The sequence below is a fragment of the Rossellomorea sp. YZS02 genome, assembly GCF_033963925.1.
GTDB lineage: Bacteria > Bacillota > Bacilli > Bacillales > Bacillaceae_B > Rossellomorea.
The window spans coordinates 171554-226326 of sequence record NZ_JAXBLY010000002.1 but is presented as its reverse complement, the minus strand read 5'-3'; the positions used below and the strand labels follow the sequence as shown (position 1 = coordinate 226326).

The following is a 54773-nucleotide window of genomic DNA, read 5'->3' as shown; positions in this document are numbered from 1 at the left end:
CATTTTCAGCTATCTTGAAAACGGAAAGATATTCATCGTCATCAATGACACGGGAATCGGCATGACCAAGGAACAGCTCATGCGCCTCGGCGAACCGTACTTCTCCATGAAAGGCAAGAACGGTACCGGCCTCGGCATGATGACCGTCTACCAGCTCGTCGAAGGCATGAAAGGCACCATCAAAGTCCTGAGCAAACCGGGCAAAGGCACCTCCGTCATCCTATCCTTCCCGCCCTACAACAAAAAGGAAGAAGAGACAGCATCCACCCCTGCAAGAACAACAGAGGTCCGTCCCTCACTGCGTTAAGCGGGAGGGACGGACCTTGATTTATACCTTCTTTCGAGCAAGAAACCCACTGATCTGGAGGTTTTGCCTGTTTTTTTAGAGGTCCGTCCCTCGCTGAACGGGTTTCTGTTCTGTAGAATGGAGTTAAGACTAAATGAAAGAAGTGAGTGCAGTTGATCAAGTACAAAAGTCTCCACCACGTCAGCTTGAACGTGACGGATCTTGAGAAAGCGAAAGATTTCTACGGAAAGACACTTTGCCTGAAGGAAATCGAAAGACCGGATTTTGGTTTCCCGGGCGCATGGTATGAGATAGAAGGACAGCAGCTTCACCTGATTGTGGACCCGTCTTCTCAGACTCTCCGCTCGAATAAGCAGTTATCCAGTCGAGAAGGTCATTTTGCTTTAAGAGTGGAAAGCTATCATGAGACTCTCACATGGTTGAAGGAAAACAATGTGGAAGTATTAGAGAAGCCTCAATCGAAAAGCGGATTCGCCCAGATTTTCTGTGCCGACCCAGACGGGAATCTGATTGAGTTGAATGTGGATCAGAAAGATTTATAATGAACGAGGGAACCAGCAGGGATGTCTGCTGGTTTGTTTTTATTTTAGGTGGTTTTTATATGAACCTTTGAAGAGCACCCGTCTTTATGGGTAATGCCCTTTATTTGAAACTTTTTACAACTCCAATCGTATACATAAGTAACAACAATCAGAAAGGGATGGATCCTATGGATGGAATCTTACTTATCATCATATTAGGAGCTATCGGTTGTGCCATCGTGGGTACGATCTTTCTAGCCAATAAAGCACTGACTCAACACATGCACAACCGTAAAGGAATCGACCTACAGTCGGAGGTTGTATCCTGTCCAAAATGCGGGGCGAAGAATAAGCGCCAGATGAATGGTCAGCACTGCAGGGAGTGTTATGAAGCATTTTAGTGGTGTGATAAATATAGGTGGCCAGATGTACAGGTAAGAAAGGATGATCAACCATTTTAGAAACTGTCGTTGGAATTGTGATTGTCCTGTTAATACTAGGATTATCTTTTTTTATCGCTTATTGGGGCTTTTTTTCATTATTGAAGGAGTCAAAAAGGTCAAGACGAAACGAGAACGCAGAATTGAGAAGAGAAGTGAAAGATTTAAAACAGCGGGTGGAGTTTCTGGAAAAAGAACGAAACGCTCATTAGAAGAAAGGAGAGACCACTCATGGTTTTCCTATTCATTTTAGTCCCCGTCATTCTCGTCGCAGGCATCGCCATCTATCTTGAGAAAAAATCAGGCATGACGCCTCCAGACTTAACGCAACATGCCACGAAGATCGGGGAAGCGTATAAGCATAGCGATGTGAACAAAAACTCTGTTGATCCTTAAAAAATGGTCAGAGGCTACACGCCCTGACCATTTTCCATTTGTGTTGTTTTCTTGCCGGACGTTTGAGGCTTGAACGCAGTAGCCAAAATGACGAGCATTCCACCAATCCCGATCCAAACAAGCGACGACACAGCCGAATTCCACGATAATCCCTCTCCGAAGTAGAAGAGTTCCCGTAATCCCTGCACCATGAATTTCATCGGCAGCCAGGAGTAAAACCAGTCCCGGTAAAACGAAGACATCATCTCAGGAGCCATGGCGAGTAGCGGTGCCCCGAAGAATAGCATGAGCACAAAGAGCGGCATGCCCCTGATTCCGATCAGTGACAGGATCGCTGAAATCATCAGATAAAAGCTGAACGATGTCAGACTGAGGAACAAGGCGGTATCGCTCAAATCCGGGATATTGAAACCAATCAGTCCATCTGCAAGAAAGGTCAGGCCGAATCCGACGATCAGGGCGACCACCGCACCGATCAGAATTTGAATGAACTTCGAGGCCAGCTTTTCTTTTCGTCCGGCGACCGGTAATTTGCTGACAGCGAGATAGATGATCGCGGCACTTGCCATACTCGCCATCCAAAGTGGCTGGAACAGGGAAACAGGGGCGTTTCCGTTTGCGCTGTTCGACCCGATTTCATTCACGTTCGTCACCGTTTTCGTGATAGGGGTGACCATACTGGTAACTTGCTTCGGTGTCAAAGTGGCACCCTGCTTCTCGAATCCGTCAAGAATCTGTTGGCGGACCACATTGTTCATATTGTCCACGACGCCATTCAAGATCTGACCCGCAGCGGTCGAAGCCATGGTGTTCATCCCTTGATTAATAAAAATTTGTACCTCAGCAGAAGTGGGATCCGGTTTGCGCAAAGAAGCCTGCTTCGCACTGAAATCCTTCGGGATGACAAGTGCTGCATAGTATTCCTGATTGTCCAATCCCTCCTGGACGGCTTCTGTATTGTTCACGTTCACCCATTTCACTGCAGGGTCTTCATCCGATTTCGTGCTGGACATGGTGTGAATCTTTTCAACAAGGGTTTCCCCCATATTCATCTTCGGTTGATCCGGCACTTGCACACCCTCATCTTCGTTTACGATAGCAATCGGCAGATTTTTCGGCTGCGGCTGAACCGAGGGGAACAGCGTCAGGGAAAAAATAAAGATGATGGCGAGTGCAATGAGTGGGGATGCGAGTACCAGTTTGTTTTTAAAAATGTTCAAGCTGAAGGACCTCCTTTTGTAAAAGTGAGTAATCACTCACAAATAATATTACTCGCTTTTTATGGAAAGTCAATAAAAAAAGTGAGTGATCACTTTTTTATTGATACCGGAAATTCGACACGGCGGAATGAATATCTGATATCCCGCATGAACTCTGAATCCCACCAAGCACCCAGATTAAATTGACAGAATTTTCAACTCTAGTATACTGGTAATTATTAGAAAGATAAAAGGGGTACATAATGAAAAAATCCGGTCTGGAAGCTGTTCTTATCATAGTAGGAATCATATTCGTGAGTGCGACATCCGGCCTCTTCAAACATCAGGCGTTTTCACTACTGACCTATGGAGAGGAGTTCATCACGCTATGCAGGGAATTGGTCGAACCTCATAAGCTTGTCTACATAAATCCTGTCTCGGATGTCGAACGCCCGTTATTTCCAATCATTCTTAAAGCCTTCCTGAGCAGTGCAAGAATCTTTTTCCTGGCATTGGGATTGGCGCTAACGAGTTCCATCTTTCTGATGATCCTCTATTTTTCAGTAGGGAAAAAGATTCGGAAAGGAATAGAGGGAGTCTCGTTTTATCTCGCGTCCCTGCCTGATATTTTTGTCATAGGGATCCTGCAGATGCTCGTCATCTGGTTCTTCAAGCAAACCGGCATTCTCGTGATTGACATCGCATCCCTCGGGGAAAATCAGGTCATCCTGTTTCCGGCGATCACGCTCTCGATACTACCGACGTTCTTTTTCCTCGGGTCGATGGTATCTTTTTTGCAGGAGGAAGAGGGACTTCCGTATGTGGAGCTTGCGAAGGGGAAGGGTCTCGGGAAATTCCGGATCATGTTCATTCACATGATGAGGAATGTACTGGTCAGTTTGACGTACCACGGCAAGCAGATCGTCTGGATGATGCTGTCGAATCTATTGATTCTGGAATATCTCTTCAATGTATTCGGCGTCACGTCATTCTTGTTTTCCTATAACACTCCGGCTATCTTTGCCATCACCTCGATCATGCTGTTTATACCGTTGTATTTCTTATTAAAAATCATGCAGTTTGTGATTTCGAGAAAAATAGGCAGGGAGATGAGTCTATGAAAATGTGGAGTCGACATCATTTCACGATTGCCATCTGTTTACTGTTCATTGTCGTGCTGGTCGGGTGGAGTTTGATTTTCAATGTAGCAGATGGGGAAATCCCCAATACGTTCGTTCAGTATGATGACGAGGGCAGGATCATCGGCGACGCGCCGTTTCCGCCTTCAACGAATTTTCCGTTCGGGACGGACCGTGAAGGGGACGACCTGTTTTACAAAGTATTGGAGGGAGCGCAGTACACGATTGGTGCAGCCATCATCATTTCCCTCCTCAGCTTCGCGCTTTCCTTTGTCATCGGGGTAGCGGGAGGATTTACAAAATCGCGGGGGAAAAAGTGGACGCAGTCGGTCTTCACGTCCTTCTACTTCATCCCGCAATCGATCATCGCCTTTAATATCCTATATCCTTTGCTGTGGGAACCTCCACAGGGGTTTGAAACGAGTTTCATCGAGAGGGTCGTTTGGCAGTCGATCACCCTGGCTGTCATCACGGCGCCAACTACGGCGATTCTATTATCCAATGAAACCCGCGAAATACTCGATAAAGAGTTCGTAACGTGCGCACGGGTACTGGGCGGAAGCCGCTTCTTCCTGTTCCGGAAACATGTCCTGCCACACCTGAAGCTCCGCCTGTTCATCATATTTCCTAAGATCACGATCCAGGTGCTCCTCATCATCGCCCATCTCGGGTTCTTCGACTTGTTCTTCGGAGGAACAGATGTATGCTACGGGCCGGCATGTGATCCGCCAAAACCTTTCGTCCAAGAGTGGGCAAGCATCATGTCCATGAGCTTTGTGGAATTGACCAATGCCTGGTGGATTTTCATCATCCCGATGACCTTCTTTGCCTTGACGATCCTTGCGCTGACAGGAATCGCGAGGGGGCTTGAAGGGTTGTTGGAGGAGGAAGAGGTGAAGGTTCTTTCTGTGAAAAGAGAAATGAATGACCGAAAGGAAATAGGTTCATTGAAGGAGACTGATTTTCGGTTGGTTCATCAGGAGATTGATAGAGGAATTTGATTTATGGGGCCCTGATGGTGAAAGGAGATGCGGCTACCTGATGGCATATATGAGACACGATACTGGAGCTCAATCCGGAGAGGAATCATGGTCTGTATGGTTTAAATAACAATTTTATTATAAGGGGTCTGTGATGAACAGACTCCCTTTTTACAAAGGAGGGACCACAATGAAAACCACCATCCGCATTTTATCCATCATCCTGACCATCATTACCCTGGGAGCCTTCATCAGCACCTTCCAAAACGGCATCCATTTAAGCCTCGCAACCTTCTGGAAGAACTTCATCCATCTCATCGATGCCCTCATCCATCCCGCATCGATGACTTTCCAAGCGAAGTCGTTCGTGCCCAATGCGAAGTATGATGTATTTCCCGATTTCTTAGAGTTTTACTTTTACACACTATCTATATTGTTCCTTGGCTTTCTCCTTTCATTGGGGTTCGCCATTCTATTGATCCTGATCACGTTTCAGCTTTCACTGAAGAAAAGGAAGCTGTTAATCCGGAGTTCAACGATCCTCGAGTCCGTACCGGATGTGTTCGTCATCGTATTGGCCCAAATGTTCTTTGTGTTTCTATTTAAAAAAACCGGGATATTGGTCTTCGAAGTGGTGGGGGGATCGGAAAGACCTTATGCACTTCCGCTTCTAACGTACAGCGTCCTGCCGACGATCTTTCTTTACCGGACGCTGATCCTCATATTCGAAGAGGAATTGATGAAGCCTTACGTGGAGCTTGCGACAGGAAAGGGGTTGTCGGGTCTGCACGTATTGTTGAAGCATGTGTTCCGCAACAGCATAGTCAGTTTGATCAATCATTCGAAAATGATCATTTCGTTCATGCTCTCCAACTTGATCATGCTGGAGATCCTCTTTAATACATACGGTCTCACCTGGTTCGTCATTAATCATCCGACATACGAAATTGCCACCATGAGTGTCATCATGATGTTCATACCACTGTTTTTGTTCGAGGAACTGGTTAAAAAGATGAAAACGAAGGTGGTGGGAGGATGATCACTCTGTGGAGAAATAAGCTCTTTATGACCGGCTTTTTATTCATCTTCCTGATGCTGATGGGGAGCTTGATGTACGGGTGGTTCTTTGATAATGACATTCCGATTGCCAACCTCCGATTTACGGAAGATGGAGTGAAGGGCCCGCCGTATTCCCCGTGGGAGTATCCGCCATTCGGAACGAATAATCTTGCTGAAAGCATGTTTCATATCCTGCTGATCGGAGCAAAATTTACGCTGGGGGTCGCCTTTCTCGTAGCCGCTTTGCGATTTGTGATCTCATCTGTATGGGGAACGTTGTCCGAGTTATATCTTCCCAGAGTGAATGAACGGGTGCGTCCGTTTCTTGAAGCATTCTACTACTATCCAGTCACCCTTATCGCGTACCTGATGCTGTATTGGGTCCTGTTTGAAGATGGAATGTTTAACGGCACGGATTCCGAATTCACCTATGGATTTGGAACCAGGGTCATCATCGAAATCCTTGTTCTCACACTCGCTGCCGTTCCGATCACCTCCCTGACGATTTCAAAGGAAGTCAATCTGATTTTGAAGAAAGAATTCATGGACAGTGTCCAAATCCTTGGTGGGAACCGCAGACATATTCTCATGAAACATATCCTGCCGTTTTTGAAGCCTCAGCTTGTGGTCATCTTCCTGAGAGAAATGATCCAGGTCCTGATCCTTCTCGCTCACCTCGGGATCCTGGGCATCTTTTTCGGCGGTGGTACGATGAAGGAAGACCTCTTTCAAAATATGGTCTTCGTCTCCCTTTCCAATGAATGGTCCGGAATCATCGGCAACAACTTTCAGTTTCTGTTTACGACGTATTGGTGGATCGCGATCTGCCCGATCTTTTTACTGACGTTGACGGTGTTGGCATTTAAATTGATGCTTGAAGGGTATCAGAGTGTAGTAGCATCTTCTTCAGAAAGTCTACAGAAGCCTGAAAAGGTAGACATCACCCCTGTTGGAAAAGAGGAGCGTTTTGAGCGAGTGAGGAGATCAATATAGGAGAGAGAGAAAGACGCTTCGGTGAAGGGAGCGTCTTTCTTTTTGCAGCAATTGAGGATTGCAAACAACCAAATTTTGAAGGTGTATTTAACAGTAAAACCATTTACCTCTGTTACCCTCGGAGCCCAAACTCATTGGCAGAGCATGTGCAAATCATAAATAGAATGACAAAGTTTAATCCCATCAAAAATCTTGCTATAATACATATCAGTAAATGGAAATTCAGATAAACAATGTTAAAGAATAAATAGAAATCCCCAATCAAAAGAGGTAGATACTATGTCACTCATCACCATCCTGATCGTGGATGACGATCCCCATATCAGAGAGCTGATCAATCTTTATTTAACGATGGAAGGATACAATGTATTACAAGCCAATGACGGCGAAGAAGCAATGGAACTCGTCAGGCAGAAAGAGATTCATTTAGTGGTCGTTGATATTATGATGCCGAAGAAGGATGGATGGGATCTTTGCAGGGAGATCCGGGAGGACTATGACCTCCCCATCATCATGGTGACGGCGAAGGGGGAGAGCGAGGATAAAGTGAAGGGCTTCGAGCTCGGGACGGATGATTACATTGTGAAGCCCTTTGAGGAGAAAGAGTTTATCATGCGGGTGAAAGCCCTCCTCCGCCGCAATAAGGTCCACACAGAGAAGCGGGTGTCGATCGGGAATCTGACGATCGACAGCAAGAGCCTGGAAGTCATGCTGGGAGATGAGCGTATGGATTTTCCGTTAAAAGAGTTTCAGATCCTCTACAAGCTTGCGTCCAACCCGGGTCTGGTTTTCTCCAGGGAGCAGCTGATTGACGAGATTTGGGGGATCGACTTTGAAGGAAATGAGCGGACCGTCGACTCTCACATTAAGAAGATCAGGAAAAAGCTTGAGGGGAAGAGCTCGGACGTGTCGATTACGACCATCAGGGGGCTCGGTTATCGGCTAGGGGCGCGACAGGATGGTTAATACGATATATTCCAAGATGGTGTTGACGTTTCTCGGAGTCATGTTCATCAGTATTACCACCTCTTTTTTTATCACTTATAATATGTATGAAAAACGGGTCGTTGCCGAAGTCGAGGAAGAATTGATGGTGGCTGGTAAGGGTATCATTGAATTGTCGAGGGTGATGGAACCGGAAAGCGTCGAGAATTACATAGAGAAAGTATCGTCCATCCGTTATAACATTGCCCTCTATTCAGAAGATGGAAGGGCGAAATTTTACGGGGAAGCAAACCATGAAAACTATGCCACACCGGATGAGGTGAGAGAAGTGCTTGCCGGCGGTGTTCACCATATCACGAATAAGGATCCAAGATTTTTGAAGCATGCATCTGTGGGGCTTCCTTTTGAAGTAAAGGGTAAGAAGTACGCCCTCTTCTTGAAGCCTGTTCTCATCGGGAAGCTCGGTTTTGTGAAAAAAGTCCTGAAAACAGTATTGTTCAACGTCTTGATAATCGGTAGTGTGCTTTATCTCTTTGTCGCCCTTTATTTCGCACGTCCCATTAAGAAGCTGACGGCCTTCACGTCGAAGGTGGCGAATGGGAACTTTCATGAACAGGTGACGGTGAAGAGAAAAGATGAAATCGGTGAGCTTGCCGTAAGCTTTAACCGGATGAATAAGGAATTACATAGCGTCGAGAAGATGCGGAGTGAGTTCATTTCAAATGTGTCCCATGATCTGCAGTCCCCGTTGATGTCCATCAAGGGTTTCGCCAGGGCTTTAAAAGATCATTCTTTCCCTAAAGAACAGCAGGATCAGTACTTGACCATCATTGAAAGGGAAAGTGAGCGGCTCGGAAAGCTAAGTGCCAACCTGCTGCAGCTATCGGCTCTCGAAAGCAAAGAACATCCTGTGAAGCAGGAGAGGTACCTTCTCGACCAGCAGATTCGACAAGTGTTTCTCAGTCATCAACCCCAGTGGCTGGAGAAAGAAATCGTCATTGATCTGGAAGCGGTAGAACCTGTAGGACTGTCAGCGGATAAAGATCAACTGGAGCAAGTTTGGCATAATCTCCTGACAAATAGTATCAAGTATACGGATCATGGTGGAGAAATAAAGGTTTCCTTGAAAGAGGAAGAAGATCAGATCATCGTTGTGTTCTCTGATACAGGTATAGGGATGCCTGATGAAGATGTTCCCTACATCTTTGATCGCTTCTTCATGGTGGACCGGGCAAGGGAAAGCTCGAAACAGGGAAGCGGGCTCGGACTTTCCATTGTGAAAAAAATCATCGACGTTCACCATGGCACCGTTGACGTCACGAGTAAAGCGAACCAAGGCACCACCTTCACAATCACTCTTCCGAAAAGCATGGATTAACGTCCATGCTTTTTTCTATGGAAACAAATTTAATCCATTGGTCATATTGGGGTCACATTTCTCCTCTACGATGATATCTATCGAAAAGGAGAGATCATGATGAAGAATTTCGTTGATTATTGTTTGAAGAAAAACGTGGCCATCATCGTTTTGGCCGTATTGGTGGTAGCAGCAGGACTGGTTTCCACTCAATCCATCAAGGTAGAAACCTATCCGGATGTTGATTCACCCACACTTCTGATACAGGGGGTCTATCACAATCACTCATCGGAAGAAATTGAAAAAGCGGTAACGACACCGGTTGAAAAAGCGATTGAAGGAATCAAACCGTACGATTCCTTAACGAGCACCACGAGAGAAAATAGCTTTATGATTCAGGTAACCTATGAGTTTGGAGAGGATATGGATGAAATCGAAAGCAGCATCCAGTCTTCGATTGGGAAGATGAATCTGCCGGATGAGGTCGACCTATCCTACAAAAGGATCTCAGCCAGTGCCAAGCCCATCTATAAAATGGCGTTGTCCGGTGAGAACCTGGAGGAGTTACAGAATGATGTGAACGAAGCATTACTTCCATCATTAACGAATGTATCAGGCGTCAGTGATGTCAAGCTTTCGGGAACAACGGACACCAAGATCTTTGTGGAAGTGGATCAAGAAAAAAGCCGTCAGATTGGATTGAAGGCATCGGACGTTGCGGCTGCCTTGGAGAAGGAAAATGTGGTTCTTCCAGTAGGAAACCTTGAGAACGGAGGAGACGGCATTCCTGTCAGCCTCGAGGGGCATGTGAGTACCATCGAACAATTAAAAGAGGTTGACATCCCCATTCCTCCACCCTCTAAACAGGCATCCGGTCAATCGATTGCCCTGTCTGACATCGCAGAAGTAAAAAAGGTGAACGAAGCAAACGCCATTACCCGCTATAATGGGGAACCCGCCATTATCGTGGAAGTGTTGAAAACGCAAGAAGCCAATACTGCCGAAGTGGTGGAAGGGCTAAAAACAGAATGGGAAGGTTTTCACAAAACGTTCGACTATGATTCCTATACCATTATCGATCAGGGTAAAGAAGTGGAGAAATCTGTGAATTCCCTTCTCAAGGAAGGCGGATTTGGGGCCCTTTTCACCGTCGTGATCATCCTATTGTTCCTAAGAAATACCCGGGCGACACTCATTGCGATTTTATCGCTCCCCCTATCCATATTAGGAACGATTGCCGTACTTGATTATCTTGGCTATACCCTCAACATCATGACGCTTGGCGGAATGGCCGTGGCCATCGGACGGATCGTGGATGACAGCATCGTCGTCATTGAGAACATCTATAAGTGGCTCCAAAAGGAAGAATCGTATACGAAACGGGACATCATCCTGAATGCGACAAGAGAAGTAATCGGAGCCGTCACCTCTTCCACCATTGCCACTGTCGTCGTGTTTCTGCCCCTTGCCTTTGTAGGCGGGATCGTGGGAGAGTTTTTCAGACCATTCTCGATTGCAGTGGTCACATCGATCATTCTGTCACTACTTGTGGCATTCATGGTCATCCCTGTGCTCGCCTTCGCGTTTTTAAAGAAAGGAAAGCAGGAAGAGAAAACAGGATGGTTGGCAAAAGGGTACGACGGAATATTACGCAAATCGCTTTCCCATAAATGGGTGGTCATCACGGTTTCTGTCTTGATGCTTGTCGGAGCCTTAGCCATGGTGCCTGGGATCAATAAGTCATTCCTGCCGAGCGGTTCGGCCAATGCTCTTGAAATCGAGGTCGAGCTTCCCGTGTCGACGTCATTGTCTGAAACGGACAAATTCGCGAAACACATCGAAGCCGTACTCATGAAAAACGAAGAGGTCGAGTACGTTCAGGGAGCCGTCGGCATGGCAACTAACAGCAATCCATTACAGGTGAAGAGTGGTAGTGATTCAATTGCTACGTTCACTGTCCAACTGTCAGAGGGAAAAACGGTGGAAGGACAGAGAGACCAACTCGAAAAGACCGTTAAGGACCTTATGAAAGAGTACGATCAAGAAAGCACTATCCGATTGAAGGAAATACGCCAAGAAGGCCCTCCGTCGGGTAAAACCGTCGACATCACCCTTTACGGCGAGAATCCGGATCACTTAACAGAAGCAGCGGATAAAGTAGAGAATCTCATGGAGCAAAACGATCAATTGACCAATATCTCAAACACCGCTGCACAACAGCAAAAAAAGATCATTCTGGAGCTGAAAGAGGAAGCCAAGGAGCAGGGCATGACCGAACATGCCGTCTATCAGCAGGTCCAGGAACAGATGAACGCACGTCCCGTCGGAAGTCTTGAATTGGAAGAGGAAGTGTGGGTTTCCTATAATCATCTGGTATCGACCAAAATGGAATTGAATGAAGTCGAGATCATGACTCCTTCAGGAATCCAGCGACTATCGGACATTGCCGAGATCAAGGAAAAGAAAATACCGGCAACGATCGAACATAAGGATACCAAATCGGCCTACACTTTATCTGCCGAAAGCGAAGGGGAAGATGTCGGGAACGTAACAGAAGCCATCAAGAAAGACATGGAAGCCTTATCCTTACCCAGTGATATTGAGTGGAAAGTCGGTGGCGGACAGGACATGATGACAGAGGGATTCCAGGACTTGGGGCAGGCGATGATGATTGCTGTGGGACTGGTGTTCCTGACCTTAACCATCACATACGGTGGAATCATTACACCCCTGGTCATTCTATCCTCCATCATCTTTGTCCCGATCGGTTCTCTCGGAGCGCTCATGTTGACGGGTGAAACCTTATCCATGAGCAGCATGATCGGAATGCTTATGTTGATTGGGATCGTCGTGACGAATGCCGTCGTGATGTTAGACCGAGTGGAAAGTAACAGAAGAGAAGGATTGAAACTGGAAGCGTCGTTAATAGAAGCATGTAATGCCCGTTTCCGTCCGATCTTGATGACCGCACTCGCCACGATCCTGGCCTTGATGCCGCTTGCCTTGTCCGACTCTTCTTCAGGGGTCATATCAAAAGGCCTGGCCATCACGGTAATCGGTGGTTTGACCACCAGTACGCTGCTGACATTAGTCTTTATTCCAGTGCTTTATCGCTTACTGGGCAGATGGAGAAGGGTTTAAAAGGGGTGGATGAAGTGAAAAAATGGATTATTTTATGCCTATGTAGTTTATTCGTCTTATCAGCCATCATGTATATGACCAAACCGTCTCAAGACGACTATACAGCCTGGCTATTGGAGAACATGAGCGACCGTATGGAGGGACAGTCCCCGATGATGTCCATGGGGCTTTCCTTATTCGGGGAGCAAATGATTGAAAACCGTACAGAAGTAAACGACTATCTGGTGTTTAATACGTTTAATACGGAAATGAAGGGGAAAGAGCTGAAATTCATCGGCGTCTTCCACACGTTTATTCCTTTGTCATTAGACGGAGAGTGAAAGGTGTCATGGCGTCGCTCATTGATTCATATCCTTAGAGAATGAAAGGGGCTGCTCCCATGATACTCTCACTTTTTTTCTACCTGATGAAAAAAAACAGACAAAAGCAAGTTCAATTCCTGACGCTGGAAAACTTTCTTCAAGCCACTACCCTGAAGGAGGAAATCGTGAAAAAGACCCCTGATCAAAACTTGAATGCCTATTTTGATGAATGGCATGGATGGTTATGAAGCGGTGGGGACGGGATTTACAACAATCTCCTAAACAAGCAACTCCACCTTTCTGGTATATTTATAGTACAATGAAAGGAAGAAATCCGGCGAGGGTAGGGGAGATGGGTCAATGAAAAAAATGAAGAGCATCCTGTTCATGCTGCTAGGCTTCATCGCGTTAGTGTTCGGGATTGCCGGCACGGTGCTGCCCGTTCTGCCTGGAGGACCGTTTTACTTATTGTCGGCTTATTGCTTTGCAAAGAGCTCCAAACGCATGGAAGCCTGGTTCCAGAACACTTATATCTATAAAAAATACGTGGTCGCCTTCCTCGAAAAGAAGGGAATGACCCTTAAGGAAAAAATCAGGATCAATCTGACGGCAGATTTCTTTATCCTGCTATCCGTCTTGTATGTGGACATTCTAGCGGTCCGAATCATCCTGATCGGACTCGCTTTGTATAAGCATTATTATTTTATCAAGAAAATCCCGACAATCCGTCCTTCTTCGTATCAGGTGGAGGAGAGCCAATAACCCCGTGGGGTGGCTTGAGCTGAAATGAAGAAATACCAATTAAAACGAGATTTTAAAGGCGTGAAAAAAGGGACCGGATTCTATCTGGTTGTCGAATCAGAATACATCGGAATCAAGGAGTATGTGGTGAGAACGCAGGATTTCACCAGAAGGATGATCATTTCTGAAAGAGAAATGGAGAAATATTTTATACGATTGACATAAAGGACCCGTCGATGAGGAGGGTTCTTTTTTTATTAGACAATCCGGCATGATTATGGTGAAAGGGTTCATGATAATGGATTTTCTCACATTTCATATCCCGTATGATTCTTCCTCTACAGTCTCTACTTATGATTAAAAAAGAGCCAACGGACCTGTCCACCCGGCACGAATTTGATATGATAATAAAAAAGGGGGAATAGAACTTGAAACAAGAACTAATCAAACGATTAACCAGATACGTAAAAGTATATACAGAATCCAGGGACGGCGTGGAGGAAACGCCTTCTACACCTGGTCAGCTCGTCTTAGCCAATATGCTCGTGGAAGAATTGAAGGAAATCGGAATGACCGACGTTTCAATAGACAAGTATGGCTATGTGATGGCGACATTGCCGTCCAACACGGAAAAACAAGTCCCTGCCATTGGATTCCTTGCCCATGTGGATACGTCAGAAGACTTTACTGGGGAAAATGTGAAGCCACAGCTCGTGGAAGAATACGATGGTCAGGATATCGTCTTACATAAGGAGCAAGGGATTGTAATGTCTGTACAGGATTTTCCTCAGCTCTCCGGATATAAAGGGCACACCCTCATGACAACGGATGGGACGACCCTTCTCGGTGCGGATAATAAAGCCGGGATTGCCGAGATCATGACGGCCATGGCATACTTGATCGCTCATCCTGAAGTGAAGCACGGGGATATCCGCGTGGGCTTCACTCCGGACGAAGAAACAGGAAAGGGTGCCCATAAGTTCGATGTGGAACGGTTCAATGCCGAGTTCGCATACACAGTGGACGGTGGCCCGTTGGGTGAATTGGAGTATGAAAGCTTTAATGCCGCAGAAGCGAAGATCACCATCCTCGGCCGGAACGTCCATCCAGGAACAGCAAAAGGCAAAATGGTGAACGCGGCCAAAATCGCCATGGAATTGAATTCTAAACTGCCTGTGGAAGAGGCACCAGAATCGACAGATGGATACGATGGATTCTTTCACCTTACCTCGATCCACGGTGAGGTCGAAGAGGCAGCGGTGAATTACCTAATCCGCGATTTCGATCGTGAAAGCTTCAATGGACGGAAAAGAATGTTAGAAGAAATCGTCAAGGATCTGCAGGACATTTACGGAGAGAAAAATATTCAGCTGGATATCAACGACCAGTATTTCAATATGAGGGAGAAAATCGAGCCGGTCTTTGAAATCGTGGAACTCGCCAAGCAGGCCATGGAGAATTTGGAGATCACGCCGGATATCAAACCGATTCGTGGCGGGACCGATGGATCTACTCTTTCCTTTATGGGACTGCCGACGCCGAATCTCTTTACCGGAGGGGAAAATTACCATAGCCGATATGAGTTTGCTTCAGTCGATAATATGGAAAAGGCGACCCGGGTCATCATTGAGATTGTGCGGCTGTGTGAAGAGAGAGCAGAATAAAGAGGGACCTGACCCACTGGCACTGCTTGTGGAATAAAAGACTCGTCGATGATGGACGAGTCTTTATTGATGTAAGATTAAAGATTTTTCGACAATCCGGCATGGTTATAGTGGAAACTCGCATGATTATCCTCAATCCGGCATGATTATTGTGAAACCCGCGCGAATCTTTCAAATCCCGTATGATTCCCTTCAATACCCGCACGATTCCTTCCAAAAGTTAGATGGATGCTCCCATTCAACTCCATATACAGACCAAATCCCAATAAAACAGACACTCACAATCACGAAAAAAAGAGCCAAGGGACCTGTTCCCCCGGCTCAAATATTCAAGAACAAACCGCCACTTGATCCCGTCCGTTCCGTTTCGCTTGATACAATTGCTCATCGGCTCGTTGAATCATTTCGTCAATCGAGAGAAGATTTGCCGGCTGACTGCTGCAGAAACCGATACTGATGGTCAAGTAGATGAAAGTGCCATCACGGAGCTTCAGGCCTTCTTCCCTGAATACGTCCAGTAGCTGATGGGTCCATTCCAATGCCTCATGTTCTTCAACATTTTTCAAAAACACGATAAATTCTTCCCCGCCAAATCGCCCGACGATTCCCTTTTCATGGAATACCTTCTTGATGAGGTCGGTGGCAAAGATGATCGCTTCATCGCCGATTAAGTGTCCGTACCGATCGTTGATGCTTTTAAAGTGGTCGATGTCGATCAGCAAGAGGGATGAGGGTTCAGCCCCTGTATACATGTCGTTTACCTTCTCCAAAAAGTACTTGCGGTTTAACAGATTTGTTAAGTCATCCACCCTGGCTGATTTCTTTAACTCATCGAGATATTCTTTCTGAGCGACGAGGGCGGAGAACTGCTCGATGAATGCGGGAAGGAAGCTTTCCATGATCGACAGGTCCACTTCTTCCTGAGAGCTCCAGATCACGAAGCATCCGGTGTGGGAACGGGATGAAACCGGTACGGTGAAAGTGGAAGCGTCCAGGATACCGGAGCTGCCATTCTGGAATGACTTAAACTGATCTATGTAGAAATCTTCGAGATTTTCCGTTACGTTCACCTTCGATAGTACCTTCCATCTCGTCCTCTCCTTCGTCAGATAAAATCCCTTTTCAAAATGGGTGATATCCATCAAACAATGAAGTCCTTCTTTAGATAGGGATGTAAGATCCTCCATTTCGGTCATCCGATTCACGGCATGTTGGAGAAGTGTGTGGACATAGTACTTCTTTGTTTCATAGGCTTTCTCTTTCCTTATTCGCTTGATTCTGTCGGCGAGACCCAGGGAAAGGACCAATACTTCAAAGACAATCCCGACCTTAGGGGCATAGAGCGTAAAGTCCGTCAACGGAAGAAGCTGAAATGCCGCCAGGATGTTCAGTAATACGCCGATGAAAAGAAGAGACCAGGCAGTGAGATAGAACTTCGCTTCTCTTGTCTTCAGCCTGACCGTCACGGCGATGCCGACCAGAAATAGAACGAATCCCGTCGCCATCAACGTGCTGATCATGGTCATCGTGCCGATATTGACAAAGAAAGGCAATACCAGGCATAAAGCACACATCACATTGAAGAAGGAAATCACTTTATGGAGTATCGGCGAATGTTCTTTCAGCTGCAGGAAGTGCTTTGCGAACAAAAGGGCGAATAGAGATGTCCATATAATGAAGAATGAATTCGACCTCAGTGCCCACCACGGAAAGTCCCCCCATATAAACTGAAAGGCGAAACCATCCCAGATCGCCTGCATCATCGTAAATCCGGAAACAAACAATATGTAATAGAGATAACTTTTCTCCTTAAGTGAAAGGAACAGGAACGTATTATACACAATCATCGCCAACATGATCCCATAGAAAATCCCGTGAATGGATTGATTCATATAGTTGGCTTCCGAGAACGCAATCGGATCCCATAGTGACACCGGTGCTTGGAAGAAACTATCGGTCTCTATTTTTAAAAAATAGGTTGTGGTCGTTTTCTCCTCAAGATTCACTGAGAATACAAGATTACGATGCTTATAGTCTCTCTTGTCAAAGGGATAACGGTATCCCATCGTCTCTTCTTCCTGCAGTCTATTCCCTTTGAGGGCATACAATGTAACCGAACTTAGATGCGGCTTCTTGATTTCGAGGAGAAGATTTCTCTTCTCTCCAGAAGGATTGGCCAGATTCACTTTCAGCCAATATACGGTGTCCGAAATATCCCCGGAAGGATCCAAAGCGGGCAGCGGAACAAACTCGCCGCTTTTCCTGAGGATCTCTTTATCGGTAAGGTGATTCTCATCAACATACACTTCGAGTTGGTTGGAGAGATCCAATTCTTGCAGGGAATCGGGTATAACGACATTAGCCGCTGCCAGCACAGGAAAGACCGGTCCAAAAATCATCGTGAAAGTAAAGGTTAGGAAAAACAAAGTCGCAATTTTTTTCATAAAGGAGGCTCCTGGATTTACTTAATATTGTATGATTATAGCATAGGATTTTTGGTAGGAAATTGAAAAAGGGTAAAAAAAACGATTGATTTCCTCATTCTATAATAAGGGGAGATTGTATGGGGCTGTTCCAGATTCATTAGTGAAGGGGGAGCGTTCTGATTCACTTATCCTTGAACGGGGAGGAATTGCTCGATTACTTAGAGAATCATGTAGATTCCCAGAATCTTATGATACGTTTAAATAGAGGTCCTGTTTGGACAGGACCTGTTCCCATTACTTCACCTCTTCCTCCAACACCACCGTCAAAAAGTCCGACCTCGGCCTTTCATCCCTCTCGAGGAAATCGGAAACGGCCAACCGGTCTGCAGGAAGTTGGACTATCGAGGCAAACTCCGGCTTGTGGCCAGCCTCTTTTAAAGACTGTATAAATGTCTCATAACGCTTCATAAATTCCGCGGAATCAATCCGTAACTGAATCATATACACGAGGGCAATATTTGCCCAATGCACGATATATCGGGGCTTCACGCTTACAACGACATAAGGGTCATCCAAATCGATGCCGACTTCTTCCTGCACTTCCCGTTTCAGAGTGCCGGCTATGTCTACGCGGCCCCCGTGGATGTCCTCTTCATCAATGCCCCCGGCAACGAATTGAATGCGTCCTGGAGTAGCGGTCCAATCATTCATCTCACCTAACATGAACTGATGATCCTTCGTAAGGAGCACACCGTTCGCTACGATGACTCTGCATTTATATGGATCTGTCATATTCCCATTCTTTGTATATGAAAAATGAGCATAATCCGTTTTATGCAACGTGACCCTCAGCTCATCTTCCGTTTCGCACATCCCTTTGATCGAATAGACTACACCCCTGTGAAACGCATTGCCACCTGATTGAAGCGTTTCCCAATAAGACTCGATGGATTCTTGAAGGGTATCTGGAAGAAGCAGGGGTTCATCAGCAACGGATAGGGTTACGTCCGACGGGATTTTTTTGATCTGGACTTTGTTCACTTCTTTTACACCTCGTTTTTATGATTTGGCAATGATACATGGTGCCAAGGGACCTGTCCCCATGGCTCGTTTTTTATTTACGTATGGTTTAATGGAAAGTTTCATCTTTGGATTTCAGAAATGCGGGAGGAGAAGTTGTGAGACCCGTCCCTCGCGGCCACAATAGAAGGAATTCCCCTACCGAATCGAGTATATATATCAAGGAACAATAAAAATCTCCACCACTGGATGTGACGATTCGTGAAAAAAAGTTTATTGCCCATTTTCATTGCCTTGATGGGGGCTCTTTATCTATTCATCATTCCGCAAGATCCTTTACCGGTTAAAGTCATCTTTAAGCTGATTCCGATGTTCCTCATCATTTTCTATGCATTCCTTCAGTTACCTGCCAAATCCGCATCATCCATGCGTCTCATCCTTATCGGCCTGTTCTTCTGCATGCTCGGGGATGCGTTCATTGCCTTTTCGTTTGTAGCGGGACTCGGTGCTTTTCTGGTTGGGCATGTGTTCTATCTGTCCAGTTTCTTAAAGGTGTCAAGTAGGACGAAGTGGGGGCTCGCAGCGTCGATCCCGATTGCCTTGTATTCCTTCACCATCGGCAGTCAGCTCATTAAAGCCCTTCGAACGGGCGGGGATGACATTCTTGTCATTCCGGTCCTGGCATACATGGTGATCATTTCCCTGATGGCCCTGTCGGCAATCATGACCGGAAACAAGTGGGCCATCTCAGGTAGCCTTCTATTTGTCCTGTCTGACTCGATTCTGTCATGGAACATGTTCGTGGCCGCTATCCCTTATTCGGATGTCCTGATCATGTCAACCTACTATTCAGCACAATTCCTGATTGCGGGCAGCCTCGCGTCCTTTTCGGGGGACAAAGTGAAAGAAAAGATTGTATGATCTGGAATGGTTTGTCATAATGATACCGAGCAATAGCGACACACATCCTGTCGGGGACTCCTCGCCGGGATTTTTATTTGGATTATTTTGTAAAAAACAAACCTTTTTCATTTGAGAACCGACTTATTACTAGAGATACATAAAGCAGGTGAATGTTTAAAATGGAACAACGGACGAAATCCGAGAAGGACCGACTACTTGAGGAAGCCATGACACAGTACGGAAATGATGTCTATTATGTTGTCTATTCGTATGTAAAGGAACACAGTCTGGCAGAGGACCTGACCCAGGAGATTTTCATCAAGTTTTATAGAAAAATGGATACCTTCAGAGAGGATTCCTCTCTGAAAACATGGATCATCAGCGTGGCCGTCAATCACTGCAAGGATTACTTAAGGCGGTGGGACACAAGGATGGTCAGTATCTCCAACAAGATCAATGAAATGGTCAAAGGGAAAATGGGTGCGCCTGAACAAACCGTGATCGAGAACGAGCGGAATTCAGCACTGATCGAGAGCGTCTTATCACTTCCCGTTAAATATCGGGAAGTCATCTTCTTATATTATTTTGAAGAAATGAAGTTAGCTGAGATCGGCGTGAGCCTCGACATCAACACGAATACCGTGAAAACCCGGCTGACAAGAGGCAAGGCATTGCTCGGTTCCACGATCAAACGTAGTGAGGTGTATAAGAATGGATGAACTGAAATCTTTACGTGGGTTGATGAAAGAAGAAACGTTCAAAGGCCGGGGCTTTACGAATAAGATGCGAGAGAACATCCTGGATGAAATCCATTCCAAGCAGCCCAAGTCGTTTTCTCTTCCCAAAAAACCGATATTTGCCCCCATCATGTCTGTACTATTTTTCGCCGCCTGCCTTTCGATTTTTGTTTACTTCGGTGGAACACAACTGGGTATCTTCGGAAGTAACGCGAGCGCCCCGTTATATGAAGCAAGCGATCGCCCGGAGGTTCTGGGCCGGGAGTTCAAGTATATCACCAAGGTTCCATTCGAGGTGAAAAATGTCAGCACCAAAACAGGGGATGGACCAACTGGAAGCAGGCAAGTAGTCACCCTCATGGGACCGGAAAAACAGACGATCAGGATATCATTTCAGCTTCTCGAGCCGGGGACTGATACGACCTTGTCCCAGGACCCGGTGAAAGTCGGTTCTTCTCAAGGAAGTTATTCTGAATCAGAGGGTCCCCTAAAGGTGAGTATGCTGACTTGGATAGAAGGCGATGCCATGTATGATATGACATATATGCCGGCACGATCCGGCATCACTCTTTCCAAAGACGAGATGATCAAGCTGGCGGAGTCCTTCCGTTGATGAAAATAGGGTGGTGGATACCTGCTCCATCACCCTTTTTCATGTTATGAGGTCCAGTATACGGAATTCACAATGGTTCCGTTCTTGTCATAGGTGACTTCTTTCCACTGCCTCCCGCCATTTGCGCTTCTGTATAGGAGGATCGTGTAACTCCCCGACATTCTTCGGGAGAATTCCTGCCAGGTGACGCCACCTTGGCCGCCTCCGTCTTCAATGGCATCACTTCCGTCATTTTCAGCAGCGAGTGTAGCAACTCCTGTGGTAAAACCGGTCGACAAAATCAAAGAAGATACAACGGCATACGTAAAGAAACGTATCATTAAAATCACCTCGTGTTGTTAGAAAATGACAATAATCAATGCTAATCATACTATAAAATTCTTGCATTCGATTACTCCCCAAGCAAGGATGTGGTAGGAAAATCACGGGTCAAGATCTGGATAGCTATCGGAATCCGATTAGGATATTAATATTTTAATAATAGCGAGATAGAAAGATGGAAATTTGACAAGTTGGCATGAATAGGAAAAATTCCGCGCGATTATCGGGATCTTGGCATGATGAATTCGAGACCGGCATGAATAAGGAAGGGATTGAATAAAGTTTGTATATTTGAAATAATTGGTAGTGTTGGTAGTGATGTGCTTAACAAATGAAAGTAAAAGGCAAGATTAATAGACTCATTTAGGAGGAACTTCCAATGTACCTACCCTTTATCATTTGTATATGCGTTGGACTACTGATTGCCTACCTCGGATATTTAATCAGGGTAAAGAAAAAACTCTATCTGATTGCCGGTTATCAGGATGATGCATACAAAGGGGACAAAGAGAAACTTGCGAAGGTATTTGGCTTATATATAATGATAGTCGGTATGATGACAATGATTCTACCGTTTGCCCTTGAATTTATTGGACTCTATACAGGAACGGTATTCGGGATTTTGATAGGAGTTTCAGCCATCGTCCTCAGCGTGTATGTGATGAGAAATCAGATGAGGACATGAGGAGAAATCGCAAACCGATCAGGAAAACAATAGAAAAGGGAGTGAATCTTCTTGAGTACCGATCAATCTTCCGAACAGGCCAAATGGAGTGGGAAATACGGAAGTCTTGCTATTGCATTCTGCAATTTGATAACGTGCATAACAAGCTGGGGAGAGAATTGGATTCTTACTGTTCTTTTAGGGATGGGCGTATTGGTTTGTGGAACAATGGGTATTTTTGATCTTAAACAACATATAAAAGGATAGATGTTCTGTTCCTTCCCGCAACTGCGTTTATTACATATGATTAATGAAAAAGGAAGTTGAATTCATGATTAAAAATAAAAAAAATCTCATAGCTTCAGGCTTGATCCTGATTCTTTGTATGTCACTTTATTTCCCATTTCCGAATGCCCCAATGGTTTATGAGCGGATGACGTTCATGTCTTTTCCTATACAAGATCAAGATGGATACAATGTGCTGGCGATCATCGGTTCTTTCTTATTTATCTTTGCTATCGTTTTACTTGTAAGGGGTCTGTCAAACTATCATATCCGCACCGTGATCATCGTTGCAATTGTTTATTCTCTATTACCATTTGGACTTATAAAGGTTTATCAGGAAACGATGGCGGATGGAATTAGGGCTATTTCATACGATGGGAAGGGAACGTGTGACTTTGAGAAGATAGAGGAAGAAGAATTTACAGGGGAATGTAATATGCTTATCTCTAATCATAGCGGTGAACCAGTTACCTTTGAAATTGAATTCCTGGATACTTTTTTTCCAGGATCCAAGACGAGATTCACCTCTCTCATGAATGAAAACGGTCCCTACACTGTCACAATCGAAGCGAATGATGAAAAATCAGTCAGCCTGGAGGAGATACTCGACCTATCGGATATTCCCAATCATGTTGATGGGGGCAGCTCAACGGAGGTCCATTTTAAAATCAAGGATGGGGACAAAGAACGGATTATGTAGTGAGCATTGGATTTAATCAACTATAAAGGGTACCATTTGGAGGTGAAACATTGACATTGATTGTATTGATCATGGGATTAATCGTGTACTTTATCGGCAACTCGAAGAAAAATCTCACCATTAAAGGAATGGGCATTGGATTTATTCTTGCACTATTCATTTTCAAGGTTCCTAACTTCATAGAAGGGTTTATTCAAGGAGTAACGAAAGGTTTCATGGGTTGAACATAAAACAGAAAGATCGACAGTATAGGATCATAAGGAGCGTAGCAGAGTGGAAACACACCTCTTAGAATGGTTCAACACATTAGGCATCTATGCCATCGCATTAAGTATTTTACTCAATATCATCATCAGTGTTTTAGGGGTTTTACCGAGCGTCGTGATCACGGCTGCGAATATTACTTTTTTCGGATTCGAAAAAGGGTTGGCTGTTTCAATCGCAGGAGAAGCGCTGGGAGCAATCGTCAGTTTTTATTTATATCGCAAGGGCATCAAGAGATTATTTCAAAATAAGGAGATAAACAACGGGTTGCTGACACGATTACAGAACTCGAAGGGATTAGAAGCTTTTTGTCTGATCATTGCCCTCAGGATCTTTCCTTTTATTCCATCCGGTCTGGTGACATTGGCCGCTGCCATCAGTAAAGTCGGGATCATCAACTATTCCATAGCGAGCACAATTGGGAAAATGCCGGCTCTGGTCATTGAAGCCTATTCGATTCAGCAGGTGCTGGTGTGGAACTGGAAAGGGAAAGTCATTTTGAGTGTGTTTTTACTTTTCATCATTTGGCTTGTTTTAAGCAGGAAGAAATCAGCAAAGGAGTGAACAGATTGAAAATCACCAAACGAAGGCTGATATGGCTCATTCCAAATGTATATTGTTACCTCATGTTTATAGGGGTGGCCCTTTTTATCACAATCTATTTTGAAGGTCTGCAAGAAATCAATCGTCTGGGAATATGGTTAGTAGCGATGATCCTGTTGCTCACGGTCTCTGTTCACGGCAGTTACACCATTTTGAAATGGATGAGAGAGGGAAAGCTGTAGCACAATGACAACTTTCCTTCATGAAGAGAATGCCTCAGAATAGTGTACGACACCTTGTACATCGTGTAAGCCGTTCTCCGTCAATTCCGTTGCCATGAATACGTTATCAGGCACATCAAATGGAGCCCTGATATTCCATGAGCTGGCAGGTTTAAACCCGAATTTAGGGTAATAGTGTTCATGTCCCAACACAATCACGGAATGATAACCCATCTCTTTCGCCCGGGATAATGCTTCCGTGATCAAACGGCTTCCGATCCCCTTTTTCTGATAATCTGTTGCAACCGACACAGGGGCAAGGGCCAATGATTCCACCGATTGGTCCTCATCGACGATGGTCACTTTGGATAGAAGGAGATGGCCAATCGGCTGGTCGTCTGAATCGGTCGCAACAAGTGACAATTCAGGAATATAGGCATCTGATCTCCGTATCCGTTCGACAAGAAGATACTCCTTCTGGTCGCTGAATTCCGCGTTTGAAAAAGCGTCTATCACCAAGTCCTGGATTTTTTTGAATTCTTGCTTCTGTTCTGGTCGAATGATGGTATCCATAGGATCGTCTCCTTTTTCATAAAACAAAGAAAGGTGTGCATGAGCATGTTAAAAAAAAGCATCCGATTTCCCCTGATCTATTTCGTAACATCGATCATTTATCAATGGATCAAGAACGGAGAAGTCAGATGGATAGAAAGTAGTGCAATATGTTTCTCTATGTTCTTATTTGTATTGTTATTTCATTGGGCTGAAAAGCCGTATGAGTGGAAAAGAAAACAGCATTAAGTGGCATACAATAGTGAGGAAGACGAAGGGATTTTGGTGGGACTGAGTAGTAGACAAGTGGTGATATGCACTACCTCTCCACCCGGTTTTCAAGATTGAAGACCCGCTTATCCAAGTCAGTCATTCTGGTATTCGTATAGTGAAATTCAGATTCTATGCTTTGCTTCGTCACCTTTAGCATCGCAATGACATCTTCGGTTTGTGAGGCTTCAATCCGGTTGACGGTTTCCTTGATTTCCTTCACATCATCTTGAGTCGTCCTTAAATCGGAACTAATGTTGCGAACATCAGCTTGAGTTTCTTTTAAATCGGAACTAATGTTGCGAACGTCAGCTTGAGTTTCTTTTAAATCGGAACTAATGTTGCGGACGTCAGCTTGAGTTTCTTTTAAATCGGAACTAATGTTGCGGACGTCAGCTTGAGTTTCTTTCAAGTCAGAACTAATGTTGCGGACATCAGCTTGAGTTTCTTTCAAGTCAGAACTAATGTTGCGGACATCAGCTTGAGTTTCTTTTAAATCGGAACTAATGTTGCGGACGTCAGCTTGAGTTTCTTTCAAGTCAGAACTAATGTTGCGGACATCAGCTTGAGTTTCTTTCAAGTCAGAACTAATGTTGCGGACATCAGCTTGAGTTTCTTTTAAATCGGAACTAATGTTGCGGACGTCAGCTTGAGTTTCTTTCAAGTCAGAACTAATGTTGCGGACATCAGCTTGAGTTTCTTTTAAATCAGCACTTATGTTGCGTAAATCCGCTTGAAACGTTTGCAGCTCACTTCGAAACTCTTTCATTTCACCTTTTAAATCAAATAATAGTTCAAGTATCTGCTTTTCCATTTTTCTCACCTCCTTCACTTCATTATAAAATATAGGCATCGTACAATCTACCTTAAACCATTTCCTTTTTTAAAAGAAGATAAAGGGACGGCATTCATCGCCCCTTTCCATCCTTAATCCCGCATGGATCCCGCTTCCCGTGAAGTCATTGCACCTTGGCCTGCGGCTACATCTTTTTGAATTTGTTTTTTTACCTGCTGTGGGTCCGTCCCTGATGTCATGGATTTCATATCAGACTGATCTGGCTTTTTCATAAACCGATCACCTCCTTAAGCCATTAGTATGAACGGTACTACCAGGTGATATGAAAAATCTTTCCTTGTCCAAAAAAAGGAAGGGAGCTATAATAGAAAAGAATCTTACACAATAAAGGAGGGAATATCATGCATACGTTCACTTTAGACATCAAAAAATACCGTGTATTAATGATGTCTATTATTGGAATTTCAGCCGTCCTCGGGACACGTCTGTCCTTTTTTAGCTGATTTTTCATAGTGATGAACGAGTGTATGATTTCCTATAATAGCGAGAGCCATGGGGAATGATTCCCTGTGGCTTTTTTTGTGCAATTCGGGCGGCTTGGAGGGGAAGGTGTGGTTATTCAGCTGCTGAATTTCTGAGGATTTTCAGCAGCTGAAACCCAATGTCGTCCGAGCCTATTTATTTTTGTGTTATGAGAGGACGAAATGAAATGATGAAAACAAAAAACAATATATATCTGCTGTATGTTTATTTATTTTTTGCTCAACTGTTTTTCGACCGGGCACTATGGGTCATCTACCTTGGCGATAAAGGGATGACCTTAGGTGAAATCGGGATCCTTGAGGCCCTGCTCCATTTGGCTATCGTGCTGTTCGAGGTTCCGACAGGGATGATCGCTGATTTGTACGGGCGGAAGATCAGCCTTGTTATCGGGAATGTGTTCAGTCTGCTATACGGGTTGTTCATGCTGATGAGCGGGAATTTCTCCATGTTCACCCTGGCGTTCCTGTCCATGGGGCTCATGGTCACCCTTCATTCGGGTGCCGAGCAGGCTTTTGCTTATGACACATTGAAAAATGAGAAACGGGAAAAGGATTATACGCGGGTCATCGGGAGCATGACGGCGATTTCCCTGCTATCCCTGAGCCTCGCGAAATTCCTAGGCGGCTTCATGGCGGAAGTGAGCTGGGAATGGGTATACGGATCCACGATCGTCACCCACGTCATGGCGGTGATTCCTCTTCTTTTCATGAAAGAACCAGAGCGGGAGAAGACCGAAGAAATCAGCGGGCGCTGGTACAACCAGTGGGTCCATCAATTCCGGCTGGGGGTTAATGTGTGGAGAAATAACAGGGTCATTCACGCACCGGTTGTCCTTTTTATCCTGGCGAGTAGTGTCATGGTCATCATGGTATTCTACGGACAGGAATACTTTGTTGAACTGGGCTATTCCTCCATCGTCGTCGGAGCCGTCTTCACCATCGAAGGACTCCTCGGCGTCGTGATGGCAAAGATTGCGTATAAGGTAGAGGAACGATTCAAGTTCTTCAATATCCTATATTACGGATTAGGACTTTTTCTTGTCTTTTTCGTGCTGTTCATCTTCGCAACGGACTGGGCGATCCTACTGTCGTTTCTGATTCTTGCCCAGCTCTTGAGTTTGTTCGAACCGATCTTCAGCTCATTTGTGCAGAGCTTTTTGAAAAGCAATATACGCTCGACTTTTCTTTCCTTGATCGGCTTAATGGAGAGCTTTGTGATCATGATCAGCTTCCCACTCTTCGGCTATGCCGTTGAACGGACTGGATTTACCGACGGGTTTGTTTGGCTTCTCGTCATTTTCTTTGTGCTGGCAGGCGGGTATCTGGTTGCGCAGAGGGTGAAGATAGAGGGACGGACCTAAGAGATGAGCTTCTCATCACTGTTTTGAGGCGCACCGATAAAAATGTGGAATTATGTTTGATTTAAGACTCGCCGCTGGAAATTTGGCGAGTTTCTTTATTAGGAATGCCATCTTTATATAATGGTGATGAACGAGAAAAAGAATAATAAGCGGATATTTTCCGGTTATATTCCGAATCTCTCTTGTATTGGGGGAAATAAGCGGAGATTTTCCGCCTATGCACAGAAAAGTCCACCATTTTTGTAGTAATAGAAACAATAGGCGGAATTTTTCCGTCTATTTCTGGTTTTTTACAATTCATTACGAAATAAGCAGAATTTTTCCGGTTATATGTCAGCTATGCCGCTTAACCTGATCTCCCAACCGCTACGTGCTGATTGAAAAAATCATTGAATTTGACGGGATTTCTTAATACCTTTCTGCACATATATCAGATCAGGGATATCAACGAAAATCAGAGGCATACATCGTGGAGACGTATCATCCCATGGAGGATGGCCGGGAAGAAGTGGCGGTTTACCTGCCGATTGAAGGAGCTTAAGATAAGCTCTTTTTTTATTTTCCCTCTCGTATGCTATTCAGTACTTTATTCAACCTTGAAAGATTCGTTTGTATAATTATTATTTAGTTTAATTTTAATTTTATTTTTAATAATATTAAAAAATACTTTTACATTATTAAAATAGTTTGGTATTATATGGGTTAAGAGGAGGGTTTATATGGATATAAAAGATGTTCCGGATTGGATTTTATCATTGGAAAAAGATGAAGTGGAGTTTATCAGGAAATTTGTATTAAACTCTGGTTCGTTAAAGCACATTGCAAAAAATTATAATGTCTCCTATCCAACGGTCCGCACACGGTTGGACAGATTGATTCAAAAAATTGAACTAAATGAAAGAAATGATAAGGAAGAGTTTATCAGCTTCGTTAAACATCTGGCGATAGAAGAAAGGGTCAGCTTGGAGGATGCAAAGTTGATCATTGAAAAATATAAAAACGAAATGGAGGAAAAGTGAAATGAATGAGTGGTTTCAACTTTTATTACTTGTCGTTACTTTTGGGTTTCAGTACTTTTTGGCAAAGAGAGATAGTGTATATTGGGGGTTTTTAATACCTGCAATCTTTGTAGTCACCATGACTTATTTCGTTTTAGTGGGGCAGGTAAAGGTATTAAGTGCTTTACTGGTTGTGATAGTAGGTGCAGCGTTTTTAATGGAAGAATGGTTCAGGGGAAGAAAAGATCTGAAAAAGGAAAGGACGCAGGAATTAAATAAAATGAAATCTCAAGATATTTAACTAAGGAGCTTTGGATAAGCTTCTTTTTTTGTATCTTAATTCCATTATATCACTCATATCTCCAAAATATCAGTCTATTAAAAATGGAGGGAATTGGTAAAATACAAGGTAGATTGGTTAGGGGGAATGGAAATGATCGATTATCGCATAAAAAATAATGGCGGTTACACAAAAACGATGGGGGAACTCGTTTCAATGCTGGAACATACCCGGGCTGTCACATTGGATGAGATAAAGAATCTAACGGAAGAAGACTTGGATAAGATGGCAGAAGGCGATGTGAATACCATCGGATCGCTTCTTCTTCATATTGCTTCTATTGAGTTTGTGCATGGTGTCATTTCATTCGAAGAACGGGACATCAACGACGTTGAGCTGCAGAAATGGAAAACAGCATTGGAACTCGGTGAGAATGCAGGAAAAACGATAAAAGGACATTCCGTTCAGTTCTATATAGATGAGCTCTCAGCCGTAAGGGATAAGACCCTGTCCGAGCTTAGAAAAAGAAACGACGACTGGCTGTTTGAAGAAAATGAGTGGCCGAACGGTGTCCCGTTTAACCATTACTATCTCTGGTTTCACGTCTTAGAAGATGAAATCAATCACCGGGGACAGATCAGGAGCCTGAAAAGGAGAATGAAACAATGAAGACAGACCTTATAAACATCTTGGAACTCATCAAACTGGGGGAAAAGCTGAAATCCGAAATGAGGCACAGCTGGCTCTCGAACGGCAGACAAGAAAGCGTGGCCGAGCATACGTGGAGAGTCTCCCTAATGGCCATGCTGATGGAGTCATATTTAACGCAGAATGTGGATTTGGCAAGATTACTAAAAATGATCATCATCCACGATCTCGTCGAGGCGGAAGCCGGGGACATCCCGGCATTTGATACGATGAATGACCCAGCGGCGAAGGAACAAAAGGCATTCAATGAGAGGAAATCCATTGAGAGAATAAAAGATATGTTGGGAAATGCATTAGGGGAGGAGCTATACGAACTATGGCATGAATTCGAAGAGAAAGAAACGTATGAAGCAAAAGTGGCCAACGCTCTGGATAAGCTCGAAGCCCAGATTCAGCATAATGAAGCGGACATTTCTACGTGGCTTGAAATCGAACATAGGATGAGCTTTCTGATGGATAAGCATGTCGAGTTTGACGATGCATTGCAGGTGTTCAAGGATCTCATAGAGGATGAGGCGGATTTGAAGTTGAAGGAAGCTGGAATCGATACAGAGAAATTAAAAGCCTGAGGGTAGCGCATAGCTCCTGGTTATGGATTATGTGAGCCAACAATACATTTCCTGAATAGATAAAAAAAGATTGTGAATCCCTACGTAATTTGAAATAATTGGGATTGTAAACAAAAACGTTCGGAGGAACCAAACATGAAAACAGGTGAGCTATTATTCATTTCCGGGTTATTCCTCTTTATGTTGGGAATCTATTTATCTACCTATATCGTAAGGGTTGGAAGGGATGAATAAAAACAGAAAATGACGGGGAGGCATTCAAAATGTCAATAGACGCGTTGACGTTGGTCATCATCGGGGCTATGGCTGCCTGTGTCTTACAGGCTTTGCAGAAGTATGGTAGAATCCCTTCCTTTTTCAATGTGAAGCTATTCTTTGGGCTGGTCCTCTTGTCTGCTTTATGCTGGATCTTTAGTCTGGCCGTTGGCGGATGGGGTGGCATGAGCTTAACGGTAATTGGTTTGAACGGACTGGTGGCAGCGGTGTCGGGGCTGGTTCTCTCATTCCTTTTAAATATGTTGGCAGGGGATGGATGAAAGGGATGGAATCGCTTATAAAGTTGAAAGCAGTGACTAAACGCTATGGCAAATCCATCATCATAAAAGAATCATCCTTGTCTATTTTTTCTCATCAAATCATTGCATTGGTGGGGGAGAATGGATCTGGAAAAAGTACTCTTTTAAGAATGATGGCTGGAATAGTGAACCCTGACAGTGGTGAGGTGATCAAGGGGGCTCCTTCTCTAAAGATTGGATATGTGCCAGAACGAACTCCTGCCACAATCCCTTTTACTCCGGAAGAATACTTGATTCACATGGGACGCATCAGGGGAATGGAGAAGTCGCACCTACAAAATAGAGTGGATGATTTGATGAAGATCTTTCATATGAAGGATGTCTGGAACATACGGATTGGTACTTTTTCCAAAGGAATGAAGCAAAAGGTCGCCATTATGCAGGCCATGCTGGAAGAAACGGATGTCCTGATTCTCGATGAGCCATTATCTGGGCTGGACGATGTGGCCCAAAGTGATATGGAAGATATTCTTGCAAACGTAAAGAATGATGGAATCAGTATCATCCTAAGCTGTCATGAAACACGGCTATTGGAAAATCTAGTGGATGAGGTTTTTGTAATAAAGGATAAAAAGGTCATCCAACGGAGTGAATCAACGAGAATTCCTTCTGCCGTTTTGATCTTTGAAATAGGGGAGGAAGAGTTTGAAGGAGTGTCCGTTCCCCTTGAGGTTGAAAAAGTGGGTGTACTTGAGAATGGGATCAAGAGAGTGGAAACGAGGGTGAACACCATTCATGTCGATGATGTGTTGCGTGAACTCCTAACAAGAGGGGCATCCATCAAGGAGGTGCATTCCTCCGTTCGTCATTTGAAAGAATACTTCTAGGACAGGAGAAGGAAATTGAACGCATTGATACGTTATCATTTCACCCATTATCTAAGGTCTTTTACGTACATTCCTCCATTGACGATCTTGATCTTTACGTTGATGCTCAATTATACATATACACCTAATCCCATATACGACAGCTATTCATTTACATCATTGGCCCTGTTTTTTATGATGGGCTGGTTTACCGTGACGGTTTTTCACAGTGAGGATGCGGCGCAGAAAGAGATTACCTTGCTCCATGCTAGAAGGCCATGGAAATACCACCTGGCCTTGTATATCGTATGTGTGATCATGGCATTCTTGTTTAGTCTCGTTTCTGTGCTGTATCCCATCGTATGGCAAGCCTTAGGCAGTGAAATTTATCCTTCTCACGTGATATTGGGCTTGCTGTCTCACTTTAGCTTGGCTGTTCTTTCAATTGGATTGTCGGGCATTTTTACAAGGGAGCTGGTGGGACATTCGCTTAACACATGGTGGGGAGTTCTTAGTATCCTCATTTTGTCGCTGGCAGCCACCTCATTTCCTGACGTTGGATGGCTGAACCTGTTGTATCCTCCTGTTCGGACGTCCTTAACGATGATGAGTATAGGCGATGGGGTTACGGTCATCCCGTATCGTTATTATTGGCAGTATGGTTGGATTCTATTGTATGGATTTCTTTTTATCGGTTTGTATTTTGTAAGGATGAAGAAAAAGAGGCGTTAGCTGAGTGAAGAATGATTTTTTCTAAGCTAACATATGTAAATAGCGAAGAGGAGGGGTTCATTTGAAAAAACGAATGAGTATGGTTTCATTCATTCTCTTTATCATCGGTCTAGTATTCTATGCTTTATCCCTATTTGGGAAAGACGCATTCTTACTGCCTACTGTCTTGATGGCGGTGGTAGGTTTCGTGGCCGCTTTGTTCGGAGAAAAAACCATCCACAGAAAAATTGGGCTGTTTGGAAATGGTCTCCTATTAGTGTTCGGTTTGCTTCTTCCATTTGTGGTGACGACGTTTTTTTGGAATAAGCCTTAAGGAATACATTCTTAACGTCGAGAACTTCTTATGCAGAGGAGTTCTTTTGTTTTACAGAAAGAAAGAAATTCAGAAAAAGAGGAGAATAACCTATGAATCTCGGCACCCCCACCGCAACCGGCAACACAGCCACCATCTATCTCTATGAAAATAAAATCTACAAAGTCTTTAACGACTCCTTACCTGCCGGTGAATCCATGAAAGAAGCAAAAAAGCAGCAGTATGCCCATTCATGTGGACTGCCTGTCCCGGAAATCTATGATGTCACAAACATATACGGAAAACAGGTCATCATCATGGAACGCATTAAAGGAAAAACGATAGGCTCTTTCCTCACTGACAATAAGGAAAGAGCGGAATACTATATGGGCATGTCAGTAGACATTCAAATGGGCATTCATCAGATCAAAGCTCATTCCATTGAACCCATGTCCGAAAAGCTTCATCGCCAAATAGAAGCGGCACCTGTATTGAGTCATCAGATGAAGTCCATCTTACTGAAAAAACTCAATTCCATGACCTTTGAAGAAAATCTCTGTCACGGTGATTTTCATTTATATAACTTAATTCTGTCAGATAATAACGTCACCATCATAGACTGGGTGGATTCCAGTGCGGGGGATAGACGGGCTGACGTGTATCGCACCTATCTTCTGTATTCTCAGGTATCAAATGAGCTGGCGAATATGTATATGCGGTTGTATTGTGAGAAAAGTGGTTTGTTTAAAGAAGAGATATTTCGATGGGCGCCCATCATTGCTGCGGCCAGATTGTCAGAGAGGGTCTCTTCCGAAGATCCGAAGCGATTATTGGAGATTGTGCATCAGATTTGATAAAGAGCCTAGAGGCAGGAAAGAGCCATGGTACCTGTCCCCATGGCTTTTTCGATATTATTGTATAATGTTTTTTTCAATGACAAGAGAGAGGCTATCAGCTATTTGCTGATAAGTAGCATCATTTGGGTGGAAGTTGTCACTTGAAAGATCGCGTTCGGCATCCGTTACCAAATTGAAGGTATCCACCACTTGAACGTCGTATTTCAAGCCTAATGTGCGGGCGGATTCATTCCATTTTTGGATGACCGAGTCAAAGGAATCCCCGTCCGATAATTCCTTAAAGGGATTATATAGCCCCATATAGAGGATGATGGCATCCTTATTTATGTCACGAATGGTTTCAAACGTTTTTTCTAAGTTAGGAATTTCGGTTTCCAGAATGCCAAGGGCGGTAGCTTCTGAATAATTGTTTAAAATCTCACCAGAATTAAAGAGATTGTTCCCCCCAATTGTGATGGAAATGATTTTGGCGTCCTTAAGAGATCGCTTGACATCCTTTTGTTCTAGCTGAGCCAGTAAATCTTCAATTCTGGCACCCCGAATACCTAAGTTTTGGTACCGCTCCACCGTATTGGTTTCTTTAAGTGAATTTCCAACCAGCGGGACAAAACCTTCTCCTTTTGAAGATCCTACCCCCCTTGTCAATGAGTCGCCAAGTGCAATATACGTTTCTCCAGGTGTAGCCGGAGCTTCTACTGATTCTGTTACGATCTTCTCTTGGGGAGGGTTGGCGATATCTGAATAGGCTCTTGCAAATCCATATCCAAATAGGACGGTCAGTGCAAGGGAAAGGGTGATAAATAGTTGCCACATCCATTTTTTCATCTCTTAAACTCTCCTTCTATATATGATTGTACCAACTATTACTCATGCTGAGTATTTATAAGAGCAATTGAGAAAAAAGTTCGTTAGAATAGATGCAGGGTGATGATATGAGCATAAAGCCAACCGTTCAATTGAAGAACGTTACGAAAGTAATAGGGAAAAAGACGATTATAGATAATATATCATTTGACATATATCCAGGAGAAGTATTTGGATTCCTTGGGCCCAATGGTGCGGGGAAAACGACTACGATTCGGATGCTCGTTGGTCTGATCAAGCCAACATCGGGAGTCATAAAAATCTGTGATTTTGATGTAAGAAAGCAATTTGTACAGGCGATGCAGCGCCTTGGTTCAATTGTTGAAAATCCAGAGTTATATAAGTATTTGACCGGTCGGGAAAATCTGCAACTGTTTGCACGGATGCTGCCTAAGGTAGATAGTGAACGAATACAAGAAGTCATTGATCTGGTTGATCTGACTGCACGAATTGATGACCAGGTACAGACCTATTCACTGGGAATGCGTCAGAGGCTCGGGATTGCACAAGCATTGTTGGGCCGGCCGGATGTACTTATATTGGATGAACCTACAAATGGATTGGATCCAATGGGAATAAAGGATCTTCGTACATTTATCAGGAAACTGGTCGACGAAACGGGTCTTTCCGTTCTTGTATCCAGCCATATTTTAAGTGAAATCGAAATGCTTGCCGATCGAGTGGCGATTATGAGTCGTGGGAGAATCGTGAAGGTAGGCAAGGTAAGTGATTTAGTGGATGCATTATCATCAGGTGTAGACTGGAGAGTCAATGATGCTATTCGTGCACTTGATATCATTAAAGCATCTCCCTATGTCCAATCTGCAGAACTGTACGATGATCATACGATCCATACGCTTATGGATGAAAGCAAAACGTCGATCCTGAATGAATCGTTACTACAGGCTGGAATCGAGGTATGGACCATTGAAAGGAAGGTCCAGACATTGGAGGATTTATTTATTGGTTTGACAGGGGGCGATCATATTGTCTAATCCGAATATGATCGGTCTGATTCAAAATGAGGTCATGAAAATTGCTTCCAAAAAACGCTTTGCCGTTGTCATCGCGATTTTAATCATTCTCGTCTCTATGTTTACATATGCACAATACCGGGAGATACAAGAGAAGTTTGAAAAGCAGGGTACGCTGGACTGGCGAGTGGAGCTGCAGCAGGAGATTGTCGATCGGCAAAACCGGCTGGCATCCAGTGGGATCCAGGATGAGGCCAGGCAATTCCTTGAATTGGATTTGAAGCAAAAGCAATACTACTTGGACAACAACATTAATCCGAACTATCCTGGAGCACCTACATTCATCCGCATTTTTTTCTCACAGGGACTCACACTTGTCCTGCCTTTACTCATCATTATCATAATGGCTGATGTTGTGAGTGGGGAATACAATGATGGGACCATCAAGACATTATTATCCCGACCGATCAAACGATGGAAGATCCTGATGGCCAAATGGCTGACGGTTTTACTGTATACATCGATGCTGATAGCAGCTACGGTGGTTGTCTGCTATGGGATTTCGGGGATTGTCCTCGGATATGATGGCTGGACGGCACCCATTCTGACGGGATTTCAAGCTTCTCCTTCAGGTGAATTTTCGACGACATACATCCATACCCTTCCGATGTGGGAATACTTGCTGATGTCAGCGGGGCTTGCATGGGTCGTGACAGCGACTGTTGCCACCATAAGCCTGATGATTTCAGTACTTGTAAAAAATACAGCAACCGGTATCGGGGCGATGATGGCTGTGTTGATTGCAGGCACCCTCTTATCTTCTATCGGTTCTAGCTGGACGAGCTCAAAGTATTTGGTGAACTTGAATTTTGATCTGATCAATTACTTAGAAGGTCAAGCTCCCCCGATTGAAGGGATGTCACTGCCGTTTTCATTAACAGTCCTTGCAGTATGGACTGCCGCTTGCCTTGCCGTTGCGTTTTGGAATTTTACTCAGAAGGATATGTATTAAGTGTATTGTAATGGAAGATTAAACAAAAAAGTAGCCACCTTCCACAAACATGGAGGGTGGCTACTTCCATCTTAAGCTACTTCCGTTTCTTCCTTTTCCCCAGTCCCTTTCGACTTAAAGCTGATAAAGAATAGGACGGCAAGAAGAACGATGATCGATACAAATACCATCATATTAGATTCAATCAGACTGACAAGATTTCCAAGCACGATGCCGACTAATCCGAAGTCTGCATCTCCAAAGGTAGTTCCCTGGAATCCTAATGAGCTTAGCACCGGTAATAGTAGGGCCGGCAAGAAGCTGATCATAATTCCGTTCGCCATGGAGCCGATGATTGCACCCCGGCGTCCGCCGGTTGCATTTCCGAACACTCCGGCTGCTGCCCCTGTAAAGAAGTGGGGGACAAGTCCCGGAACGATGACCTTCAATCCGAGTAAAGGTAAGAATAACATGCTGACAAGTCCAGCGATGAAGCTGAATAGGAACCCGATGATGACGGCGTTCCCTGCAAACGGGAAGATCGCCGGGCAATCAAGGGCAGGTTTGGCATTCGGGACAACCTTATCCGCGATCCCTTTGAAGGCAGGAACGATTTCACCAAGGAGCATGCGTACCCCGGCTAAAATGATGTACACACCAACGGCGAAGGTGATTCCCTGCATAAAGGCGAATACCAGGAAGTTCTGCCCGCCGCTTAGTTGACCTTCAACGAAGGCAGGACCTGCTGCGCCTGCTACGACGAAGAACAGGATGACCATCGTCAGGGAAACGGAAACGGATGTATCACGCAGGAAACCGAGTGATTTTGGCACCTTGATTTCTTCTGTGGATTTGCTTCCTTTTCCAACGGCTTTACCGACCATCGCTGACACCAAGTACCCAATTGAGCCGAAGTGACCGACGGCAAAATCATCTGAACCCGTGACTTTCCGTGTGAATGGCTGAAGCATGGCAGGTGACAGGACCATCAATGCACCAAGGATAATCGAACCTAGAACGATCAAAGGTACTCCTGTGAATCCTCCGGTCGTCAGGATGACGGCGATCATGCAGGCCATGAACATCGTATGGTGACCGGTTAAGAAGATGTATTTAAAAGGACTGAATCGTGCGATCACAATATTGACCACCATACCGAACAGCATGATCATCGCTGTTTCCGTACCGAAGCTTTCTTGTGCCAGGGCCACGATCGCTTCGTTATTCGGGATGACCCCGTCGACTTCGAAGGCATGATTGAACATGCTGCTGAATTGCCCGAGGGACTGGACGAGTACATTCGCACCCGCCCCGAGGATGACGAAGCCCATGACCGTTTTAAGGGTTCCGGACACGACATCCCCTGTATTCTTTCGTTGAATCAGGAGCCCGATTAAGGCGAATAGACCGACAAGGATCGCTGGTGTACCGAGTATATCCTTCATAATGATATCAATCATGTGTATCGCTCCTTTCTAACTCATTGTGGTCTAGATATTTTGTTCAAGTGCTGTACGAAGTTCGTTTTTATCCATCAAATTCTTCAACTTCACGACATTTTTGCGGCCGTCTTCAAGGCTTTCCACGATATCTTCTGAACCAAGGAATAAGTCAGCTTGTTCCGTTTTGGCTGTAGTCAGATCTGTGTGGGACACTTCCGCTTCTTTCCCCATATCCTTCAGTGCTGCTTTTACGTTCATCTCTACGATCATGCTGCTTCCTAATCCATTTCCACATACAACTAATACTTTTTTCATTTTCATTTCCTCCTCAGATTTATACTTCTACTGTTTGATTGATTAATTCGATGACGGTTTCTTGATCACTTGCTGCGATCAACCGTTCCACGTTGTCTTCATTCGATAATAATTCCGTAAGCTGTGCGAGTGCCTTCAAGTGCGTTTGATTATCGATTGCCGCCAGCACGATGATGAGCTGGGCGCGATGTTTTTCTTTTTCGGAAAAATAAACAGGTTCTTCGAGTCGCAGGAAGCTCATCCCCAGCTGTTCGACGCCTGTCTCCGGACGGGCGTGGGGGATGGCGATATTCGGTGCAATGACGATGTAGGGACCCAATTCCTTCACGTTTGCGATCATCGCGTCCACATAGTCCGGGCGGATCGATTGCTGATCAACAAGCGGCTCACTCGCCACCCTGATGGCTTCCTCCCAGCTTGTGACACGATCTTTCAGCTGTATCGTCTGTTCTGTCAGTAATTCATTAAGCATAGGCTTTCTGAGCTCCTTTATCGTGGGAGTAGTTTGTTCTAAAAGCTTGACCAGTTCTCTTTTCAGTGCAGTTTCTTCATGGACGGTCGCGTGACGCTTGATCACGTCCATCAGAAGATCGGTCCGATTCTTTTCGGTCGGCTTCGAGTCGAAAAGCTCGTTCATCCGCTGCATGACCCGTTCCTTTTCAAGATTCGTCAGGATGGCGGGGACGTGGATGACGGGAATGTCTTTTTCTTTTATATAATTGGTGGAGAAGATAATATCCGCTTCGTACTCGTTCGTTCGATACTCCCTCATGGAAAGCGTTGTGATGACATTCAGCCCGGCAATCAGATTTTCGAGTTGAGTGCGGAGCATATTAGAAGTCCCGATTCCATTTTCGCAGACGATGAGTGCTCTGAACTTCGTCTCTACCTTTTTCTTCTCTTTCGTCAACCATCCTCCGAAGTGAAGGGTAATATAGGCCGCTTCTTCATCAGGTACGGTTTTTCCAACATACAGTTCCAAATGTTTCATCACCCGCTTCGTCAGATGAAAGATGTCCGGATACGTCGTTTGAATGCTGTCAGACAGATCATTCGCGATCGAAAGCCCGTACTTTAGCCGGTAAAACGTCGGTTTAATATGAGAGATCAAGTTTTCCTGTAGTCCCTTTTTGTCATCGAATACAACACAGGAGTAAAGCTGGAAATCATGGATCATCCGTTGAACGACTTCCTTCAGCCCCGACATTTCCTGCTCCGTATAGCGGTTGAAGTTATCCTGCTGGACCTTGGATCCAAGCAGGTTCATCGTGATGAAACAAACCTCGTCATCGGGAAACGTGACGTCAAGCTTATTGGTGATATGAAGGGCGGCCCTGTAGGCTTCTGTCTGCTTCAAGACCTCTTTTTCCGCTTCTGGAACCGAGATATACTTGTGCAGTTCAATCCGCTTCATGATCATCAGGATCTGAAGCGACAGGATTTCAACCATTTCATCCGTCAGCGTCAATCCCAATTCCTTTTCGGCTTCATATAGGATTTCACGCACCAGGCGCCTTTGCTCCGTTTCCTGTGACCACGTATCGGCTTCCGGCTGAATCATTCGATGAACCTCGTTCCGGACATTCTGCCAATCCTGATGGGAGAAGATGGTCGCAAGGATCGTAGAAAGCATCGTTCGCTTTGCCTCCTCGGGACCACTCAATCGGTAACCTGATCCCTTCTTGTAATAAAGATCCAAACCGGCTTCACGAAATTCCTTCTTGATGTCTTTAATCACCTTCGCGATCGTCCCCCGGCTCATGCTGGTCAGATTCATGAACCGCTGCATTGACGCATCCTGTTCCTCCAAGAGGATGGAGGCTTTAATCAGGACTTCGCGTTCTTCTTTCGATAATTGATACTGCCAATCTTCAAAACTCTGATCCTTCGAAACCATCAGCTTCGATTTTGAGTCAGGGGGTAAAAACAATCCCTTACCATGCTGACTTTCGATCGGTTCCAAGCCTTCCGTCCTTAGCCAGCTGTTGATCTGATCAAGGTCGTAATATATGGTCCTTTGGGACAGGTTCATTCTGGCAACCAGTTCCTTTGTGGGAACCGGATCTGGTGAATGCTGAATGATGGATAATAAGTGTGCACGTCTTTTATCCAATACCATGAGGATCCTCCTCTAGTTAATTTTGCATATTTATATTCTTGTTTAGTAGATGATCATCTTATAAGTCTAGTATAGGGACTGTGAACCAGGAATGAAAGGGGTTTCACTGTGTAGAGTTCGTATGAGTTATTTTTGCAAAAATGAACAGTTGGGTAAAGGGTGCATCAGAATGGGAAGTTAGGATTGTCATAGAAGCAGAGGTTTGAAATAATTGGTAATAGAAAGGGGCAGGTGATATATGACAAATGATTTTTATTGCGATGAAGTGTTAAGCGGAAAAACAGAAGTGAAGAAGGTGCTCGAGACGGACCAAGTCCTTGCCTACCATCATACGAAACCGTTCTATCCAGTCCATATCGTGGCGATACCGAAACAACATATTCCTTCTCTTCTGACACTGGAGGATGATGGTTTATTACTGGAACTAATGGACGTTATCAAAAAGGTGGCAAGAATGGTCACCGATGAGCATGGAGCTTGTAAGGTGATTACAAACTTAGGAGATTATCAAGACTCGAAACATCTGCACTGGCATATCGTCTCTGGTAAGGCACTTCGGTAAAAGAAGAAAGGGGAAACACATGACCTATGTGGAAACCTGTCCATTCTGCCATCCAGAAAAGGACAAAGATCAAAACATCGTATTTGAGAACGATTCCTGCTATTTCCTGCAGCATAACAAGCATCAGGATATACTGGAAGGATCCGGGGTAATCGTCCCGAAGAATCATCATAGAAACGCTTTCGAGTTAACGGAAAAAGAGTGGAACGATACATATGAGTTGTTGCAGAAGGCGAAAGACTTTCTGGATCAGGAATATTCCCCAGATGGCTATACCCTTGGATGGAATGTCGGTGAGGTGTCCAATCAGTTTATCTTTCACTGCCATCTCCATGTGATTCCAAGGTACAAGGATGAACCTCTCGCTGGAAAAGGGGTGCGTTACTGGTTGAAGCAGCCGGAGAATAAAAGGAATAAACAGAAAACCCACCTCGAATGAAGTGGGTTTTGATTGTAGTCAATCTCAAGATGACCTTCATCATAACATATATTTACCATTTTACCAAATATAATTGGAATTATCTACCCAGGAGGGATTCGATGTTGATGAAATTCTTTTTTATACTGTCAGCCTTATCCTTACCCGTAGCCATTTTAATCCATCAAGAAGCGGTTGGATTCCTGATAGCGATGATGTTTCTGTTGATCGGTGCTTATTTCAGTAAACCGAGGTTTGGGTTGAAAGATAAAGAATGAAAATGGAAAAAACTGAAATCGATTGCGACATCGAACGTATCTATTACTATCAAGAAAGGAGTGATCACCATGGAAGTGAAGGTATCGAGGAAGGACGGGAACTTACATATTAAGTGGCAGTTAAGTCAGATTGACATTCCTATCTCAAATATAAAAGAGGTTTCAATGGACGATACATACAGCGGTGAGGAAAAAATGGCCGTAAGAATTGGTTTACCTTACGGGCACACTGACAGAGTCGTGATCAAGACCCGTTCCAAAACGTATATTCTTTATACAAGTAATGGTGGATTAAAAGAAAAAATTCTTTCATACATGGAAGCGAGTTAGATGAGTTTCTGGATGTGGATGGCCATTTCTATTCCATTGGTCGGAGGGATCGTCGCTGCAAATTCGGAAAAGAAAAAAACGGACAGAAAATATGTGTTTGCGCTACTATGTTTTTTAATCGCCGTCATTCTATTTTTCTTGTGGTGGTTTACCAGATGATCAGCATTCTATACAGGAGGTGGAAACATGTTCATGTTAGAAGGGTGGCTGCCGATTATCGTGCTTTTCATTCTTGCAGCCTGCTTGATGGTGTTGTTGGCCAGGTATACCCGTAATCTCATCGTATTCAGTTTGTCTGCCGTATTGGGTGTGATTTGTCTAGGAACCATACTCTTCAGTATATTCAGGGTCGGTGGCTGGGATGGTATGGCCATTGGATTTTATGCCATCGCTGCGTTTCTTGGCATATCAATCGGAACGGCTATAAGCCCGTTTATTAAGAAGAAAAGCGTGGAAAGGTAATCATCATTTTAATGCTGCACTTAAATATGAGAATGGCCCTCTGGTTAGATTAGGGGGTTTTTTTGTTAGATGGGGATTGTTAATTGACTGGTATTTTGAAATAATTGGAATTATCAAACGTAACGTCTTATTAATCATCATTATATTCTTCTGTAGAAGAGGGACAGAGAGTAATGAGGTAGATGAAAGGTGGAAGTCCACATGACACACGAAGAAAAATTAGCCGGTGGTAACGTCTCGACCGTATACCGTTCCGGAGACACCGTCCGTCGAGAGCTTAAGCCAGAGAGCCCGAAAATCCATAAGCTCCTAAACCATTTAGAAGCGAAAGGATACCCTCATGCTCCGGCTTTTCGCGGTATTGATGAGAAAGGAAGGGAAATCTTATCGTTCATAGAAGGAGAAGCGGGGAATTATCCGTTAAAAGAATACATGTGGTCAGATGATTCCCTTGAAGAAATAGCGGGTATGCTCCGCAAGTATCATGATGCGGTAAGTGACTTTCCGATAAGTGAAGACTGGGAGCCGATCGATCTAACACCACAGCCTTTCGAGGTTTTATGCCATAATGACTTTGCTGTGTATAACATTATCTTTAACAAGAATAAGCCGGTCGGGATCATCGACTTCGATGTAGCGGGTCCCGGTCCGAGACGATGGGATATTGCGTATACTCTTTACACCTGTGTTCCTTTGAGTCGCGTACGATATTCCGAAGCCGGAGAGGCCATTCACTACGATTCTTCACAGGATGCCGGGCGAATCAAACAGAGGGTTAAGCGGTTCTTTACAGCATACGGTTTTGATTTTGGAATGGACGATCTTCAGATGGTCCTGCTTCGATTGGAAGCCATATGCAAGACCATCCATCGAAAAGCCGAAGAAGGCGACCCCGCTTTTCAGAAGATGGTGGAAGAAGGTCATGTGGAACATTATCAGAAGGATGTCGCATTCATTCAGGATCACCTGAAAGAGTGGATATAGGAGGGGGAATAATGGTCAGTATCGTGAAGGAGGTAGGAGAAATGAAGCTGGTTGGTTTCAGGGTTCTTTGTCCAGGAGAAAAGTATGTGGAAGAAATTCCGAAAGCAGCACAGCGTTTAAAAGAGAGAGCAGGAGAAATCCGGAACGCACTGGAACCCAGTCAACAGATTGGCGCATTTATCGTCGAAGAGTCAATACCAGAAGAAGACGGGTACTGGATCGGACTGCAGGTCAGCGAATTCAGCGATATTCCGGCTGACATGCAGACCTTGACCATCCCCCCACACCGATATGCCACCATCCTCCATCAAGGTCCGAATGACCAGATCAGAAACAGCTATGAAGAACTGCACCAATGGATCAGGGATCATGGTTTTATCCGCTCCACTCACAGCTGGAATCTTGAAATCTACCAAAATCAAAATTCATCCGATGTCAGGGTGGAATTATACGATGCCATATTGTCTCGGGAGGAAAAAGGATGAAAAGAACCGCCATCATGTTTGCAGGCTTATTATTGGTCGGTTGCCAGGACATTGAGTCAGATATGACGGAAGAACAGGCGAAAGCCTTCGTACTGGAACACCACGGCGGCACCGTTGAAATTGTTTCCGTAACGAAGGAATGGAATAAGTACATTGTGGCGTGGGAGAACGAAAGTAATTGTGAATGGGGGACGGACACGGTGAATAAAAAAGGTGAAGTTGAAACACAGGGGCGAGCGATATGTTGAAACGGGGGTTCAAGTCTTTTGTTACGATTGTTGTAGTCTTAATGTTAGCGGCCTGTTCAGGTGAAAAGCAAAACATCGTCGTGGAAAAGAGGGTAAGCGACGAAAATAAGTATGAGGAGTTTAATAAAGTTACAGACACGAAACAAGTGGAAGAGGTAAGAGCCATTCTATCTGACACTCATTGGACCGAGGCGCAGGTAGACTTCATCCGCCCTCCGGATTATCAATTTATCTACGAGTTTAAAAACCCTGATACTGAGGCAAAGCCAGTGCTTTATAAAATGTGGATCAGTCCGAAAAAGGATAGTCTTGAAGTCATTCAAGGGGAATATGATTATGCACATCTTCCAAAGAAAGAATCTGCCCGTTTGTTTGAGATCTTGACAGGTGAGAGTTTAGGAGAGTGAGAAATAAAGAAAATTCGACAATCCGGCATGATTATGTGAAAAGCCGCATGATTATTTCTATTCCCGCACGATAAACTTGAAACCCGCATGAATTCTTCAAATCAGGCACGAAAGTAGTGAAAACCGGCACGATTAATAGATTCTCTTGAAAGGATTGAACATGAAAAATAAAATCATTATTGCCACGGTCTCTTGGTTGATGGTGGTGATCGCAATCACAAGCCTCTGGGCATATGCAGAATATCAGGACTCTTATGCGGAGCCCCATGAAGCCGTTCTTGCAGAGGACAGCGAACTTTTACTGATCCCTGCCTATAAACTCGGGGACGAGTTATTATCTTTTTTTATCAAAAATAATAGTAATCTAGGAGCGGTTTATGCTCACAAGGGACTCTTCGGATGGAAGAGTGGAATGCTTACCTGGGGACCGATCGATCCTGATAGAGATTTTGATCGTTTGGAAGGGTATCAGGGCCATGGGGGTACCCTGATTTATGGCCTAATCAACAATGCCGAAGAGCTGGAGGTCAAAGTGGATGATCATAAAGCAACCATTTTGAACCTTGAAGCATTATCCCCGAAAGTGGTAAATGAATATCAGTTAGAAGACGTGTCTCTTTGGTATTTCGAGAAGGATCCGAAGAGCACATATAACCAGATCCTACTGGTTGATGAAAGTACGGATGAAGTCGTTCAGACCGTCGATTTATAGGGAGGGAAATATGGAAAGTGCTCAATTAGCAAGAGTGTTGAAAAAATCCTGGTCGTTAAAAACGAGTTCTAAGTGGACCAGTGATAATCCTGCGGAGGGTCAGTGCGGAGTAACCTCCCTTGTCGTTAACGATCTCCTAGGTGGGGAAATCTATAAAACCCGATTACCTGCAGGCTGGCATTTCTACAATATGATTGATCGTGAACGATATGATTTTACCTCATCCCAATTCAAAGAAAGCATTCAATATCAAGACGTCGCCTCCAATCGGAGTGAGGCCTTTCAGGACACCAACTACAATCAATACGATGAACTGAAAAGAAAGGTGCTTTGGAATTTGGAGAAAACAACATCATGAATACATACATCTACATGGTAAGACACGGTGATTCACCGAAAACAGGCGATGAACGAACGCGTCCTCTAACGGAAAAAGGAATGAGGGCCGCCCGGAGAATAATCGACTTATTGAAAACAGAAGAGATCGACGTGGTAGTGTCAAGTCCCTACCTGCGTTCCGTTCAAACGGTTGAAGGGATAAGCCGGCATATCGGGAAGCCGGTGGTCATCGAGGAAACCTTGAAGGAACGGATTTTTTCAGCAGGGAACAACAGGATATCCGATCAGGAACTTCGCCCGCTCCTTGAGAAATCATTCCAGGATCCGGATTACGCACTAAAAGGCGCAGAATCCAATTCCGAATGCCAAAAAAGAGGGCTCAACGTCTTGAACACATTATTGAATACATACAAAGGAAAGAAAATCGTGATTGGGACGCACGGAGCCATCATGACATTAATGATGGGCTTTTATGACAGCCAGTATGATTTGGATTTCTTACATAGTACTTCCAAGCCGGATATTTACAGGATGGATTTCAATGGTTTGAAATTGGTCGGTGTTCAGCGGTTGTGGTCTGAAAGGAAGGGGCTGATGACATGAGCGAAATTCCTATTCGATGCACTGGAATAGCCGTCGTCCTTTTAAAAAAAGTTGAAAATCAATACAGTGTATTATTGCTGAAAAGGGCGGAGTCTGTGTTGAAAGATGTTTGGTGCTATATCGGTGGCGGCATCGATGAAGGAGAGAAAGCCTGGGAAGCAGCATACAGAGAGGTGGAAGAAGAGACAGGTATTACAAACCTTTCTTTATACTCTGCCAACACGTTTGATCGCATCTATTCCATCGAAGAAAATTACATATACATAGCACCCGTCTTTGTGGGGTTCGTGGAATCTGATCAGGAAGTGAACTTAAACGAGGAACACAGCGACTATCGATGGTTGTCTTTTCAAGAAGCCATTGATACTGTGTCATTGCCAGGCAATGATGAGGTATTATCGTTAATTGAGAAGTATTTTGTAAAGAAGGAAGTTCCCGGGTATTTAATAGTGGGGGGATGACAAATGGGGCACGATTAGTCTTATTCCCGCACGATAAAATGGAAAGCGGCTTAATTATCTTCCATATCGGATAACTTTTCCATATGAAATCGCTGAGAAAAAGTGGAATTAAAGTTAAATCCGGAAAATTTCATAGGTAAATACTCATTAAGACGAAATGGAGGTTAAGAAATTGGATGTTTTCGTAAATCAATATGAGTGGATTCGTCGCACGAGAGAGACGCTATTTCTTTATTGCGAGACCTTATCTCCATCGGATTATGTGAAAAAAGTAGACGAGTTTGGCGGGGATTCCATTCGCAGCCTGCATGCCCATGTGGCTGATTGCTATCGCGTATGGCTGGGCAGTCGGGGACTTGGTCAATCCCTTCCTAAAATCACTTCAGAATCTGCTGGGAATGTACAAGAAATGCGTGAAATTTTCAAGATGACAGATTCCCTGGTTCATGAATTTTTACAGGCGTTTAAAGGGAAATGGGATCATACCATACACGTATCCTTTGAGGAAGGAGAGAGTGCCGAGATATCTGCCTTATGGCTATATACACATACTGCCACACATGAATTTCACCATAAAGGACAAATTGTAAAAATAGGCAGAAAGCTGGGGTACATCCCTCCGGACACGGATTTGATTGAGCCTTGAATGTTCCTCATTAGGTAGAGGCAGATTATTTTATAAGAAAAGGAGCCTGATAACCCAGGCTCTTTTCTTATGGCTGATGCCCCTGTTTACACCTTTTTTGAAAATTTCAACTGATATGTAACGAATACGCTCAATTTCAGATATATAGGCGAAAGGGGGAAAGGCATTGGGGGAATTGGAAGAGATTTATTATAAGTACGCGGATGATATATTTCGATATGTAATGGTTCTCTGCCGCGATCGGGATGTGGCGGAAGAGTTGACGCAAGAGACTTTCTACCAGGCGGTAAGGTCCATTGATAGGTTCAATGGAGAGTGCAAGATGTCTGTTTGGCTATGTCAGATCGCCAAGCATTCCTATTATAAGTATGTTGATAAAAAGAAGAAGCAACAGGAGGCTTATAGTCATGACAATCCCATGCATCATTCTCCCGAAACAGAAGTCCTGCAGTCTGAAGAAAAAGTTGCTCTCTATAGATGCATCCACGCCCTTGATGAACCATATAAAGAGGTGCTATTGCTGAGGATGCTGGCTGGACTGAGTTTTCGTGAAATAGGTGAGATCCAACGGAGAACGGAGAACTGGGCACGGGTGACATTCTACCGTGCAAAGTTGAAACTTAAGGAAAGGAGCAGTGACGTAAATGGATAAGCGTTGCCATATCGTACAAGATTTATTACCTTCATATATTGATGTTTTATGCAGCGAAGACAGCAGAGAATTCGTTGAAGGACATCTCACTTCATGCGACGGGTGCAGGAGAGTATACAATAGTATGAAAAGTGGGGAGGTCATAGAGGAAGACGATGCCATGGAGAGAATAGATGCCAAGAAGCCGTTTCTAAAGATATCTCAATTTTTTCGTGCACAAGTGAAACTGACCCGTACTGTTTTCTTTTCCGCTATTATATCCTTGATTATTGGTGTTTTCCTTTTAGGTAACTCGATCATGGTCATGAACGACAACAATGAAGTGTTGAACGATCTTTCGAAAGTAGACATGGAGAAAGATATGATTATGGATGAGGTATTCCATGTTCTTCATTCAACTAATGAAGCAGTGGATCCACTCCAGAAAGTCTTCAAAAAGTATGGTGACCACCTTCAGTATCTTGCGGTATTTAATGCAGAGAGTTTGCGAGGGTGGCTGTCTGAATCCTCCGCGGTGAAAAAGGAACCAACGAATATCTACCCGATTGAATATCAAAAGGCAGAAGTGGTCATCGACAGTGAAGGGATCATTTCAAATAAAGCCGAGATCATTCCTAGCGAATATGATTTGGGGAATGTCGTCATGGCAGATGATGATTGGGTGGTTCAATATGAATATAAAGAATCCTATGAGGATACGATTGAGAGATACCATCAATTGACCTATTACGGGCCGACCTTATTAACCATATACTGGCCGCCAATTCTATTTTTAACCATCTTTGCTATTCTGTTCATGTTATGGTGGATACTACAAAAGCATAATAAGAGATTGAAAGATGTCATGGGGTAATGGAGTCATTATTGAAAATTATGGCCAACTCCAAAATCTTATCCCGGTGGCTCAGTCCCCGGGTTTTTCATTCTAATCCGACAATTTTACTTCTTCTCTCTAACAAAACCGTATTCCTCCAAACGCCATCCATCTTCCCGATCTTCTCACGATAACCAATAATTCGAAAGCCATGTATTTCATGAAGTTTGATACTTGCACGGTTTTCCGGGAATATCCCCGATTGAAGGGTCCAATACCCGTGTTGTTCACTTGCTTCAATTAAAGCACCGAGGAGGAGGCTCCCGAAGCCTTTTCCCATATGCAAAGTCGAAACATACACGCTCACCTCAGCCACCCCTCTGTATACACTTCGGCTAGAGACAGGACTCATGGCAGCCCAGCCTAATATTGAATCCTCTGACCGCACAACGATCCGCCCTGTTTGTAAATGATTGGCATCCCACTCTTCCCAGGAAGGGACGTCCTTTTGAAAGGTTGCATTCCCCGTACCGATGCCCTCCCGATAAATGTCGGCTACACGCCCCCAATCTTCCTTTCGCATCTTATCTATATATCCCTTTTTCATCTCGCCACCCCTTTTCCTTAGAATAATACAGAAACGTCTTGTAATCTATATATAAGTGAACTATTATATAAGCATACATTAATATAAGGAGGCGAGTGGATGGCTGATATAGACAAAGCCGCAACGATTTTAAAGTTATTAGGGGATAAAACCCGGTTAACCATGATCAAAATATTAGACACAAACGACTGTTGTGTATGTGAATTCGTAGAAATCTTTCAAGCAAGTCAGCCTGCCATCAGTCAACACGTCAGAAAATTAAAGGATGTGGGGATTGTAAGGGAGAAGCGCCGTGGTCAATGGATCATTTACTCCCTTAACCGTGAGAGTGAATACTTCCCGATGATCCAAAGCCTCCTGGACCACCTGCCGAATCAGGACTTCAAATTGAAGAAATTGGAGGAGCAGGGCTTACGCATTTCTTGTGAATAATAGGAGGTTAAAAAGGAATTATGACTATATTAGCATCTGTGATTTTTCTCATCACCCTCGTGCTTGTCATTTGGCAGCCCAAAGGTCTTTCTATCGGATGGTCCGCAATCGGCGGGGCCATGCTTGCGCTGATCGCGGGGGTTGTCGATTTCAATGATGTTGTGGATGTGACAGGCATCGTCTGGAATGCGACATTAGCATTTATTGCGATTATTATTATTTCTCTCATCCTGGATGAGATCGGATTTTTCGAATGGGCTGCCTTGCATATGGCAAGGGCGGCAAAAGGTAACGGCGTGAGGATGTTCGTTTATGTGTCACTCCTTGGTGCAGTAGTGGCGGCTCTTTTCGCCAACGATGGAGCGGCGCTGATCCTGACACCAATCGTCCTTGCGATGGTACGGAACCTGAATTTCAGTGAGAAGCTCGTGTTTCCATTTATCATAGCGAGTGGATTCATTGCCGACACCACGTCCCTGCCTTTGGTGGTCAGTAACTTGGTGAACATCGTTTCCGCTGACTTCTTCGGAATCGGGTTTGTGGAGTTTGCTTCGCGGATGATCGTGCCGAATCTGTTTTCATTAGGAGCAAGCATCTTGGTTCTGTATCTCTTTTTCAGAAAGAGCATTCCAAAGAATTATGATGTCTCTCAATTGAAGAAACCTGTGGATGCCATACAGGACATCAAGATGTTCCGCCTTTCCTGGTTGGTGCTCTCAGTCCTCCTTGTCGGCTACTTTGCCAGTGAATTCATCGGCATGCCGGTATCCATCATTGCAGGGATCGTCGCCATTTTCTTCTTAGCCATGGCCAGAAGAAGTGCAGCGGTCAATACGAAAACCGTTATCAAGGGGGCTCCGTGGGCCATCGTGTTCTTCTCGATTGGCATGTATGTGGTCGTGTATGGTCTGCGTAATGTTGGGTTGACCAATATACTGGCGGATGTCATCCAAGTGACGGCGGATCAAGGGTTATTCGCGGCAACGGTCGGAATGGGCTTCATCGCGGCAATCCTATCGTCCATCATGAACAATATGCCGACGGTGATGATCGATGCACTGGCGATTGCCGGTACGGATACGACGGGTGTCACACGTGAAGCGTTGATCTATGCCAACGTCATCGGATCCGATCTTGGACCGAAGATCACTCCGATCGGATCATTGGCAACATTATTATGGCTACACGTCCTTTCTTTAAAAGGAGTGAAAATCTCCTGGGGGACGTACTTTAAAACAGGGATCATCCTGACCATCCCAACTCTATTCATCACACTGGTCGGGCTTTATATCTGGTTATTAATCATCTAACAAACACTAAAGGAGAGATTCAACATGTCAAAGAAAACCATCTACTTCCTATGTACAGGTAATTCATGCCGAAGTCAAATGGCAGAAGGTTGGGCGAAAAAACACCTGGGTGACGAGTGGAACGTATACAGTGCTGGAATCGAAGCACACGGCTTGAACCCAAATGCGGTGAAAGCAATGAAAGAAGTCGATATCGATATCACGAACCAAACATCTGACATCATCGATCCGGAAATCCTGAATAATGCTGACTTAGTCGTGACACTTTGCGGAGATGCAGCGGATAAGTGCCCGGTGACACCTCCTCAAGTGAAACGTGTACATTGGGGATTCGATGACCCGGCTAAGGCGGAAGGTACGGAAGAAGAGAAATGGGCATTCTTCCAACGCGTTCGTGATGAAGTGGGAGAAAGAATCCACCGTTTTGCGGAGACTGGGGAATAAGAAGACCATTAGGCAGTTGCATAGAAGCAGCTGCCTTTTTCTTTACATCAGATTAAATAGAAGATAAATCCCGATACAGTAGACATGGTGATTACCGATAGAACAAAGGTCACGACCAGCTGCTTCTTGAAGATGGATTTCAGCAGGATCACTTCAGGAAGACTGGCCCCAGCTGAACTGATCATCATCGCCATGACAGGACCAAGTGCCATTCCTTTCATAATCAATATCTGTGAAATGGGGATCATACTTGAAAGTCGGATATACAAAGGAACCCCGATGATGGCGGCAATCGGGATGAGCCACCAATGCTCCCTTCCGAAGAAACCAGAAATCCACTCCGTTGGCACCAGTCCGTGAATGACGGCACCGATTGCAGCACCGATGATAAGATAGGGATAGACACTTCTCATCAGATTAAACGTTTCCCTCCAGGCTCCTTTAAGGGAGAACTTCTTCTTTTCCTCGTTGAATCCGGTCATACTGACGTTCTTGACGTATTTCTCAAAACCGAATGCCTCCAATAGGAAACCGATGCTAATCGAGAAGATAGTTGTCACCAAGGTATAAATGAAGGCTACTTTCCATCCAAGGACCACTCCCATGATCGTGAGGATCGTTGGATCCAGGACAGGCGAAGCGAATAAGAAAATCATGACAATCCCGAATGGCATCTTCTTTTTCAACATATTCACTACAACAGGAATCGTCGAACAGGAACAAAATGGCGTGATAAACGCAAACACAATTGCAGCAACTACGCCCCACGCCTTGTTCTTCCCCGAAATCATTTTCTCGATTCTTTCATATGGGATGAATCCTTGTAATAAACTGATGGCAAATGAAATGACCAAAAACAAAACCGTTAGTTCCAGTGCAATTTCCAGAAAGCTTCTTAGTGTTTCTCCCCACATATTAATCTTCCCCTTTCATAATTAAACGACCGGACAACAAGGGCTGCAGCATATTGATTCTTTTTTGTTGATGATCGGAGCTGCTGGTTTAGTTTGGTACAGGTCGACGAATTCCTGCATCTCTTTTCTTTTTAATATTAAGATCATTTCTTCTTTGTAAACATTGAACATACGGTTCTCTCCCCTTTAATCAAGATAATTTGATTTATTAATCAAAAAAAATTGATTTATAATCGAAAATTTTAACAAGTTGGCTTGAACAGGCAACATAATTCTTCAGAAAGAAGGTGGTTGATCTCATCCTGGTTCAAACTGTAATAGCTCCAAGTCCCTTTTGTTTCTTTCTTTACAATGTTCGCATCTAAAAGTATCTTCAAATGATACGATAATTTTGACTGCTTCATGTCCATTAATGGAGCCAGGTCACATACACACATTTCGCCTTTCGTGGTCAAAATGTTCATGATCTGAAGCCTTTTTTGATCGGCAATGGCTTTAAACTTCTGTTCGTAGGTTTCAAATAAGTTTGTGCCCGATATGTCATGTAATTGAATGTCGTTTGTCATCACTGAACCCTCTTTTCTCAATCAATTTTTCTTGATGTAATCATCTTATATCCATTATTTTCATGTGTCAAGAAATACATCAAATAATTTTGATGTATTAAAAGTATCCTATGTATTGGAAGAAGTGGTTGTTCGTAAAATCAATTTTTCTTGATTTAAAAGTTGTGTTTCTAGAAAATGGAATATATACTTATGTTATAAATCAAATTAATTTGATTTATAAGTATGATTTAAAGAACATAAAGGGGCTGGTGAGATGAATTTCATTAAGATTTTAAGAGGAGATAAGACAAATAATTCTCAAGATTGTTGCCAGGTTGAAATAAAAGAAGTGGAAGATGAGAGATGTTGTAGTCCTGAGGAAACCACTGAAAAACAATGCTGCTAGTATACTGGTACTCGGGATAAGGGATACATGCCCTTATCTTTTTTATGGCCAGATAAGGAAATAAAGCGATTCGAATACAAAACAAAGAAAATTAGACAGTGTCGCTTCATTCATACCAATTCGGCATGAAAAGTCGATTTCCCGCACGATTTTTCTGAATGTCGCACGATTAGTTCATATCCCGCATGAAAGCTGTCTAAACCGGCATGATGATACTCCAAGTCGAATTATTCTTATATGGGAAAATGGGTATCGAGTATCATAAGATGGTATCCGCCAGTTTTCCAGCTGAAATAAAGGAATTTTATTTGCTTGTAAAGAACTTTTATATAGTGAGATCAAGACTATATCAGAGTCATGAAAAGGAGATATCCAACAGTGAACTTACAATACGAAGTCATCCCTGAAGAACAGGCTGAATCCTGCCGGGAACTGTGCAATGAACTGATGGCTTTCCAAAAGTCGAAAGCAGCCATTGCACCGGAGCGGTTTGACAGCATGAATTTTGACACGCGCATGCTGCCGTCTATAAATAATGCCGTACATAATTATTTGGTGGTCGTCAAAGATCCCCAAATAAAGAACGAGATCATTGCCTATGTGTATACGAACATCTCACCAAAGGAAGCCTATTCGAATGACTTTGCCACGTTTTTCGATCTTACGACTGTCCAAAAAGAGAATGTAGGGTGTCTCTCGCAGTTCTACATAAAAGAAGGGTATCGACAATTTGGGATCGGATCGAAACTGTACACTATGTCGATGGAGTGGTTGGCAGGGTTTGAAAATGTCGAGGATTATTTTGTCTTCACCTCGAATGGGAATGATGCTGCCCTGGCATTCTATCAGAGAAAAGGATTCACGATTTCACATGATATACTGGACGGCTTTATCACCGTTTTACGAAGAAAAGCATAAATAAGGAGGAAATCATATGGACGTCTTTTCGAGCTATTTAGAAGGGATTGATCAACCTGATCACCGCCATCGGATGGAGGAAATCCTGACGTGGGTGCAGGAGACATTCCCCCAATTGGAACCCGCAATCAAGTGGAACACCCCGATGTTCACGGATCACGGCACCTTTATCATCGGAATTTCCACTGCGAAGCACCATGCGAGCGTTGCACCTGAAGAAGTCACAATGGTGCACTTTGCCGATCGAATCAAAGAAGCCGGGTACAGTGCCACGAAAGGATTATTCCGCATTCCATGGAAAGATTCCGTCGATTATAAGCTGCTTGAAGATATGATTACCTATAATATTCAGGAAAAAGCTGAATTTACGGGTTTTTGGCGGAAATAGAAGAAAGGAGTGTCGTATGTTGATCAAGCCAAATCGCAAAGTGGATGGATTTATTAAAAAAGCGAAGCAGTGGCAGGAAGAATATGAAAGGCTGAGAAGCATCCTTCTTTCCTTTGAAGAGATGGAAGAAGAAATCAAATGGATGCATCCTTGTTACACGTTAGATGGAAAAAACATCGTGTTGATGCATGGATTTAAAGACTACTGTGCTTTGCTGTTTCACAAAGGGGCACTGCTCAAGGATCCTCAAAGTATTCTCATTCAACAGACGGAGAATGTGCAGTCAGCCCGGCAAATACGCTTCACGAGTGCGGAAGAGATCATTGAAATGAAACCAATCCTGGAAGCGTATATACAGGAAGCGATCGAAGTGGAAAAAGCAGGGCTTCAAGTGGAACTGAAAAAGACGGAAGAATACACGACACCACTTGAACTTCAGCAAAAATTCGAGGAAATGCCCGAGTTGAAAATAGCTTTTGAA

Annotated in this window: 76 protein-coding genes (2 of these 76 running past the window's edge); 61 read left to right on the top strand and 15 right to left on the bottom strand. The window is 44.2% G+C overall.

Annotated elements, in window-relative coordinates:
- From SLH55_RS03510 to SLH55_RS03495, 4 genes are all read left to right on the top strand, one after another.
- Positions 1-307: the final stretch of a HAMP domain-containing sensor histidine kinase gene (locus tag SLH55_RS03510; protein WP_320322658.1), read on the top strand. The gene continues 1016 nt to the left of window position 1, outside the view; only the last 307 of its 1323 coding nucleotides appear in the window; its start codon lies off the left edge, out of view; the stop codon is at positions 305-307.
- A 152-nt stretch (positions 308-459) separates the two neighbouring features.
- Positions 460-849 carry a VOC family protein gene (locus tag SLH55_RS03505; protein ID WP_320322657.1) on the top strand — a complete coding sequence of 130 codons (390 nt, stop codon included), beginning with the start codon at positions 460-462 and terminating at the stop codon, positions 847-849.
- Positions 850-1016: 167 nt separating this feature from the next.
- On the top strand, positions 1017-1229 hold the full coding sequence (locus tag SLH55_RS03500; RefSeq protein ID WP_219167337.1) for a hypothetical protein: 213 nt from the start codon (positions 1017-1019) through the stop codon (positions 1227-1229).
- Between the two features lie 270 nt (positions 1230-1499).
- Positions 1500-1664: a hypothetical protein gene (locus SLH55_RS03495; RefSeq protein WP_219167336.1), complete on the top strand. Its 165-nt coding sequence runs from the start codon at positions 1500-1502 to the stop codon at positions 1662-1664.
- 14 nt (positions 1665-1678) lie between these two features.
- On the opposite strand, the gene SLH55_RS03490 is transcribed toward SLH55_RS03495, so the two are convergent.
- On the bottom strand, positions 1679-2878 hold the full coding sequence (locus SLH55_RS03490) for a YhgE/Pip domain-containing protein (protein WP_320322745.1): 1200 nt from the start codon (positions 2876-2878) through the stop codon (positions 1679-1681).
- Between the two features lie 248 nt (positions 2879-3126).
- Here SLH55_RS03490 and SLH55_RS03485 point away from each other — a divergent pair, with 248 nt between their 5' ends.
- The 12 genes from SLH55_RS03485 (at position 3127) to pepT (ending at position 15184) form a co-directional block, all read left to right on the top strand.
- On the top strand, positions 3127-3984 hold the full coding sequence (locus SLH55_RS03485) for an ABC transporter permease subunit (protein ID WP_219167335.1): 858 nt from the start codon (positions 3127-3129) through the stop codon (positions 3982-3984).
- Positions 3981-5003, top strand: coding sequence for an ABC transporter permease (locus SLH55_RS03480; protein ID WP_320322656.1), 1023 nt, complete (start codon positions 3981-3983; stop codon positions 5001-5003). Before SLH55_RS03485 ends, SLH55_RS03480 begins: the two co-directional genes overlap by 4 nt.
- 169 nt (positions 5004-5172) lie before the next feature.
- On the top strand, positions 5173-6021 hold the full coding sequence (locus SLH55_RS03475) for an ABC transporter permease subunit (RefSeq protein ID WP_219167333.1): 849 nt from the start codon (positions 5173-5175) through the stop codon (positions 6019-6021).
- Positions 6018-7034: an ABC transporter permease subunit gene (locus SLH55_RS03470; protein WP_320322655.1), complete on the top strand. Its 1017-nt coding sequence runs from the start codon at positions 6018-6020 to the stop codon at positions 7032-7034. The genes SLH55_RS03475 and SLH55_RS03470 overlap by 4 nt, the downstream gene beginning before the upstream one ends.
- 279 nt (positions 7035-7313) lie before the next feature.
- Positions 7314-8000, top strand: coding sequence for a response regulator transcription factor (locus SLH55_RS03465; protein WP_320322654.1), 687 nt, complete (start codon positions 7314-7316; stop codon positions 7998-8000).
- Positions 7993-9357 carry a HAMP domain-containing sensor histidine kinase gene (locus tag SLH55_RS03460; RefSeq protein WP_320322653.1) on the top strand — a complete coding sequence of 455 codons (1365 nt, stop codon included), beginning with the start codon at positions 7993-7995 and terminating at the stop codon, positions 9355-9357. Before SLH55_RS03465 ends, SLH55_RS03460 begins: the two co-directional genes overlap by 8 nt.
- Before the next feature lie 99 nt (positions 9358-9456).
- Entirely contained in the window at positions 9457-12477 is a 3021-nt protein-coding gene (locus SLH55_RS03455) for an efflux RND transporter permease subunit (RefSeq protein WP_320322652.1), read from the top strand.
- Between the two features lie 14 nt (positions 12478-12491).
- Positions 12492-12797: a hypothetical protein gene (locus SLH55_RS03450; protein ID WP_320322651.1), complete on the top strand. Its 306-nt coding sequence runs from the start codon at positions 12492-12494 to the stop codon at positions 12795-12797.
- 59 nt (positions 12798-12856) lie between these two features.
- On the top strand, positions 12857-13027 hold the full coding sequence (locus tag SLH55_RS03445; protein ID WP_320322650.1) for a hypothetical protein: 171 nt from the start codon (positions 12857-12859) through the stop codon (positions 13025-13027).
- A 112-nt stretch (positions 13028-13139) separates the two neighbouring features.
- Positions 13140-13541 carry a YbaN family protein gene (locus tag SLH55_RS03440; RefSeq protein ID WP_219167327.1) on the top strand — a complete coding sequence of 134 codons (402 nt, stop codon included), beginning with the start codon at positions 13140-13142 and terminating at the stop codon, positions 13539-13541.
- 24 nt (positions 13542-13565) lie between these two features.
- Entirely contained in the window at positions 13566-13745 is a 180-nt protein-coding gene (locus SLH55_RS03435; RefSeq protein WP_219167326.1) for a hypothetical protein, read from the top strand.
- 203 nt (positions 13746-13948) lie between these two features.
- The gene (gene pepT, locus SLH55_RS03430) at positions 13949-15184 is read left to right on the top strand and encodes a peptidase T (protein WP_320322649.1); all 1236 of its coding nucleotides are present in this window, start codon (positions 13949-13951) and stop codon (positions 15182-15184) included.
- A gap of 329 nt (positions 15185-15513) precedes the next feature.
- Here the strand turns inward: pepT and SLH55_RS03425 are convergent, their stop codons facing one another.
- Together SLH55_RS03425 and SLH55_RS03420 are read right to left on the bottom strand one after the other, a co-directional pair.
- Positions 15514-17628: a diguanylate cyclase gene (locus tag SLH55_RS03425; protein WP_320322648.1), complete on the bottom strand. Its 2115-nt coding sequence runs from the start codon at positions 17626-17628 to the stop codon at positions 15514-15516.
- 276 nt (positions 17629-17904) lie between these two features.
- On the bottom strand, positions 17905-18651 hold the full coding sequence (locus tag SLH55_RS03420; protein ID WP_320322647.1) for an NUDIX hydrolase: 747 nt from the start codon (positions 18649-18651) through the stop codon (positions 17905-17907).
- Positions 18652-18891: 240 nt separating this feature from the next.
- Between SLH55_RS03420 and SLH55_RS03415 the strand changes: the two genes are divergently transcribed.
- The 3 genes from SLH55_RS03415 (at position 18892) to SLH55_RS03405 (ending at position 20883) form a co-directional block, all read left to right on the top strand.
- Positions 18892-19551 (top strand): lysoplasmalogenase, encoded by a 660-nt coding sequence (locus SLH55_RS03415; protein WP_219167322.1) that lies wholly within the window; start codon positions 18892-18894, stop codon positions 19549-19551.
- Positions 19552-19712: 161 nt separating this feature from the next.
- Entirely contained in the window at positions 19713-20252 is a 540-nt protein-coding gene (locus SLH55_RS03410) for a sigma-70 family RNA polymerase sigma factor (protein WP_219167321.1), read from the top strand.
- On the top strand, positions 20245-20883 hold the full coding sequence (locus tag SLH55_RS03405; protein WP_219167320.1) for a DUF4367 domain-containing protein: 639 nt from the start codon (positions 20245-20247) through the stop codon (positions 20881-20883). Before SLH55_RS03410 ends, SLH55_RS03405 begins: the two co-directional genes overlap by 8 nt.
- A gap of 44 nt (positions 20884-20927) precedes the next feature.
- Here SLH55_RS03405 and SLH55_RS03400 read toward each other — a convergent pair whose 3' ends face one another.
- Positions 20928-21203 carry a hypothetical protein gene (locus tag SLH55_RS03400; RefSeq protein ID WP_320322646.1) on the bottom strand — a complete coding sequence of 92 codons (276 nt, stop codon included), beginning with the start codon at positions 21201-21203 and terminating at the stop codon, positions 20928-20930.
- Positions 21204-21583: 380 nt separating this feature from the next.
- On the opposite strand from SLH55_RS03400, the gene SLH55_RS03395 reads away from it, so the two are divergent.
- From SLH55_RS03395 to SLH55_RS03370, 6 genes are all read left to right on the top strand, one after another.
- Entirely contained in the window at positions 21584-21889 is a 306-nt protein-coding gene (locus SLH55_RS03395; RefSeq protein WP_320322645.1) for a DUF3784 domain-containing protein, read from the top strand.
- A gap of 51 nt (positions 21890-21940) precedes the next feature.
- The gene (locus tag SLH55_RS03390) at positions 21941-22135 is read left to right on the top strand and encodes a hypothetical protein (RefSeq protein ID WP_257474972.1); all 195 of its coding nucleotides are present in this window, start codon (positions 21941-21943) and stop codon (positions 22133-22135) included.
- Between the two features lie 64 nt (positions 22136-22199).
- Complete coding sequence (locus SLH55_RS03385) at positions 22200-22853, top strand: hypothetical protein (protein ID WP_320322644.1); 654 nt, start codon at positions 22200-22202, stop codon at positions 22851-22853.
- A gap of 50 nt (positions 22854-22903) precedes the next feature.
- Positions 22904-23077 (top strand): hypothetical protein, encoded by a 174-nt coding sequence (locus SLH55_RS03380; protein WP_219167316.1) that lies wholly within the window; start codon positions 22904-22906, stop codon positions 23075-23077.
- Positions 23078-23126: 49 nt separating this feature from the next.
- Positions 23127-23681, top strand: coding sequence for a TVP38/TMEM64 family protein (locus SLH55_RS03375; protein ID WP_219167315.1), 555 nt, complete (start codon positions 23127-23129; stop codon positions 23679-23681).
- Positions 23682-23686: 5 nt separating this feature from the next.
- Positions 23687-23902, top strand: a complete 216-nt coding sequence (locus SLH55_RS03370; protein ID WP_320322643.1) for a hypothetical protein — start codon at positions 23687-23689, stop codon at positions 23900-23902.
- 18 nt (positions 23903-23920) lie between these two features.
- Here the strand turns inward: SLH55_RS03370 and SLH55_RS03365 are convergent, their stop codons facing one another.
- A complete protein-coding gene (locus SLH55_RS03365) occupies positions 23921-24454 on the bottom strand; it encodes an N-acetyltransferase (RefSeq protein ID WP_320322642.1) in 534 nt (177 codons plus the stop codon).
- Positions 24455-24499: 45 nt separating this feature from the next.
- Here SLH55_RS03365 and SLH55_RS03360 point away from each other — a divergent pair, with 45 nt between their 5' ends.
- Positions 24500-24682: a hypothetical protein gene (locus tag SLH55_RS03360; protein WP_219167312.1), complete on the top strand. Its 183-nt coding sequence runs from the start codon at positions 24500-24502 to the stop codon at positions 24680-24682.
- A gap of 70 nt (positions 24683-24752) precedes the next feature.
- Here the strand turns inward: SLH55_RS03360 and SLH55_RS03355 are convergent, their stop codons facing one another.
- Positions 24753-25517, bottom strand: a complete 765-nt coding sequence (locus SLH55_RS03355; RefSeq protein WP_320322641.1) for a hypothetical protein — start codon at positions 25515-25517, stop codon at positions 24753-24755.
- Positions 25518-25630: 113 nt separating this feature from the next.
- Entirely contained in the window at positions 25631-25771 is a 141-nt protein-coding gene (locus SLH55_RS03350) for a hypothetical protein (protein WP_219167310.1), read from the bottom strand.
- Positions 25772-26208: 437 nt separating this feature from the next.
- On the opposite strand from SLH55_RS03350, the gene SLH55_RS03345 reads away from it, so the two are divergent.
- The 10 genes from SLH55_RS03345 to SLH55_RS03300 all read left to right on the top strand — a co-directional run bounded on the left by SLH55_RS03345 (position 26209) and on the right by SLH55_RS03300 (position 33216).
- A complete protein-coding gene (locus SLH55_RS03345; RefSeq protein ID WP_219167309.1) occupies positions 26209-27402 on the top strand; it encodes an MFS transporter in 1194 nt (397 codons plus the stop codon).
- A 719-nt stretch (positions 27403-28121) separates the two neighbouring features.
- The gene (locus SLH55_RS03340; RefSeq protein WP_320322640.1) at positions 28122-28421 is read left to right on the top strand and encodes a DUF2089 family protein; all 300 of its coding nucleotides are present in this window, start codon (positions 28122-28124) and stop codon (positions 28419-28421) included.
- A 1-nt stretch (position 28422) separates the two neighbouring features.
- Positions 28423-28701: a hypothetical protein gene (locus tag SLH55_RS03335; protein ID WP_320322639.1), complete on the top strand. Its 279-nt coding sequence runs from the start codon at positions 28423-28425 to the stop codon at positions 28699-28701.
- Between the two features lie 132 nt (positions 28702-28833).
- Positions 28834-29349, top strand: coding sequence for a DinB family protein (locus SLH55_RS03330; protein ID WP_320322638.1), 516 nt, complete (start codon positions 28834-28836; stop codon positions 29347-29349).
- Positions 29346-29957, top strand: coding sequence for an HD domain-containing protein (locus SLH55_RS03325; protein ID WP_320322637.1), 612 nt, complete (start codon positions 29346-29348; stop codon positions 29955-29957). Before SLH55_RS03330 ends, SLH55_RS03325 begins: the two co-directional genes overlap by 4 nt.
- Positions 29958-30220: 263 nt before the next feature.
- A complete protein-coding gene (locus SLH55_RS03320; protein ID WP_320322636.1) occupies positions 30221-30493 on the top strand; it encodes a hypothetical protein in 273 nt (90 codons plus the stop codon).
- Positions 30494-30498: 5 nt separating this feature from the next.
- Positions 30499-31359, top strand: coding sequence for an ABC transporter ATP-binding protein (locus SLH55_RS03315; protein WP_320322635.1), 861 nt, complete (start codon positions 30499-30501; stop codon positions 31357-31359).
- Positions 31360-31374: 15 nt separating this feature from the next.
- Positions 31375-32070 (top strand): ABC transporter permease, encoded by a 696-nt coding sequence (locus tag SLH55_RS03310; RefSeq protein ID WP_320322634.1) that lies wholly within the window; start codon positions 31375-31377, stop codon positions 32068-32070.
- Between the two features lie 61 nt (positions 32071-32131).
- Entirely contained in the window at positions 32132-32383 is a 252-nt protein-coding gene (locus SLH55_RS03305; RefSeq protein WP_219167301.1) for a hypothetical protein, read from the top strand.
- A 92-nt stretch (positions 32384-32475) separates the two neighbouring features.
- A complete protein-coding gene (locus SLH55_RS03300; protein WP_320322633.1) occupies positions 32476-33216 on the top strand; it encodes an aminoglycoside phosphotransferase family protein in 741 nt (246 codons plus the stop codon).
- A gap of 57 nt (positions 33217-33273) precedes the next feature.
- On the opposite strand, the gene SLH55_RS03295 is transcribed toward SLH55_RS03300, so the two are convergent.
- Complete coding sequence (locus tag SLH55_RS03295; RefSeq protein ID WP_320322632.1) at positions 33274-34044, bottom strand: SGNH/GDSL hydrolase family protein; 771 nt, start codon at positions 34042-34044, stop codon at positions 33274-33276.
- A 107-nt stretch (positions 34045-34151) separates the two neighbouring features.
- On the opposite strand from SLH55_RS03295, the gene SLH55_RS03290 reads away from it, so the two are divergent.
- Positions 34152-35078: an ABC transporter ATP-binding protein gene (locus SLH55_RS03290; RefSeq protein ID WP_219167296.1), complete on the top strand. Its 927-nt coding sequence runs from the start codon at positions 34152-34154 to the stop codon at positions 35076-35078.
- Positions 35071-36069, top strand: a complete 999-nt coding sequence (locus tag SLH55_RS03285; RefSeq protein ID WP_320322631.1) for an ABC transporter permease — start codon at positions 35071-35073, stop codon at positions 36067-36069. The genes SLH55_RS03290 and SLH55_RS03285 overlap by 8 nt, the downstream gene beginning before the upstream one ends.
- Positions 36070-36140: 71 nt before the next feature.
- On the opposite strand, the gene SLH55_RS03280 is transcribed toward SLH55_RS03285, so the two are convergent.
- From SLH55_RS03280 to SLH55_RS03270, 3 genes are read right to left on the bottom strand one after another with little or no spacing between them, the layout of a single operon-like run.
- Entirely contained in the window at positions 36141-37508 is a 1368-nt protein-coding gene (locus tag SLH55_RS03280; protein ID WP_320322630.1) for a PTS ascorbate transporter subunit IIC, read from the bottom strand.
- Between the two features lie 30 nt (positions 37509-37538).
- Entirely contained in the window at positions 37539-37805 is a 267-nt protein-coding gene (locus SLH55_RS03275; protein ID WP_098353994.1) for a PTS sugar transporter subunit IIB, read from the bottom strand.
- A 19-nt stretch (positions 37806-37824) separates the two neighbouring features.
- A complete protein-coding gene (locus tag SLH55_RS03270; protein ID WP_320322629.1) occupies positions 37825-39924 on the bottom strand; it encodes a BglG family transcription antiterminator in 2100 nt (699 codons plus the stop codon).
- Positions 39925-40162: 238 nt separating this feature from the next.
- Here SLH55_RS03270 and SLH55_RS03265 point away from each other — a divergent pair, with 238 nt between their 5' ends.
- The 17 genes from SLH55_RS03265 (at position 40163) to SLH55_RS03185 (ending at position 48364) form a co-directional block, all read left to right on the top strand.
- Positions 40163-40486, top strand: a complete 324-nt coding sequence (locus SLH55_RS03265; protein WP_226672311.1) for an HIT domain-containing protein — start codon at positions 40163-40165, stop codon at positions 40484-40486.
- 19 nt (positions 40487-40505) lie between these two features.
- Positions 40506-40925 carry an HIT family protein gene (locus SLH55_RS03260; protein WP_320322628.1) on the top strand — a complete coding sequence of 140 codons (420 nt, stop codon included), beginning with the start codon at positions 40506-40508 and terminating at the stop codon, positions 40923-40925.
- 101 nt (positions 40926-41026) lie between these two features.
- Positions 41027-41182 carry a hypothetical protein gene (locus SLH55_RS03255; protein ID WP_320322627.1) on the top strand — a complete coding sequence of 52 codons (156 nt, stop codon included), beginning with the start codon at positions 41027-41029 and terminating at the stop codon, positions 41180-41182.
- A 69-nt stretch (positions 41183-41251) separates the two neighbouring features.
- Positions 41252-41512, top strand: coding sequence for a PH domain-containing protein (locus SLH55_RS03250; protein ID WP_219167290.1), 261 nt, complete (start codon positions 41252-41254; stop codon positions 41510-41512).
- Positions 41513-41671 carry a hypothetical protein gene (locus SLH55_RS03245; protein ID WP_219167289.1) on the top strand — a complete coding sequence of 53 codons (159 nt, stop codon included), beginning with the start codon at positions 41513-41515 and terminating at the stop codon, positions 41669-41671.
- 27 nt (positions 41672-41698) lie between these two features.
- Complete coding sequence (locus SLH55_RS03240; protein ID WP_320322626.1) at positions 41699-41974, top strand: YesK family protein; 276 nt, start codon at positions 41699-41701, stop codon at positions 41972-41974.
- Between the two features lie 201 nt (positions 41975-42175).
- Positions 42176-42958 carry an aminoglycoside phosphotransferase family protein gene (locus tag SLH55_RS03235; RefSeq protein WP_320322625.1) on the top strand — a complete coding sequence of 261 codons (783 nt, stop codon included), beginning with the start codon at positions 42176-42178 and terminating at the stop codon, positions 42956-42958.
- 11 nt (positions 42959-42969) lie between these two features.
- A complete protein-coding gene (locus tag SLH55_RS03230; RefSeq protein WP_320322624.1) occupies positions 42970-43443 on the top strand; it encodes a GyrI-like domain-containing protein in 474 nt (157 codons plus the stop codon).
- Positions 43440-43691: a hypothetical protein gene (locus SLH55_RS03225; protein ID WP_320322623.1), complete on the top strand. Its 252-nt coding sequence runs from the start codon at positions 43440-43442 to the stop codon at positions 43689-43691. Before SLH55_RS03230 ends, SLH55_RS03225 begins: the two co-directional genes overlap by 4 nt.
- On the top strand, positions 43685-44098 hold the full coding sequence (locus SLH55_RS03220; protein ID WP_320322622.1) for a hypothetical protein: 414 nt from the start codon (positions 43685-43687) through the stop codon (positions 44096-44098). Before SLH55_RS03225 ends, SLH55_RS03220 begins: the two co-directional genes overlap by 7 nt.
- Before the next feature lie 160 nt (positions 44099-44258).
- Positions 44259-44810: an aspartyl-tRNA synthetase gene (locus SLH55_RS03215; RefSeq protein ID WP_320322621.1), complete on the top strand. Its 552-nt coding sequence runs from the start codon at positions 44259-44261 to the stop codon at positions 44808-44810.
- Between the two features lie 10 nt (positions 44811-44820).
- A complete protein-coding gene (locus SLH55_RS03210) occupies positions 44821-45168 on the top strand; it encodes a hypothetical protein (protein WP_320322620.1) in 348 nt (115 codons plus the stop codon).
- A complete protein-coding gene (locus SLH55_RS03205) occupies positions 45165-45752 on the top strand; it encodes a histidine phosphatase family protein (RefSeq protein ID WP_320322619.1) in 588 nt (195 codons plus the stop codon). The genes SLH55_RS03210 and SLH55_RS03205 overlap by 4 nt, the downstream gene beginning before the upstream one ends.
- Positions 45749-46213, top strand: a complete 465-nt coding sequence (locus SLH55_RS03200; protein WP_320322618.1) for an NUDIX hydrolase — start codon at positions 45749-45751, stop codon at positions 46211-46213. The genes SLH55_RS03205 and SLH55_RS03200 overlap by 4 nt, the downstream gene beginning before the upstream one ends.
- A 172-nt stretch (positions 46214-46385) precedes the next feature.
- On the top strand, positions 46386-46859 hold the full coding sequence (locus tag SLH55_RS03195) for a DinB family protein (protein ID WP_219167278.1): 474 nt from the start codon (positions 46386-46388) through the stop codon (positions 46857-46859).
- 166 nt (positions 46860-47025) lie between these two features.
- Entirely contained in the window at positions 47026-47511 is a 486-nt protein-coding gene (locus SLH55_RS03190) for a sigma-70 family RNA polymerase sigma factor (RefSeq protein WP_320322617.1), read from the top strand.
- Complete coding sequence (locus SLH55_RS03185; RefSeq protein WP_320322616.1) at positions 47504-48364, top strand: zf-HC2 domain-containing protein; 861 nt, start codon at positions 47504-47506, stop codon at positions 48362-48364. Before SLH55_RS03190 ends, SLH55_RS03185 begins: the two co-directional genes overlap by 8 nt.
- A 67-nt stretch (positions 48365-48431) precedes the next feature.
- On the opposite strand, the gene SLH55_RS03180 is transcribed toward SLH55_RS03185, so the two are convergent.
- Positions 48432-48932, bottom strand: a complete 501-nt coding sequence (locus tag SLH55_RS03180) for an N-acetyltransferase family protein (RefSeq protein ID WP_320322615.1) — start codon at positions 48930-48932, stop codon at positions 48432-48434.
- Between the two features lie 99 nt (positions 48933-49031).
- On the opposite strand from SLH55_RS03180, the gene SLH55_RS03175 reads away from it, so the two are divergent.
- The 3 genes from SLH55_RS03175 to arsC are packed head-to-tail and all read left to right on the top strand — an operon-like array spanning position 49032 to position 51118.
- Complete coding sequence (locus SLH55_RS03175) at positions 49032-49364, top strand: ArsR/SmtB family transcription factor (RefSeq protein ID WP_219167274.1); 333 nt, start codon at positions 49032-49034, stop codon at positions 49362-49364.
- Positions 49365-49384: 20 nt separating this feature from the next.
- Positions 49385-50674, top strand: a complete 1290-nt coding sequence (locus SLH55_RS03170; protein WP_320322614.1) for an arsenic transporter — start codon at positions 49385-49387, stop codon at positions 50672-50674.
- Between the two features lie 24 nt (positions 50675-50698).
- Positions 50699-51118: an arsenate reductase (thioredoxin) gene (arsC, locus tag SLH55_RS03165; protein WP_206854179.1), complete on the top strand. Its 420-nt coding sequence runs from the start codon at positions 50699-50701 to the stop codon at positions 51116-51118.
- 47 nt (positions 51119-51165) lie between these two features.
- Here the strand turns inward: arsC and SLH55_RS03160 are convergent, their stop codons facing one another.
- The 3 genes from SLH55_RS03160 to SLH55_RS03150 form a co-directional block, all read right to left on the bottom strand.
- A complete protein-coding gene (locus SLH55_RS03160; protein ID WP_320322613.1) occupies positions 51166-52032 on the bottom strand; it encodes a permease in 867 nt (288 codons plus the stop codon).
- A 21-nt stretch (positions 52033-52053) separates the two neighbouring features.
- On the bottom strand, positions 52054-52203 hold the full coding sequence (locus SLH55_RS03155; protein ID WP_320322612.1) for a hypothetical protein: 150 nt from the start codon (positions 52201-52203) through the stop codon (positions 52054-52056).
- A gap of 71 nt (positions 52204-52274) precedes the next feature.
- The gene (locus SLH55_RS03150; RefSeq protein WP_320322611.1) at positions 52275-52598 is read right to left on the bottom strand and encodes a metalloregulator ArsR/SmtB family transcription factor; all 324 of its coding nucleotides are present in this window, start codon (positions 52596-52598) and stop codon (positions 52275-52277) included.
- Between the two features lie 766 nt (positions 52599-53364).
- On the opposite strand from SLH55_RS03150, the gene SLH55_RS03145 reads away from it, so the two are divergent.
- The 3 genes in view from SLH55_RS03145 to SLH55_RS03135 are tightly spaced (at most 16 nt apart) and all read left to right on the top strand, a layout consistent with a single transcriptional unit that may run on beyond the window.
- On the top strand, positions 53365-53904 hold the full coding sequence (locus SLH55_RS03145) for a GNAT family N-acetyltransferase (protein ID WP_320322610.1): 540 nt from the start codon (positions 53365-53367) through the stop codon (positions 53902-53904).
- Between the two features lie 16 nt (positions 53905-53920).
- On the top strand, positions 53921-54292 hold the full coding sequence (locus tag SLH55_RS03140; protein ID WP_320322609.1) for an iron chaperone: 372 nt from the start codon (positions 53921-53923) through the stop codon (positions 54290-54292).
- A 16-nt stretch (positions 54293-54308) separates the two neighbouring features.
- Positions 54309-54773, top strand: the 5' portion of a protein-coding gene (locus SLH55_RS03135) for a YdeI family protein (RefSeq protein WP_320322608.1). 132 nt of this gene lie beyond the right edge of the window; the window shows 465 of its 597 coding nt (coding positions 1-465); its start codon is at positions 54309-54311; its stop codon lies beyond the right edge, outside the window.

Bases quoted from the DNA above. Each gene is read 5' to 3' on its own strand.
- SLH55_RS03410 (WP_219167321.1), top strand. From the start codon at position 19,713: ATGGAACAACGGACGAAATCCGAGAAGGACCGACTACTTGAGGAAGCC.
- SLH55_RS03495 (WP_219167336.1), top strand. From the start codon at position 1,500: ATGGTTTTCCTATTCATTTTAGTCCCCGTCATTCTCGTCGCAGGCATC.
- SLH55_RS03500 (WP_219167337.1), top strand. From the start codon at position 1,017: ATGGATGGAATCTTACTTATCATCATATTAGGAGCTATCGGTTGTGCC.
- SLH55_RS03260 (WP_320322628.1), top strand. From the start codon at position 40,506: ATGACCTATGTGGAAACCTGTCCATTCTGCCATCCAGAAAAGGACAAA.
- SLH55_RS03240 (WP_320322626.1), top strand. From the start codon at position 41,699: ATGTTCATGTTAGAAGGGTGGCTGCCGATTATCGTGCTTTTCATTCTT.
- SLH55_RS03230 (WP_320322624.1), top strand. From the start codon at position 42,970: ATGGTCAGTATCGTGAAGGAGGTAGGAGAAATGAAGCTGGTTGGTTTC.
- SLH55_RS03445 (WP_320322650.1), top strand. From the start codon at position 12,857: ATGATACTCTCACTTTTTTTCTACCTGATGAAAAAAAACAGACAAAAG.
- SLH55_RS03245 (WP_219167289.1), top strand. From the start codon at position 41,513: ATGAGTTTCTGGATGTGGATGGCCATTTCTATTCCATTGGTCGGAGGG.
- SLH55_RS03205 (WP_320322619.1), top strand. From the start codon at position 45,165: ATGAATACATACATCTACATGGTAAGACACGGTGATTCACCGAAAACA.
- SLH55_RS03220 (WP_320322622.1), top strand. From the start codon at position 43,685: ATGTTGAAACGGGGGTTCAAGTCTTTTGTTACGATTGTTGTAGTCTTA.
- SLH55_RS03270 (WP_320322629.1), bottom strand. From the start codon at position 39,924: ATGGTATTGGATAAAAGACGTGCACACTTATTATCCATCATTCAGCAT.
- SLH55_RS03150 (WP_320322611.1), bottom strand. From the start codon at position 52,598: ATGACAAACGACATTCAATTACATGACATATCGGGCACAAACTTATTT.
- SLH55_RS03480 (WP_320322656.1), top strand. From the start codon at position 3,981: ATGAAAATGTGGAGTCGACATCATTTCACGATTGCCATCTGTTTACTG.
- SLH55_RS03400 (WP_320322646.1), bottom strand. From the start codon at position 21,203: ATGATACGTTTCTTTACGTATGCCGTTGTATCTTCTTTGATTTTGTCG.
- SLH55_RS03355 (WP_320322641.1), bottom strand. From the start codon at position 25,517: ATGGAAAAGCAGATACTTGAACTATTATTTGATTTAAAAGGTGAAATG.
- SLH55_RS03395 (WP_320322645.1), top strand. From the start codon at position 21,584: ATGTACCTACCCTTTATCATTTGTATATGCGTTGGACTACTGATTGCC.
- SLH55_RS03470 (WP_320322655.1), top strand. From the start codon at position 6,018: ATGATCACTCTGTGGAGAAATAAGCTCTTTATGACCGGCTTTTTATTC.
- SLH55_RS03465 (WP_320322654.1), top strand. From the start codon at position 7,314: ATGTCACTCATCACCATCCTGATCGTGGATGACGATCCCCATATCAGA.
- SLH55_RS03200 (WP_320322618.1), top strand. From the start codon at position 45,749: ATGAGCGAAATTCCTATTCGATGCACTGGAATAGCCGTCGTCCTTTTA.
- SLH55_RS03160 (WP_320322613.1), bottom strand. From the start codon at position 52,032: ATGTGGGGAGAAACACTAAGAAGCTTTCTGGAAATTGCACTGGAACTA.
- SLH55_RS03405 (WP_219167320.1), top strand. From the start codon at position 20,245: ATGGATGAACTGAAATCTTTACGTGGGTTGATGAAAGAAGAAACGTTC.
- SLH55_RS03280 (WP_320322630.1), bottom strand. From the start codon at position 37,508: ATGATTGATATCATTATGAAGGATATACTCGGTACACCAGCGATCCTT.
- SLH55_RS03350 (WP_219167310.1), bottom strand. From the start codon at position 25,771: ATGAAAAAGCCAGATCAGTCTGATATGAAATCCATGACATCAGGGACG.
- SLH55_RS03425 (WP_320322648.1), bottom strand. From the start codon at position 17,628: ATGAAAAAAATTGCGACTTTGTTTTTCCTAACCTTTACTTTCACGATG.
- SLH55_RS03345 (WP_219167309.1), top strand. From the start codon at position 26,209: ATGATGAAAACAAAAAACAATATATATCTGCTGTATGTTTATTTATTT.
- SLH55_RS03440 (WP_219167327.1), top strand. From the start codon at position 13,140: ATGAAAAAAATGAAGAGCATCCTGTTCATGCTGCTAGGCTTCATCGCG.
- SLH55_RS03320 (WP_320322636.1), top strand. From the start codon at position 30,221: ATGTCAATAGACGCGTTGACGTTGGTCATCATCGGGGCTATGGCTGCC.
- SLH55_RS03360 (WP_219167312.1), top strand. From the start codon at position 24,500: ATGTTAAAAAAAAGCATCCGATTTCCCCTGATCTATTTCGTAACATCG.
- SLH55_RS03140 (WP_320322609.1), top strand. From the start codon at position 53,921: ATGGACGTCTTTTCGAGCTATTTAGAAGGGATTGATCAACCTGATCAC.
- SLH55_RS03215 (WP_320322621.1), top strand. From the start codon at position 44,259: ATGAAAAATAAAATCATTATTGCCACGGTCTCTTGGTTGATGGTGGTG.
- SLH55_RS03315 (WP_320322635.1), top strand. From the start codon at position 30,499: ATGGAATCGCTTATAAAGTTGAAAGCAGTGACTAAACGCTATGGCAAA.
- SLH55_RS03455 (WP_320322652.1), top strand. From the start codon at position 9,457: ATGAAGAATTTCGTTGATTATTGTTTGAAGAAAAACGTGGCCATCATC.
- SLH55_RS03225 (WP_320322623.1), top strand. From the start codon at position 43,440: ATGAAAAGAACCGCCATCATGTTTGCAGGCTTATTATTGGTCGGTTGC.
- SLH55_RS03250 (WP_219167290.1), top strand. From the start codon at position 41,252: ATGGAAGTGAAGGTATCGAGGAAGGACGGGAACTTACATATTAAGTGG.
- SLH55_RS03475 (WP_219167333.1), top strand. From the start codon at position 5,173: ATGAAAACCACCATCCGCATTTTATCCATCATCCTGACCATCATTACC.
- SLH55_RS03170 (WP_320322614.1), top strand. From the start codon at position 49,385: ATGACTATATTAGCATCTGTGATTTTTCTCATCACCCTCGTGCTTGTC.
- SLH55_RS03210 (WP_320322620.1), top strand. From the start codon at position 44,821: ATGGAAAGTGCTCAATTAGCAAGAGTGTTGAAAAAATCCTGGTCGTTA.
- SLH55_RS03385 (WP_320322644.1), top strand. From the start codon at position 22,200: ATGATTAAAAATAAAAAAAATCTCATAGCTTCAGGCTTGATCCTGATT.
- SLH55_RS03330 (WP_320322638.1), top strand. From the start codon at position 28,834: ATGATCGATTATCGCATAAAAAATAATGGCGGTTACACAAAAACGATG.
- arsC (WP_206854179.1), top strand. From the start codon at position 50,699: ATGTCAAAGAAAACCATCTACTTCCTATGTACAGGTAATTCATGCCGA.
- SLH55_RS03290 (WP_219167296.1), top strand. From the start codon at position 34,152: ATGAGCATAAAGCCAACCGTTCAATTGAAGAACGTTACGAAAGTAATA.
- SLH55_RS03485 (WP_219167335.1), top strand. From the start codon at position 3,127: ATGAAAAAATCCGGTCTGGAAGCTGTTCTTATCATAGTAGGAATCATA.
- SLH55_RS03265 (WP_226672311.1), top strand. From the start codon at position 40,163: ATGACAAATGATTTTTATTGCGATGAAGTGTTAAGCGGAAAAACAGAA.
- SLH55_RS03300 (WP_320322633.1), top strand. From the start codon at position 32,476: ATGAATCTCGGCACCCCCACCGCAACCGGCAACACAGCCACCATCTAT.
- SLH55_RS03460 (WP_320322653.1), top strand. From the start codon at position 7,993: ATGGTTAATACGATATATTCCAAGATGGTGTTGACGTTTCTCGGAGTC.
- SLH55_RS03295 (WP_320322632.1), bottom strand. From the start codon at position 34,044: ATGAAAAAATGGATGTGGCAACTATTTATCACCCTTTCCCTTGCACTG.
- SLH55_RS03185 (WP_320322616.1), top strand. From the start codon at position 47,504: ATGGATAAGCGTTGCCATATCGTACAAGATTTATTACCTTCATATATT.
- SLH55_RS03255 (WP_320322627.1), top strand. From the start codon at position 41,027: ATGTTGATGAAATTCTTTTTTATACTGTCAGCCTTATCCTTACCCGTA.
- SLH55_RS03365 (WP_320322642.1), bottom strand. From the start codon at position 24,454: ATGGATACCATCATTCGACCAGAACAGAAGCAAGAATTCAAAAAAATC.
- SLH55_RS03435 (WP_219167326.1), top strand. From the start codon at position 13,566: ATGAAGAAATACCAATTAAAACGAGATTTTAAAGGCGTGAAAAAAGGG.
- SLH55_RS03335 (WP_320322639.1), top strand. From the start codon at position 28,423: ATGAATGAGTGGTTTCAACTTTTATTACTTGTCGTTACTTTTGGGTTT.
- SLH55_RS03155 (WP_320322612.1), bottom strand. From the start codon at position 52,203: ATGTTCAATGTTTACAAAGAAGAAATGATCTTAATATTAAAAAGAAAA.
- SLH55_RS03325 (WP_320322637.1), top strand. From the start codon at position 29,346: ATGAAGACAGACCTTATAAACATCTTGGAACTCATCAAACTGGGGGAA.
- SLH55_RS03175 (WP_219167274.1), top strand. From the start codon at position 49,032: ATGGCTGATATAGACAAAGCCGCAACGATTTTAAAGTTATTAGGGGAT.
- SLH55_RS03275 (WP_098353994.1), bottom strand. From the start codon at position 37,805: ATGAAAAAAGTATTAGTTGTATGTGGAAATGGATTAGGAAGCAGCATG.
- SLH55_RS03340 (WP_320322640.1), top strand. From the start codon at position 28,122: ATGGATATAAAAGATGTTCCGGATTGGATTTTATCATTGGAAAAAGAT.
- SLH55_RS03180 (WP_320322615.1), bottom strand. From the start codon at position 48,932: ATGAAAAAGGGATATATAGATAAGATGCGAAAGGAAGATTGGGGGCGT.
- SLH55_RS03235 (WP_320322625.1), top strand. From the start codon at position 42,176: ATGACACACGAAGAAAAATTAGCCGGTGGTAACGTCTCGACCGTATAC.